Origin of the sequence: Bradyrhizobium sp. HKCCYLS2038, from assembly GCF_051167655.1 — a bacterium.
GTDB lineage: Bacteria > Pseudomonadota > Alphaproteobacteria > Rhizobiales > Xanthobacteraceae > Bradyrhizobium.
Genome location: NZ_JBNPTM010000002.1, coordinates 230,687 through 287,248, shown reverse-complemented (window position 1 = coordinate 287,248; position 56,562 = coordinate 230,687). Strand labels below are relative to the sequence as shown.

The window sequence follows — 56,562 nt, the reverse complement described above, 5'->3', positions numbered from 1 at the left end:
CCCTGGTCGCCGTCGTTCTGCACGTCTGCGGCGTGGCGTTCGCCCTGACCAGGGCCAGCGTGGAGGAGGACGGCGGCGGACTCGGCGTCGCCGCCGATGTCATCGACGTCGAGATCGCAGCGCCAAAGGTCGAGCCCTCCGATCTGCAGACGGGTGTCGATTCCGTTGCAGACACGGCCTCGGTCGCAACCCCCGAGCAGAAGGCCGAGCCCGAGCAGGCCGATCTGCAGAAGGGCCTGCCGACCACCACGGAGGAAGCCGACGAGCGGGTGTCACCGACGGCGGAGAAGAAGCCCACCGAGGAGGAGAAGGTCGCCGCCGTCGAGACCAACGCGTCGGAGGCTCACACCGCGGCCGAGGACTCGACGCGCAAGACGCTCGACGTCAAGGTGCCCGAAGCCGACCGCGTCAAGGCGCCCGATCCGAACGGCATCGGCAAGGACCGCGATCCGCTGACCACCGATTGGCAGCGCAAGCTCAGCCTCATCGTCAAGAAGAACCAGAAATATCCGGCCGGTAAGACCAAGGGCGGCAGCGTCCGGGTGACGTTCACGCTCAATCGGCGCGGCAACGTGCTCGCGGTGGACGTGACCCAATCATCCGGGGATCCGGACTACGATCGCGAGGCCGTTGCCATGGTGCGCCGGTCAGATCCGTTCCCCAAGCCGCCGGCTAGGGCCGCAGACGACGAGATTCCCTTGTCGATCGTCGTGAACTTCCCGCCCGGAAAGAAGGCCTGAAGCGCCTTGGCCGGCGGCGTGCCTTACGGCCAGAGCAGCCTGACCCCGACATAGACCACGCACAGGCCGGCGAAGATCAGCACGGCCGGGAGCCTGCGCTGGATGATCTGGCCGCTCTGCGCCGCCTTGGGCTTGGGCGGCAGCTTGCGGAAGGCGGTGACGTTGTCGGTCACCGGCTCGGCCTTGACCGGCTTGACCTCCGGCGGCGCGCCGCCGCCGCCCATCTCGGCATAATAGGCCTTGTACATCTCGCGGATGGTGGCCTCGGTCGCCTCGTGCTCGGTCGCGTCGTTGAGACGGGTCTTGTAGCTCGCCAGGAACTCCTGCGCCGCCGGCGGCAGGCCGGAGGCGCCGTTCAGCTTGGCGATCATCTTCCAGGTCGCGAAATCGGCGCGGGCGCGCGTATCGGCGCGGCGCGCGATCATCATGTCAGCGGCTTTGACCAAGAGTGCCTCGGAGCTCGTTTACCGTCCCTGATGCGAGAGACTTATGCGTTACCCGTCAATAGCAGAAGCAGTTGCTGGAGAGAATCGGTCGTGGCGCGGAGCAGCCTTGACACAAAATCAAGATTAAGACCGAACTGGGAACCTGCCAGGGGCAACAAGATCAAAATTCCGATCAGAATCAGCATGCCATACGGCTCGAGCCGGGCAAACGGCCGCGCCAGGACCCCCGGCAGCAGCCCAACCAAAATCCGGCTTCCGTCGAGCGGCGGTATCGGGAGCATGTTGAACACCGCCAGCAGGATGTTGAAAGAAAATGCATTGAGCAGATTGCGGGCAACCCACGGCGCGCCGTCGGCCGGCACCAGCGGCAGGACGTGGAAGGCGAGCGCCGCCGCGAGCGCCAGCGCGATGTTGGTTGCCGGTCCCGCCAGGGCCACCATAATCATGCCCGTCCGCAGCGGCTGCAGGCCGCGGAAATTCACCGGGACGGGCTTGGCATAGCCGAACAGGAACGGCGATCCGGACAGCAGCAGCATGCCCGGCAGCAGGATCGTGCCGAACGGGTCGATGTGCCGGATCGGATTGAAGCTGACGCGACCGAGCTTCAACGCCGTGTCGTCGCCGAAGCGCAGGGCAACGTAAGCGTGCGCCGCCTCATGAAACGTGATGGCGATGATGATCGGCAGGATCCAGACGGAGATGCCGTAAAGCGAGATGTTCAAGGATCGAGGTTCCGGACGCGGTTGACCCTCTTACATAGGGGCAGCGGTTCCCGGATGCTACGCGGGATTCTCCGGAAATTGCGGCAGCCCGTCGTTGATCTGCACCCAGGCGATCTTGGTCGAGACCCAGATGTGCTCGGTCGGCGCGAACGCTCCGGGATCGTCGAAGCAGGCCAGCGCGACGCCGACCACCGGGCGGGTGTGGCGCCAGGAGAACATCCGCGTGCCGCAGCGCGGACAGAACATCCGGTCGAGCGCATCGGAGGAGGGATATCGTGCGGTGTCTCCGGTGATCGTCAGCGCGTCATGCGCAAACAGCGCCCGGGCAAAGAACGGTGCGCCGGTCGACAGCTGGCAGTTGCGGCAGTGGCAGATGCGCACATTGAGCGGCTCGCCGGTGCACTGGAATCGCACTGCGCCGCAAAAGCATCCGCCGTGATGGGTCGTCATGCGCGCCTCCATGATTCCAAATCTGTGCTTGCCGTGCGACGCGTAGGGTGGGCAAAGGCGCGAGGCAGTGAGGCCCGTGTGACGCAAAACTCGCGCGCGCCGTGCCCACCATTTCCATCCGAGAGGCCGATGGTGGGCACGTCGCCGTCTGCGACGGCGCCTTTGCCCACCCGACGAAGCCCAATCGTCAACTAATAAGTTGCGCGGCCGCCGGAGATGTCGAACACGGCGCCGGTCGAGAACGAGCACTCCTCGGACGCGAGCCACGACACCAGGGCGGCGAGTTCCTCCACCAGCACGAAGCGGCCCTTTGGAATTTTCGACAGCATGAAGTTGATGTGTGCCTCGGTCATCTGGTCGAAGATCGCGGTTTTCGCCGCGGCCGGGGTCACCGCATTGACGGTGATGTTGTGCTGCGCCAGCTCCTTGCCGAGCGACTTGGTCAGCGCGATCAGCCCGGCCTTGGAAGCCGAGTAGTGCGCGGCATTCGGATTGCCTTCCTTGCCGGCGATCGAGGCGATGTTGACGATGCGGCCATAGCCCTGCTTCAGCATGGCCGGCACGATCGCCTTGGCGCAGATGAAGGGACCGTCGAGATTGATGCGCAGCACCTTGCGCCACTCGTCGAGGTCGGTCTCCCACACGGTCTTGTTGATGCCGGCGATGCCGGCATTGTTGACCAGGATGTCGATGGTTCCGAACGCCGCCAGCGTGGCATCGCGCGCGCCCTCGACGGCTTTGGTGTCGGTCACGTCGACCTGCAGCGCCAGCACCTCCGGGCCGATCTCTCTGGCCGTCTTCTCGGCCAGCGCGATGTCGTGATCCCAGATCGCGACCTTGGCGCCCGAGGCCTTGAAGCGCTCGGTGATCGCGCGCCCGAACCCTTGTGCGCCGCCGGTGACGACAGCGCAGCGGTTGGCGAGGTCGATGTGGTTCATGGTCGTTTCCCCCGTTGCAATCCTTGCCGTCATTCCGGGGCGGAGCGGAGCGACGAGCCCGGAATCCATACTCACGATCGTGGTTATGGATTCCGGGCTCGCGCTGACGCGCGCCCCGGAATGACAGAGAGTTTTACATCGTCCAGCCGCCGTCGATCGTATGTGCAACGCCGGTGGTGAACGCACTCTCGTCGCTGGCCAGATACACCGCGAGATGCGCGATCTCCTCGGCGGTGCCGAGCCGGCCCATCGGCTGGCGCGAGATGAACATCTCGAGCCCGTTCGGGCCGGCGGCGGCCGCGCGTCCGAGCAGCGACGGCGTCTCGATGGTGCCGGGACAGATGCAGTTGCAGCGGATCTTCCGGCCGACGAAATCGGCCGCGACCGAGCGGGTCAGCGCCCCGACCGCGGCCTTCGTGGCGGCATAGACGTAGCGGTTCGGTGCCGCTTTGACGACGCCGGCGGCGGAGGCAATGTTGACGATCGCGCCGCCGCCCTGATCCAGCATTTTCGGCAGGAAGGCGCGGATCGTGCGGTGCATCGACTTGACGTTGAGGTCGAACGAGAAATCCCAGTCGTCGTCGGAGCAATCGAGGATAGTGCCGTTGTGCACGAAGCCGGCGGCATTGAGCAGGATCTCGACCTTGCCGACCCGCTCGGCCATCGCATTCACGGCGGCGGTGCTGCGCACGTCGAGCGTCGCCACCTCGGCGATGCCCTCGCTCTTCAAGCCGGCGAGGCCCTTCTCATCGATGTCGGTGGCGAACACGGTGGCGCCTTGCCGTGCGAAGGCGATCGCGCAGGCCCGGCCGATGCCGGCGGCGGCGGCGGTGACGAAGGCGCGTTTGCCCTTGAGGCGGTCGGACATGGGGGCTCCCTGGAAATCCAATCTGATTTTCTTGTGTCACGCGAGCGCAGCGACGTGTTTGCGTTAGCTCGCAGTGCGAACGCGGAGCGACCCCGGGCCGGACGAGGACCCTGGATCGCTCCGTCGCTTCGCTCCTCACAATGACGGTGGCTGGCTTTGCGCGGCCTGTCTAGTGATTATGCCGTGCCACGCCGACGGTGCCAGCAATGTTCTGGTACCGCGTCGCCAGCTCCATGCAGGCGCCGGTGGCCTGCTGGCCGACGGTGTTGCGATAGAGCTCCTGCCACGGCGTCTGGTTGGCCGGATGCGGGAAGCCGCCCTTGGCCTTCAGCTCGGCACGGCGCTGCGCAACCTCCTCATCGGAGATCAGGATGTTCGCCGAGCCCTTGTTGAGGTCGATGCGCACCTTGTCGCCGGTCTTGAGGATCGCCAGGCCACCGTCGGCGGCGGCTTCCGGCGAGGCGTTGAGGATCGAGGGCGAGCCCGAGGTACCGGACTGGCGGCCGTCGCCGATGCAGGGCAGGGAGAAGATGCCGCGCTTGATCAGCGCCGCGGGCGGCTGCATGTTCACCACCTCGGCGCCGCCGGGATAGCCGATCGGGCCGGCGCCGCGGATGAACAGCACGCAGTGCTCGTCGATCGCCAGGGACTCGTCGTCGATGCGGTCGTGATAGTCCTCCGGCCCCTCGAACACGATGGCGCGTCCCTCGAACGCGTTCGGATCTTTCGGATTGACGAGATAGCGGTCGCGGAACTCCTTCGAGATCACGCTGGTCTTCATGATCGCGGAATCGAACAGGTTGCCGCGCAGCACCAGGAAGCCGGCGTCCTTCACCAGCGGCTTGTCGTACGACCAGATCACGTCATTGTCAGGCTTCGGCGCCGCGCGGCAATTGTCGCCCATGCTGCGGCCGTTGACGGTGATGACGTCCTCGTGGATGCGCCTGTGCCGCATCAACTCGCCGATCACGGCCGGCACGCCACCGGCGCGATGGAATTCCTCGCCGAGATAGAAGCCGGCCGGCTGCATGTTGACCAGCAGCGGCACGTCGTGGCCGACCTTCTGCCAGTCGTCGATGTCGAGCTCGACGCCGACATGGCGCGCCAGCGCGTTGATGTGTATCGGTGCATTGGTCGAGCCGCCGATCGCCGAGTTGGCGACGATGCAGTTCTCGAACGCCTTGCGGGTGAGAATGTCCGACGGCTTGAGGTCCTCCCACACCATGTTGACGATGCGCTCGCCCGTCTCGTAGGCGATCTGGCCGCGCTCCCGATAAGGAGCGGGAATGGCGGCGCAGCCGGGCAGGGACATGCCGAGCGCTTCGGCCAGCGCATTCATCGTCGAGGCCGTGCCCATGGTGTTGCAATGCCCGACCGACGGCGCCGAGGACGCCACGATCTGCATGAACTCCTCATAGCCGATCTCGCCGGCGGCGAGCCGCTCGCGCGACCTCCACACCACGGTGCCGGAGCCGGTGCGCTGGCCCTCGTGCCAACCGTTCAGCATCGGTCCGCCGGAGAGCACGATCGCCGGAATGTTCACGGTGGCGGCTGCCATCAGGCAGGCCGGCGTCGTCTTGTCGCAGCCGGTGGTTAGCACCACGCCGTCGAGCGGATAGCCGAACAGGATTTCCACAAGGCCGAGATAAGCAAGGTTGCGGTCCAATGCCGCGGTCGGGCGCTTGCCGGTCTCCTGGATCGGATGGGTCGGAAACTCCATCGCGATGCCGCCGGCGGCGCGGATGCCTTCGCGCACACGATGTGCCAGCTCGAGGTGATGCCGGTTGCAGGGCGACAGATCATTGCCGGTTTGTGCAATGCCAATGATCGGCTTGCCCGATTGCAGCTCGGCGCGGGTCAGGCCGTAGTTGAGGTAGCGCTCGAGATAGAGCGCGGTCATGCCCGGATTGTGCGGATCGTTGAACCACGCCTGCGAGCGCAGCTTGCGGCTCTTGTCAGCGCCGTTGCCGGCATGTCCATTGGATTTTGTCATTCGTTCCTCCCGCAGTGCAGCGTGGCGACTGTCCGGGCTCCCTTGCTAAGGCGCGATGGCACGAGGTGAGGCTGCCATCATCAGATGCATCGGCCGGCCTCTCACGTTGCCTACGTCTTTCGGTCAACATTGTCCCGTTGGCGTGGTTCTAGATCAACAATTTTGGTTGCGCTACCATTTTGTGCCTGAGGCGCGGCCCGCCGTGGGCAGCAGCGCCGCAGCTGGCCTTTGCAGGGCCGAGCTCTGCCGTTCGATCACCTCGAAGCCCAGATCGACGACGCGCTCGGTGACGACACGCCCTTCGATCTCGTCCATGATCATCAGAGCCGCGCGCAGCCCCATCTCGTAACGATTGGTGCGAACGCTGGTCAGCGTGGGCACCGCGGCGGCCATGAATTCCATGTCGTTGAAGCCGACGAGCGCGAGCTGTTCCGGCACGGCGATGTGCCGGCGCTGGCACTCGAACAGCACGCCGAGCGCGAGGTCGTCATTGGCGCAAAACACCGCATCGAGGTCCGGGGCCTTCAGCAGCAGATCGGAAAACAGGCTGCCGCCCAGGGTCGTCGAGGTTGGAACGGCGGTCGTGACGATGAAGCGCGGATCGAACAGGCCGGCCTCCTTCATCGCGTTCTGATAGCCTTGAAGCCGGCGCTGCACCCTGGGGTCCATGCGCGCGCCGACGAAGCCGATGCGCCGACAGCCCTGGGCGAGAAGATGCGAAATTGCCGCATGGCAAGCGTCGACATGCGAGAAGCCGATCATCATGTCGACCGGCTCCGGGCCGAGCTCCATGATCTGCACGACCGGGCAGTCGGCAGCCTGAACCATGGCCCGGCCCTCGGCGGTCTGATCGACGCCGGTGACGATCAGGCCGGCCGGCTTCTGCATCAGAAACAGCCGCAGCAGGCGCTCCTCCTGCAGCAGGCTGTAGCGGGTGTTGGCGAGCTGGATGCTGTAGCGGCTGCCTTCGAACGCATCGTAGATGCCGCGCAGCACGTCGGAGAACACGTTGTTGGTCAGCGAAGGTATCAGCACGCCAATCACCTCGGTGCGCTGCGATGCGAGCGCACGGGCGGCGAGGTTCGGGACGTAGCCGAGGTCCTTCGCGGCGCTCTCGATCCGCAGCCGGCGGCCGGCCGAGACGGTGTCGGGATTACGGAAGAAGCGTGACACCGTGATCGGGCTGACGCCCGCCAACGCCGCAACTTCGGTCAGGCGCACTTTGCCTGGCTTGATGCGTTTCCGTCCCATCCTTCGCTCATAGCATAGGCGGTCTGGTACACAAGCGATATTGACAGCGCTGTCACGCGGTTGCTAAGCGAAGCATTGCTAAAGCGGCGCAAACTACGGACAATGTCGCGAAGCCTGGTTGCAGCTTCGCAGGCACCGAGACGGTTCGAGGCGGCGCTCAAGAAGCAAGAACAACGAAGCAAGACCAACAAGACGGCCAGACTAAGCAACGACAAACGGCCAGATCAACGGCCGAGAACAACGGTCAGAATGCCGCCGACATGCAGCCGATGCTGTCGGTCATTGAGGAGGAAATTGATGTCGTCGGTGCAAATTCGCGACGTGCGCAAATCGTTCGGCGGATTCGAGGTCCTGCATGGCGTGACCATTCCGATCGAGGATGGCGAGTTCGTCGTGCTGGTCGGGCCGTCGGGCTGCGGCAAGTCGACGCTGCTGCGCATGCTGGCGGGGCTCGAGAACATCACCTCCGGAACCATCTCGATCGGCGAGCGTGTCGTCAACAACGTGCAGCCGAAGGAACGCGACATCGCGATGGTGTTCCAGAACTACGCGCTGTATCCGCACATGACGGTCGCCGACAACATGGGCTTCTCGCTCAAGCTGCGCGGCGCACGGCCCGAGGACATCAAGAAGGGCGTCGCGCGCGCCGCCGAGATCCTGGCGCTGACGCCGCTGCTCGACCGCTATCCGCGCCAGCTCTCCGGCGGCCAGCGCCAGCGCGTCGCGATGGGCCGCGCCATCGTGCGTGATCCGCAGGTGTTCCTGTTCGACGAGCCGCTGTCGAACCTCGACGCCAAGTTGCGCGTTGCGATGCGCACCGAGATCAAGGAACTGCATCAGCGGCTCAAGACGACCACCGTCTACGTCACCCACGACCAGATCGAGGCCATGACCATGGCCGACAAGATCGTCGTGATGCACGACGGCATCGTCGAGCAGATGGGCTCGCCGCTCGACCTCTACGACAAGCCGGACAATCAGTTCGTGGCCGGCTTCATCGGTTCGCCGGCGATGAACTTCCTCAACGGCCACCTGAAGTCCAATGGCTCGGTGTATGTCGAGACCGACAACGGCGCCAAGCTGCCGCTGCTGACGGCGCCGGCGGCGTCCGACGGCCGGCCGGTGGTCTACGGTGTCAGGCCCGAGCATCTCGAGCTCGCCAGCGACGGCATCGAGGCCGAAGTCATCGTGGTCGAGCCGACCGGCTCGGAGACGCAGATCGTCGCCCGCATCGGCACCCAGGACATCATCGCAGTGTTCCGCGATCGCCACGAGGTCAACCCCGGCGAGAAGATCCATTTGCGTCCGCGCGCGTCGGCGGCGCATCTGTTCGACAAGGATACGGGCCGGAGGCTCTGAGCCGGCCGACCGACGCAGGACGACAGAGAACGACGAGCCGACAACAAACAAAACAATCAATATCAACGGGAGAAAACTTCAGATGACGAATTTCCTCACGGACCGGCGGTCTATGCTGAAGGGCGGCGCGACCCTGCTGGCGGCCGCGGCGACGATGTCGGCCGACGAACTGCTCGGCTACGCCAAGGCGTGGGCGCAGACCTCGCCTTTCAAGCCGGAGCCCGGCGCCAAGGTCAACATGATGCGCTGGAAGCGCTTCGTTGAGGCCGAGGACGTGGCCTTCATGAAGATCGTCGACGCCTTCCAGAAGGCCAACAACGTCACCATCAACGTCTCCAACGAATCCTATGACGACGTCCAGCCCAAGGCCTCGGTCGCGGCCAACACCGGGCAGGGGCTCGACATGGTGTGGGGCCTCTACACGCTGCCCTTCCTGTTTTCGAACAAGTGCGTTGACATGACCGACGTGGCCGACTACCTCGGCAAGAAGTGCGGCGGCTGGACCGATTCCGGCAAGGCCTACGGCATGCTCGACGGCAAGTGGATCGGCATTCCCGTGGCGGCCACCGGCGGCCTCATCAACTACCGCATCTCGGCAGCCGAGAAGGCCGGCTTCAAGTCGTTCCCGAACGATCTCGCCGGCATGTCCGAGTTCTTCAAGGCGATGAACAAGAACGGCACGCCGGGCGGCATGGCGCTCGGTCACGCCTCGGGCGACGCCAACGGCTGGACGCACTGGGCGCTGTGGGCGCACGGCGGCAACCTGATCGACAAGGACAACAAGGTCGTCATCAACTCGCCGGAGACGGCCAAGGCGCTCGAATACGTCAAGGGCCTGTACGACAATTTCGTGCCGGGCACCGCGTCGTGGAACGACTCCTCGAACAACAAGGCGTTCCTGGCCGGCCAGCTCTACGCGACCGTCAACGGCATCTCGATCTACGTCACCGCCAAGAAGGAGGCGCCGCAGATCGCCGAGGACATGAACCACGCGCATCTGCCGCCCGGGTTGGACGGAAAGACCCGCGAAATGCATCTCGGCTTCCCGATCCTGGTGTTCAACTTCTCCAAGTTCCCGCAGACCTGCAAGGCGTTCACCGCCTTCATGCTGGAGCCGGAGCAGTTCAATCCGTGGATCGAGGCGGCGCAGGGCTACCTCTCGCACTTCCTCAAGGGGTACGACGCCAATCCGATCTGGACGGTGGATCCGAAGAACACGCCGTATCGCGAGGTCGCTGCGACCGCGACCACGCCGGCCGGCCTCGGCAAGCTCGGCGAGGCGGCCGCGGCCGCGATCGCCGACTTCGTCGTGGTCGACATGTTCGCGAACTACTGCACGGGACGCGAGGACGTGAAGACGGCGATGGCGACCGCCGAGCGGTCTGCCAAGCGCATCTTCCGCTGAGGCTAACCGCGTAGGGTGGGCAAAGGCGCGCCGGGATCGCGGAGAAGTCCCGCGATCTCTCCCGCGCCGTGCCCACCGGCTTTGTCGCACCACCGAATGGTGGGCACGGCCTCGACGCGGTACACGCACCGCGCCGAGGTCCTTTGCTCACCCTACGGGTTCGTCGCGAATGACAGATCTATCCCGAACGCCGGTGAGCACCTTTGATTTGCCCACCCTCCGGTTCGAAGGGAGCTGCTCGATACAATGAGTACCATTCAGACCTCCATGCCTTCGGGCGCCGCCGTCGGCGAGCCCTCGGCATGGGTGCGCATCAAGACCAATCGCAACGTCATCGCGTTGTGGTTCATGCTGCCGGCGGCGGCGTTCCTGATCCTGTTCCTGGCCTATCCGCTGGGGCTCGGCGTCTGGATGAGCTTCACCGACGAGAAGATCGGCCGCAGCGGCGTCTTCGTCGGTATCGAGAACTACGAATGGCTGTGGGACGATTCGATCTTCTGGCTGTCGGTGTTCAACACGCTGCTCTACACGATCGTGGCATCAGCCATCAAATTCGCGATCGGACTGTATCTGGCGCTGCTGTTGAACCGGCACATGCCGTTCAAGGCGATGATCCGCGCCATCGTGCTGATCCCCTTCATCGTGCCGACGGTGCTGTCGGCGATCGCGTTCTGGTGGATCTATGATTCGCAGTTCTCGATCATCTCGTGGTCGCTGATCAAGCTCGGCCTGATCACCCAGAACATCAACTTCCTCGGCGACACCTCCTGGGCGCGCGCCTCCGTCATCATCGCCAACATCTGGCGCGGCGTGCCGTTCGTCGCGATCACCTTGCTCGCCGGCCTGCAGACCGTGTCGCCGTCGCTGTACGAGGCCGCGACGCTGGACGGCGCCACCAGCTGGCAGCGCTTCCGCTACATCACCTATCCGCTGCTGACGCCGATCATCGCGGTCGTGATGACGTTCTCGGTGCTGTTCACCTTCACCGACTTCCAGCTGATCTGGGCGCTGACCCGCGGCGGCCCGGTCAACGCCACCCATCTGATGGCGACCTTGAGCTACCAGCGCGGCATCATCTCCGGCCGTCTCGGCGAAGGCGCCGCGATCGCGACCGCGATGATCCCCTTCCTGGCGGCGGCGATCGCGATCTCCTGGTTCGGCATGCAACGGCGCAAATGGCAGCAAGGATCCGACCAATGACCGAGACCGCTGCGCTGCAATCCAAGACCCAATCGAACGCCACCGCGACTGCGGCGGCGCTCGCCGCCGGCGACGATTCCGAGGGCATGAGCTACCTCGAGTCGCTGCCGCGTCGCCTGATCACGCTGTATCTGCCGCTGGGGATCATTCTCCTGGTGCTGCTGTTCCCGTTCTACTGGATGGGCCTGACGTCGATCAAACCCGACGAGCAGCTGATCGACATGGAGAAGTTCAACCCGTTCTGGGTGGTGCATCCGACCTTCAAGCACATTTCGAAACTGCTGTTCGAGACGCAGTATCCGCGCTGGCTGTGGAACACGATGTATGTCGCGGTCGGCGCGACCACGCTGTCGATCTTCGCCTCGGTGCTGGCGGCGTATGCGATCGTGCGGCTGCGCTTCAAGGGCGCCGACACCGTCGGCGTGCTGATCTTCTTCGCCTACCTCGTGCCGCCGTCGATCCTGTTCATTCCGCTGGCCTCGGTGATCCAGGCCTACGGCCTGTTTGACTCGCCGCTGTCGCTGATCCTGGTCTATCCGACGCTTCTCATCCCGTTCTCGACCTGGCTGCTGATGGGCTACTTCAAGACCATCCCGTTCGAACTCGAGGAGTGCGCCCTGATCGACGGCGCCAGCCGCTGGCAGATCCTGGTCAAGATCGTGGTGCCGCTCGCCGTGCCCGGCCTGATCTCGGCCTTCATCTTCTCGTTCACGCTATGTTGGAACGAGTTCATCTACGCGCTGACCTTCCTGCAATCGACGCCGAACAAGACCGTGCCGGTCGCGATCGTCAACGAGTTCGTCGACGGCGACATCTACAAATGGGGATCGCTGATGGCCGGCGCCCTGGTCGGCTCGCTGCCCCTCGTGATCCTTTACGCCTTCTTCGTCGAGCATTATGTGTCGGCCATGACCGGCGCGGTGAAGGAGTAGGGCGGGCTCGTCGAGTAATTCGATGTGGCTGCAAGGGCGGTGTGCCCTCTCCCCTTGTGGGAGAGGGTGGCAGCCGAAGGCTGCCGGGTGAGGGGTCTCTCTCCGCGACGGCGGTGCCCGTGGGACCAACCCCTCACCCAAGCGAGTTCGCTGCCCCGCCGGCGATGCCCTCTCCCACAAGGGGAGAGGGCGCAGTAATGTCGATCGCATTCGCGGCGGCGATCACCGTGGCTGTGATCAAACAACAAGAAACAAGGAGCATTCCCTTGCATATTCTCGTTCTCGGCGCCGCCGGCATGGTTGGGCGCAAGCTGGTGGAGCGGCTGGTCCGCGATGGCCGTCTCGGCGAGGCCGCCATCACCCGCATGACCCTGCAGGACATCGTCGCGCCGGCGAAGCCCGATACCGGAATCGCGGTCGAGACCATCGCCGGGGATTTCGCTGTCCCAGGCTTTGCCGAGAAGCTCGTCGCCGCGCGCCCCGACGTGATCTTCCATCTCGCCGCGATCGTCTCCGGCGAGGCCGAGCTCGATTTCGACAAGGGCTATCGCATCAATCTCGACGGCACGCGGATGCTGTTCGATGCCGTCAGGCTGATCGGTGACGGCTACAAGCCGCGGCTGGTCTTCACCTCGTCGATCGCGGTGTTCGGCGCGCCGTTCCCGGACGCGATCGGTGACGAGTTCGTCAACGCGCCGCTGTTGAGCTACGGCACCCAGAAGGCGATCGGCGAGCTGCTGCTGGCTGACTACAGCCGCCGCGGCTTCTTCGACGGCGTCGGCATCCGCCTGCCGACCATCTGCATCCGCCCCGGCGCGCCCAACAAGGCGGCCTCCGGCTTCTTCTCCAACATCCTGCGCGAGCCGCTGGCCGGCAAGGAGGCCGTGCTGCCGGTGTCCGAGGACGTCCAGCACTGGCACGCCACGCCGCGCTCGGCGGTCGGCTTCCTGCTGCACGCCGCGACCATGGACACCGCCAAGATCGGCCCGCGCCGGAACCTGACCATGCCTGGCCTGACCGCCACCGTCGGCGAGCAGATCGCAGCCCTCCGCCGCGTCGCCGGCGACAATGTCGCCAACCGCATCAAGCGGGAGCCCGATCCCTTCATCATCGGCATCGTCGCCGGCTGGCCGCGGAATTTCGAGGCCAAGCGGGCCCGCGAGCTCGGCTTCACCACTGAGGAAAAGACGTTCGACGACATCATCCGGATTCACATCGAGGACGAGCTCGGTGGTAAGTTCGTCGCCTGAGAACGCCGCCTAGGCCTGGATTCAGATGGCGCACGTCGCCATCTGAGCGGAACAGACATTCGGGAGAGACAGCATGACCGCCAGCATCGTCGGATGGGCACACACGCCGTTCGGAAAGTTCGACGCCGAGACCGTCGAGAGCCTCGTCGTCAAGGTCGCCAATGAGGCGCTCGCCGATGCCGGCATCTCGGCCGGCGACGTCGACGAGATCGTGCTCGGCCATTTCAACGCCGGCTTCTCGCCGCAGGATTTCACCGCCTCGCTAGTGCTGCAGGCCGATCCCGCGCTGCGCTTCAAGCCGGCGACCCGGGTCGAGAACGCCTGCGCCACGGGATCTGCCGCCGTCCATCAGGGCATCCGCGCCATCGCCGCCGGCGCTGCGAAGATCGTCCTCGTCGTCGGCGTCGAGCAGATGACGCGTACGCCCGGGCCGGAGATCGGCAAGAACCTGCTCAAGGCGTCCTACCTGCCGGAGGACGGCGACACCGTCGGCGGCTTTGCCGGCGTGTTCGGCAAGATCGCGCAGGGCTATTTCCAGAAGTACGGCGACCAGTCCGATGCGCTGGCGCTGATCGCCGCCAAGAACCACAAGAACGGCGTCGCCAATCCGTTCGCCCAGATGCGCAAGGATTTCGGCTTCGAGTTCTGCCGCTCCGAGAGCGACAAGAACCCCTACGTCGCCGGCCCCCTGAAGCGCACCGACTGCTCGCTGGTCTCCGACGGCGCCGCCGCGCTGGTGCTGGCCGACAGCGAGACCGCCAAGTCGTTCGCGAAGGCCGTGATCGTCCGTGCGACAGCGCATGCGCAGGATTTCCTGCCGATGTCCAAGCGCGACATCCTCGCCTTCGAGGGCTGCACGGTGGCCTGGCAGCGCGCGCTGGAGAAGGCCGGGGTCACCTTGTCCGACCTCTCCTTCGTCGAGACCCATGACTGCTTCACCGTCGCCGAGCTGATCGAGTACGAAGCGATGGGACTGACGCCGCGCGGGCAGGGCGCCCGCGCCATCAAGGAAGGCTGGACGCTCAAGGACGGCAAGCTGCCGGTCAACCCGTCCGGCGGCCTCAAGGCCAAGGGCCACCCGATCGGCGCCACCGGCGTCTCCATGCACGTCATGACCGCCATGCAACTCACCGGCACAGCGCCCGAGGGTATGCAGCTCCCCAACGCCAAGCTCGGCGGCATCTTCAACATGGGCGGCGCCGCAGTCGCCAACTACGTGTCGATCCTGGAGCCGATGAAGTAGGCCAAGGCCTATCCTCCGTCATTGCGAGCGAAGCGAAGCAATCCAGGGCCGCGTGTGCGACTCTGGATCGTTTCGTTGCGTCACTTCTCACGATGACGCGGCTGCCCGGCGAATCCGGCTCATGCCTCCTCCTTGCCCACGCCGTCGGCCACCGCCTTCGCGGCCCGTACCATGGTCACGCCGTGCTCGGAGAGAAGCCGTGCCGCGGGGCTGCGCGTTTCCGGAAAGAGCGCGAGCAGCGTGTTGGCGCCCGTGATGAGGGGGTAGCCGACCTCCTGGGCGGCGAGCGCGGCGCGGTCGTTGACGCGCCGGAAAGCGTCCGTCGGCTGCGCGATGTCGCTATCCTCGGTCGAGAGGTGGGCGAGCTCCGTGTCCACAAAGGCCTCGGTCTTGGTCCGCAACTGCCTCAGGCTCGCGCGACAACTCCGCATCACGGCTGCGGCGCTGTCGTCTTCGATCAATGCTAGCAGCAGATGCTCGAGCGTGGCATGGCGATGATGCCGGTCGCGCGCATGGGCGATTGCACGCTGGCGTGTCGCCTGCAGCCCTGACGACACCGGTCGCGCCGTCACATCGAGCAGCGACTCGACGAGCTCAAGGCGCTTGACCGGATCGAGCACCGCGAGCAGCTCATATTTGTGCGTGAGCGGCAGCAGCACCAGCGCGGCGATAATGTCCGCGACCCTGCCGGGGTGGCGCCCCTCGCCGAACGGCGGCCAGCCCTCGGGCATGCGGATGTTGCGGATCGCAGCGTAGCGCTCGAACCGCGTGACGGCGCGCAGGACGAGATCCGGCGCATCGGCTGCACTGTCCTCACTTATGTCGGACACCTCGGCTTCGAAGGCGCTGGTGTCGCTGCTGAACGCCCTGACCAGGACGCGGCGTCCGATCCGAACCTGTACCTTCAGCGTGCCGTCCGGCAGCGGCGTCAGCTCGACAAGGTCGGCGCGCAGGCCGATCTGATGCAGATCAGCAAGGCTGGGCTCGTCCACCGCGCGCTGCCTCTGCAGCGTAATCACGACATCGCTCTGTCTCGCGAAAGCGTCGTTGAGCGCGTTGACCGTCTTCGCGCGCCCCACGAACAGTGGGTGCGTGGCGCCTGGAAAGGGGACGAAATCGCGCACTGGAATTGCCGGACGCCGCTGTATGTCAGCTTGAATGACCGGCGGCCGCGTCAGCTTGGTGCCTTCACCGCTCTTGATCAACGCCGACAATGTATTCCAGTCGGCCACACCGAACATCCGGGAGACCAGCTCCAGGCTGTGACTGTGGCTGATGGTGATGGACTTGGTATTCAGGGAGTCGCGCAGTGTCTGCGCCATGACCTTGGCATCGCGAAAATCGCGCATCGCTCAATCCTCTGCAGGAGCGAACCAGGCATGTCAGGTGGTTGCGTTGCTGACCCGGTCGCTCGGGCAAAGGGGGAGGCCACAAAGGCTCGATACGTTCACCAATCCCTGGGAAGGGCGCAACCGGCAGGTCGTATCAACCTACCGGCAGGTTGACGCAAGCAGAGGTGGCTGTCAATCCTCGACGGCGAGAGATGCAGGCGAAGACGTGGCGCGGCCTGCACCAAAGAAGATGTAAGTCCCTGCCATGATCATCGAAACCGACCGTCTCACCTTGCGCGAATGGCGCGACGAGGATCGTGCGCCGTTTGCGGCGATGTCGGCTGATCCGGCGGTCATGCAGTATCTCCGCGCACTGCCGACGCGGCAGGCCTGTGATCAATGGATCGATTTTCAGATCAAGCATTGGGCCGAGCACGGCTTCGGCTTCTGGGTGGTCGAGGACCGCGCCAGCGGCACATTCCTCGGCGCGGCCGGATTGTTCAGGATCTTCTTCGAAGCGCCGTTCACGCCGGCGGTGGAGATCGGTTGGCGGCTGGCGCGCGCGGGTTGGGGGCAGGGCTTTGCCACCGAAGCGGCACGGGCGGCGCTCCCCTTCGGCTTCGACAAGTTCGGTCTCGATAAGTTCATCGCCTATGCCGCGCCCGCCAACCTTGCGTCGCAGAATGTGATGCGCAAGCTCGGCATGATCAGAGATGCTGCGTCCGATTTCGATCATCCGCGCATCGAGCCGGATAGTCCGCTGCGGCGGCAGGTCGTGTACCGACTCGCGCGCGCCGCATGGGAAGACAACTCGCGCTGATCTCTCCTCCTCGTCATTCCGGGGCGCGCGCAGCGCGAGCCCGGAATCCATAGCCACCAGCCGCCATGAGGCGCGAGACGCTCGTGGCGCTTGCCTTCTACCCATCCCCGCCTGTGATTATGGATTCCGGGCTCGCGCTGCGCGCGCCCCGGAATGACGGAGAGAGTGTGCCTCCTGCGCACGCAGCCCGGCTACGGCTTCCACACCTTCTCTTCGCTAAACCCGAGCTCGCTGAAATCCTTCGCCCGCAAGCCCGCATCATCCGCCGGAAAAAACTCATCCAGCTGCGGCGGCTTCACGGACGTCGCTGACAGCATCGCATGCGCCTGGCCGCGGTGGTGGATGTCGTGCTGGAACAGATGCAGCAGCAGGCGGTCGCAGCGTTCGTTTTGCACCCTTGTCTCGCGATTGATGCGCACGGTCTCGTCCAGCCGTGCCGGCGTCAGCGTCTCGCAGAACGATATCAACCGGCGGTCCATCGCGCTCTGCGCCTTGACGAGGTCGGAGAGGCGCGGGAACGGCACCTCGTTCTGCCAGGCCATCGGGCCGAGCCAGCCGCCTTCCAGCGCATCGATGTAGAACAGGTCGATGATGTAGATGTGGTTCAGCGTCCTCTGCAGGCTCGGGAAGAAGCCGGTGCGTTCGGCCGCGAAGTCCTCGGCGCTGAGCTGGCCGCAGGCCGCCAGCAGCCGGTGATTGGCCCAGGCGTTGTTGTAGGCAAAAGAGCGGAAGGTCTGGACGAGATCGGCGGGCATTGTCTCGAGCGTCCCCATGCTGGCTGCCATCGATCATAGGGACCTCCGGGCGGCGTTGACCATGGCTTTTGCGCGGGCCTCTGCCGGGTCCCACAACATGTTCCCCTGGAACTGTGCCTCACTTGGTCGCGGTGCATCCCGCAGTGGCCTGTGCAACAAGTTCAGATGCCGCACGACACACCCCTCATCGCGACCATCGTCGCCGGCCTCGGACTGGCCTTCGTCTTCGGAGCGCTCGCGCAGCGGTTCCGGTTCCCGCCGCTGGTCGGCTATCTCCTCGCGGGCGTCGCGGTCGGCCCGTTCACGCCCGGCTTCGTCGCCGATCAGGCGCTGGCGACCGAGCTCGCCGAGCTCGGCATCATCCTCTTGATGTTCGGCGTCGGCCTGCATTTCTCGCTGAAGGACCTGATGTCGGTGCGCGCCATCGCCGTGCCCGGTGCGGTGGTGCAGATCACGGTCGCCACGCTGATGGGCATGGCGCTGAGCTGGGCGATGGGTTGGTCGATCGGCGGCGGCCTTGTCTTCGGCCTCGCGCTGTCCGTCGCCAGCACCGTGGTGCTGCTGCGCGCGCTGCAGGAGCGCAGGCTGATGGACACCGAGCGCGGCCGCATCGCGGTCGGCTGGCTGATCGTCGAGGATCTCGCGATGGTGCTGGCGCTGGTGCTGATCCCGGCCTTCGCCAGCCTGCAGAATGGCGACAACGGCGCGGTGGCCGCCGATCCGCTCGCCGCCCGGTTCGGGCTCGGATTGACCGGCGTGCTGCTGCTGACCTTCGCCAAGATCGGCGTGTTCATGGCGGTGATGCTGCTGGTCGGCCGCCGCCTGATCCCGTGGATCCTGCACTACGTCGCCCACACCGGCTCACGCGAGCTGTTCCGTTTGGCTGTGCTCGCGATCGCGCTCGGGGTGGCGTTCGGCTCGACCAAACTGTTCGGCGTGTCGCTTGCGCTCGGCGCGTTCTTCGCCGGCATGATGCTCGGCGAGTCGCCGCTGAGCCAGCGCGCCGCGCAGGAATCGCTGCCGCTGCGCGATGCCTTTGCGGTGCTGTTCTTCGTCTCCGCCGGCATGCTGTTCGATCCGGCCAGCGTCATCCGCGAGCCGTGGCCGCTGCTCGCGACCCTGTTCATCATCCTGTTCGGCAAGTCGCTCGCCGCGTTCCTGATCGTGGTGGCGTTCCGCCATCCCGCCTCGACCGCGCTGACGATCTCGGCGAGCCTGGCGCAGATCGGCGAGTTCTCCTTCATCCTCGCCGAGATCGGCGGCGCCACCAACCTGCTGCCAAAAGCAGGCCGCGACCTGATCCTGGCCGGCGCGATCATCTCGATCATGCTCAACCCGCTGATGTTCGCCGCCCTCGACCGGCTGCTGCCGCGACTGGAGCGGCGCCGGGCCGATGCCGCAACGCCGGCGCCCGCGCCGGCCGAGATCCCGGTGACCGAACTGGCCGAGCATACCATCATCGTCGGCTACGGCCGCGTCGGCCGTCTGGTCGGCGAGGCCCTGCAGCAGCGCGGCCATACGTTTCTGGCGGTCGAGACATCGGAAGACATTCTCAAGCACCTGAAGGCCGCCGGCGTCGAGACCATCACGGGAAATGCCGCCCGCAGCAACGTGCTGCGCGCGACCAACCCGGCCCTGGCGCATGCGCTCGTCATCGCCATCCCCGAGGCGTTCGAAGCGGGGCAGATCGTCGAGCAGGCCCGCGCCGCCAATCCGGCCCTGCACATCGTGGCGCGCGCGCATTCCGATGCCGAGGTCGAGCATCTCAAATCACTGGGCGCGGACATGGTCATCATGGGCGAGCGCGAGATCGCGCGCGGCATGATCGAGGAGCTGGATACGCGGCCGCCTGATCCAGCGCCGGAGCTCGCGCCGCAGCGGACAGAGAACGTGCAGGCGTGAGCTGACCGTTTGGACGGTTGGAGGTCTGGCACAGCCGCGGCCTCATGGTTCTCAGGGCGATGCGAGAGCATCGCCTGAACGCGCCGCTCCATGAACGGCTCGTCCGTCGTAGCTGCTGCGCTCGCGGCGCTCCTCACCCTGAGGAGCGCGCCACTTGGCGCGCGTCTCGAAGGGCGAGGCCCCGACATCCGCCTCACGGGTTCTCCCGGCGATGCGCAGGAGACGGCGTTCGGAGCCTGCGCCGATAGCCAGAATTCGCCTGCGCAATCAACCTGATTTGCCCTGTCCAGACCTGCCGCGAAAAATATTTTTGTTTCGTTTTTCCGAAAAACATGTTTCACTCCCGTCATCCTGCTTCGCCACGAGGGGCGCTTCGCGATCGTCACGAACGTTGGAGCAGGGATGCGGTGGCCGCGACGTGTCGCAGCGTAGCTTGTCTGCGCGGACGAACGGCATGGCGCGGACGTGAAGTCGCGTGGTCCCGGCATCCCGACGCTGATGCCAAGCCTGCGGGTGATGATGAGCCCAACGGCGACGGTGGCCAACAAGCCGGTGCACCGAGGAGAGCGCGAAATAAACGTGAAAACCATCGCGCAGGGAAGGCCGGGTCGGTCCGGCTGAACCTGTGGTTCTCTCCCCGTGCTTTCTTTCGCACGGGGGCCACGGGTGCCAGTCGGCACCCGGCCTTCCCTGCGCCCTCTGTTTCGAAGAGGGCGGAAACGATCAGCACAGCTCGGACAGATCCTGTCGCGAGGCCTCTGATGCTCGCCCTTTCGCCATTCGCAGCGATGCCCTCACTCCGGCATCATCTCGCCGGAGCCGCCGAACTCGGCCGGAAAGTCCTTCAGCTTCGGCAGGCCGTCCTTGATCGGCAGCACGCTCTCCGCATAGTTGACGTGCACACCGGGCGCGAACTTCAACGTCGGGATCGTCGCGGCATAGACGTCGATCATGCCGAGCGGCGGATGGTCGGTCATCAAATGGCCGCCGCACTTCGTGCAGTATTTGCGGTGGCTCATGTCGGTCTTGTGATAGGTGCCGATCGCGTCCGCGCCCTTGGTCACCCGCACGTTCGCCGGCTTCCACAAGGTGAAGGCGTTGACCGGACCCGCCGACCACGAGCGGCACGACGAACAATGGCAATAGCCCATCGCCTCCGGCTCGCCATCGGCCTCCAGCTCGACCGCGCCACAGAAGCACTTGCCCTGATACAGCGTCATGAAAGCGTTCTCCCTAACTGTGTTTTTGGATGTTGGACCAGCATGCTGACACACCTGAACGTTGAATGGGAATCCTAGAATGCTGGTTGCCGCATGGAACATCTGGTGCAACGCAGCGCTTGCGGACCGTGATCCGCGCCACGGAATGTTGCGCGAGCGGAAAGCGGACGCATGGCCCCATACGCGCGCAGCCGCTTGCTCCGGAACCGCCCGTGCCGTTAGCTCTGTCCACAACGACGAACAAGGGAGCTGACGCCGCGATGGGACCGCTTGCGGGCATCAAGGTCATCGACATGACCACCGTGCTGATGGGGCCCTATGCCGCCCAGACGCTCGGCGACTACGGCGCCGATGTCATCAAGGTGGAATCGCCTGACGGCGACGTCACCCGCAAGATCGGCCCCTGGCGTCATCCCGGCATGGGCCCGGTGACCCTCAACACCAACCGCGGCAAGCGCGTGATCTGCCTCGACCTGAAGAAGCCGGCCGGCCGCGACGCCGTGCTGCGCATGGTCAAAGATGCCGACGTGCTGCTCTATAACATCCGTCCTCAGGCGATGGCCCGGCTGAATCTCGGCTACGAGGTGATATCAGCGCTCAATCCGCGCCTGGTCTATGCCGGCGTGTTCGGCTTCGGCCAGGATGGGCCCTATGCGGCCAAGCCGGCCTATGACGATCTGATCCAGGGCGGCGCGGCGCTGTCGCATCTGATGGCGGTGGCCGGCGACGGCACGCCGCGCTATGTGCCGAATGCGCTGGTCGACCGCATCGTCGGGCTGACCGCCGTCGGCGCCATCTGTGCGAGCCTGGTGCATCGCGATCGCACCGGCCGCGGCCAGCGCCTGGACGTGCCGATGTTCGAGACCATGGCGGCGTTCATCATGGGCGACCACATGGGCGGGCTGACCTACGAGCCGCCGCTCGACAAGGGCGGCTATGCGCGGCATCTGTCGCCGGACCGCAGGCCCTACAAGACGTCCGACGGCTACATCTGCGTCATCGTCTACAACGACAAGCAATGGGACGCCTTCTTCACGGCCTCCGGCCGCACCGATCTGCGCGCCGACGACCGCTTCAACACGTTTGCGCATCGCGCCGCCAACATCGATGTTGTCTACGCCGAGCTTGCGCGCATCTTCCTGACGAAGACGACGGCCGAGTGGACCCGGCTGCTGGACGCCGGCGACATCCCGGTCATGCCGATGCACGACCTCGAAAGCCTGCTGCACGACCCGCACCTCGTCGCGACCGATTTCTTTCCCGTCGTCCAACATCCGACCGAAGGCCCGATCCGCACCACGCGCGTCTCGGCGACCTGGTCGGAGACCAGGGCCGAGCCGCAGCGGCTCGCTGCACGACCCAATGAGCACGGCGAGGAGATCTTGCGCGAACTCGGTTTCTCGGCTGATGAGATCGCCGCGATGATCCGCGACGGCGTAACGACACCGTCGCCTGCGAAGGAGTGATCGATGGATTTCGCGCTCTCCGCCAATCAGGAATCCATCCGCGATGCGGTGGCCAGGATCTGCACTGATTTCGATGATGCCTACTGGCTGAAGAAGGACAAGGAGGGCGGCTTTCCCGCCGACTTCCACAAGGCGATGGCCGACGCCGGCTGGCTCGGCATCTGCATTCCCGAGGAATATGGCGGCTCCGGCCTCGGCATTCTCGATGCAGCGATCATGATGCGCACCATTGCGGAATCCGGTGCCGGCATGTCCGGCGCCTCGGCGATCCACATGAACGTGTTCGGGCTCAATCCGGTGGTCGTGTTCGGCACTAGGGAGCAATGCGCGCGCATGCTGCCGGGCATCGTCGATGGCAGCGAGAAGGCGTGCTTTGCGGTGACGGAGCCGAACACGGGCCTCAACACCACGCAGTTGAAGACCCGCGCGGTGCGCAAGGGCGACCGCTACGTCGTCAACGGCCAGAAGGTGTGGATCTCGACCGCGCAGGTCGCGGAGAAGATCCTGCTGCTGGCGCGCACGACGCCGCTGGAGGAGGTCGAGCGCCCGACCCATGGGCTCAGCCTGTTCTACACGGATTTCGATCGCAGCCGCATCAAGGTGCACGAGATCGAGAAGATGGGCCGCAAGCCGGTCGACTCCAACGAGCTGTTCTTCGAGGATTTCGAGATTCCGGTCGAGGATCGCCTCGGTGAGGAGGGGCGGGGCTTCGACTACATCCTGCACGGCATGAACCCGGAGCGCATCCTGATCGCCGCCGAAGCCGTCGGCCTCGGTCATCTCGCGCTGTCGCGCGCATCGGCCTATGCGAAAGCGCGCAACGTGTTCAACCGTCCGATCGGCCAGAACCAGGGCATCCAGCATCCCCTGGCGAAGAACTGGATGGAGCTGGAAGCGGCTTGGCTGATGGTGCTGCAGGCCGGCTGGCAATACGACCAGGGCATGGCCTGCGGCCCGGCCGCGAATGCCGCGAAGTATCTCGCCGCCGAGGCCGGCTTCCATGCCTGCGAGCAGGCGGTGATGACCCATGGCGGCTTCGGCTACGCGCGCGAATATCATGTCGAGCGTTACTTACGCGAATCCCTGATCCCCCGTATCGCGCCGATCAGCCCGCAACTGATCCTGTCCTTCATCGCCGAGAAGGTGCTCGGCCTGCCGAAGTCGTATTGAAGATGATTTTGACCATGACATGCCCACGCTCTCTCCCCACGTCATTCCGGGGCGCCCGAAGGGCGAGCCCGGAATCCATAACCCCAGGCAGATGTCGTGAGGCCGGATGCCAACCACGTGTGTGCCCTACGCGACTTCCTGTGGCTATGGATTCCGGGCTCGCGCTGACGCGCGCCCCGGAATGACGGCGGAGGTGGTGGCACGATGACCTACATCACCGGCACCGGTCTCACCTCGTTCGGCCGTCACGATGGCCGCTCCTCGCTCGACCTCATGAGCATGGCGGCGCAGCTCGCGCTCGACGATGCCGAGCTCTCTCGACGCGACATCGATGGCATTCTCTGCGGCTATTCGACGGTGTCGCCGCACATCATGCTCGCCACCGTGTTCGCCGAGCATTTCGGCATTACGCCGTCCTATGCCCACGCGGTGCAGGTCGGCGGTGCCACGGGGCTCGCCATGGTGATGCTCGCGCATCACCTCGTCGAGGCCGGCGTCGTCAGGAACATGCTGGTCGTCGCCGGCGAGAACCGGCTGACAGGGCAGAGTCGCGATGCCTCGATTCAGGCGCTGGCGCAGGTCGGACATCCCGACTACGAGCTGCCGCTCGGCCCGACGATCCCGGCCTATTACGGTCTCGTCGCTTCGCGCTACATGCACGAGCACGGCGTCACCGAGGAGGACCTCGCCGAGTTCGCCGTGCTGATGCGCCGGCATGCGCTCGACCATCCCGGCGCGCAGTTTCACGAGGCGATCACCGTAGCCGACGTGATGGCGTCGAAGCCGGTGGCGCGGCCGCTGAAGCTGCTCGACTGCTGCCCGGTGTCCGATGGCGGCGCTGCGATCATCGTCAGCCGCGAGCCGACCTCAGCAACAGCGGTGCGGGTGCGCGGCTGCGCCCAGGCGCACACCCATCAGCACGTCACGGCCGCGCCGGCCTTGAGCGAGCTCGGAGCCGAGATCGCGATCAGGAAAGCCAAGGCGGCCGCGGGTGTCGAGGTCGCCGACGTCGATTACGCGGCGGTCTATGACAGCTTCACGATCACGCTGTGCATGCTGCTCGAAGACCTCGGGCTCGCCCGTCGCGGCGAGGCGGCTGTGCGGGTGAGGGACGGCCATTTCAGCCGCGACGGCGGCGTGCCGCTCAACACTCATGGCGGCCTCCTCAGCTATGGCCATTGCGGCGTCGGCGGCGCGATGGCGCATCTCAATGAGGCGCATCTGCAAATGACGGGGCGGGCAGGTTCGCGGCAGGTCCGCAATGCGGCGCTTGCGCTGCTGCACGGCGACGGCGGTGTGCTGTCTTCGCATGTCAGCATGTTCTGGGAGCGGGTCCGATGACCGAATCAGCTGATTGGACCAGGGGCACCGCGGCGATTCGCTACCAGCGCTGCGCCTGCTGCGCGCATGTGCAGTATTTCCGCCGCGACTTCTGCGCGGTCTGCGGCTCGCTTGCGCTCACGGACCACATCGCAAGCGGCGAGGGCACCATCTACGCCACGTCGCTGGTCTGCCGCGCCGCGACGCCGGAGACGCGCGCGCACGTGCCCTACAACATCGTGCTGGTCGATATGCGGGAAGGATTCCGGATGATGGCCCATGGCGACCACGATCTCGCGATCGGTGATGTGGTCGCGGCACGGTTCAAGGACTTTGCCGGCGGTCTCGTGCCCTATTTCGGGAAGCCGAAATGAGCCCAGATCGTGCGATCAGAAACGCAAAAGCCAGTCGCGGGCGACCGAGGCGGGACGATACGCACAACACATTTCGTCCCGACCCGGATCGCCGCGCGATTGACGCAATACTCTACGCTACGCTTACTAACTCAACGCAACTCAACTCGGTCATTCGCGTGAGCAATCACGCTCACAATCCCACCTACGGGCGATGAAGAAACTGCGACGCAGAACCTCCAGACAGCCCTTCATCGCCCGTAGAACAGGACGCTGGCGATGACGATCATCGACGTCACGGCCAGCATGTGTGCGAGTGCCTCCGATGTTGCCCTCTTAGTGGCTTCCTTCATGCCGTTTCCTCCCTGGACACTGGACACGACTTCCCGTGGCGCAAATACACACGCAACGGTCGGCTGGAATTTCACTCGGAACACCCCGCGTCGACGTCTGCTTCGCGAGTCCCCACTCGGCGTTCATCGACGGTTCAGAAGATCGTCGGGTAATGCGGCGCGAATTGGGCTCCGTTATGGTTGTCCTGCGACCGAGTCCCGGTAACGTTTAGGCGAGCCCGTACAAATACGAGTGAGGACGTGAGGTTTTATTTCCAAATGACGGTCGGATGAGGGGATTAGTCCGCAGCGAGCAGGTTCAATCGCGCATTGGCGATCGTCAGGCGCTCGGCGAGGAGCCGAGCAAGATTGCGCATGATGCGCTCGCCGGCCTGCGGATGCCGGGCGCGGAACCGCTCGAAATCGTCGAGTGTGACCTCGAAGGCGGTGGCCGAGAAGTCGGCGATGACATCGGCGGAGCGCACCGGCTCCAGCAGCGCCATTTCGCCGAAGCACTGACCCGCCGTGAGCGTCGCCAGCCGGATGCCGTCGGGCAGCGTGACGTGCACCACGCCGGAGCGCAGGAAGAACAGCGAATGCGCGGCGTCGCCGGCGCCGATGATGCGCTCGCCCTGCTGATAGTGCCGGATGGTCGCGAGCGCCGCGAGCTCGTGGCGCTCGTCGGCGGAGAGTCCCGCGAGCAGCGGCTGCTCAGCGAGTTCGGTTGTCTCGAGGAAGTCGATCGCACCGCCGTAGCGATAGACGATCTGGTCCTCGGCCCATTCGATCGCGGTGTCGAGCAGATAGAAGTCGCGAACGTTGCGGATGTCGCCGGTGCGCGCGGTGATCTCCTGCCATTCCGGCGACGTCCGGCGGATGCCCGACAGCACCACGGTCACGTGGAAATCCGCCAGCTCGTGGAACAGCTCGGCAAGCAGGCGCAGGCCGGCTTGTGTCATCGCGGTGACGCGGTGCAGGTCGAAGATCACGACTTGCGGACGGGCGTTATTGGCGAGCTGCCGCGAGACGTAGTCGACGTTGGACAAGGACAGCGTCCCCACCAGCTCGAGGACGCGTACGGCATCGGGATGCGCGGTGAGGATGTTGCGTTCCTGCGCGCGCCGGCTGCGGCGCGACGGGCTGGCGCCGATGTCGTAGTCGGCGATGATCGTGGTGCGGGCATCGTCGGAACGGTTCAGCATGTGCAGGCCGTAATGCGCCGACAGCGCCTCGCATACCTTGATACCGCGCACGCTGTTGCCGTGGCCGTCGAGCCGGGGCGAGTAGCTGCCGAGGCCGAGCCGAGCCGGCAGGCTCGCCAGGATGCCGCCGCCGACGCCGCTCTTGGCGGGGATGCCGACGCGGTAGATCCATTCGCCCGCGAAGTCATACATGCCGGAGGACGTCATCACGGACAGCGTTCGCGACACGGCGTAGGGCGTCACGACCTGCTCGCCGGTGACCGGATTGACGCCGCGATTCGCCAATGTCGCGGCCATGATCGCGCAGTCGCGCGCCGTGACCAGCACGGCGCATTGCCGGAAGTAGACGGCGAGCACGTCGTCGACCGGCTCCTTGATCACGCTGGAGGTGCGCAGCATGTAGGCGATGGCGCGGTTGCGGTCGCCGGTCGCGGCTTCCGATGCGAACACCGCATCGTCGACGTCGAGCTTGCGGCCGGCGAAGCGGCCGAGCGCGTCGCGAATGGTCTCGAAGGCGTCGGCGTGCCGGGCCTGCCGGATCAGGCCGCTGCAGGTGATGGCGCCGGCATTGACCATCGCGTTGAACGGATGGTTGTCGGAATTCAGCCGGATCGAGTTGAAGGGATCGCCGGACGGCTCGACGCCGATCACGCGCTCGACCGCGTCGGAGCCGAGGATGTCCAGCGCGAGCGCGAACACGAACGGCTTCGACATCGACTGGATCGTGAACGGCACCTGGCTGTCGCCGACTTCGTAGACATGGCCGTCGAGGGTCGCGAGGCTGATGCCGAAATGCGCCGGATCGGCCTTGCTGAGTTCGGGAATGTAGTTCGCGACCGCGCCGTCATGATCGGGCCAGAAGTCGGCATGGCAGGCCGAGAGAAAGCGCTGCAGCGGCGGCATCGCCGCGGAGGCCCAATGTTGCGGATTGCGGACGGGCCGCTGGTGTTCGGTGGTCATGGCAAGCTCGGCGGGGACTTGGACGGCGTGCTGGTTATGTCGCAGCCGCGGTGGAGCGGCCAGCCCACACTTGGGGCAGCGCTGGTCAAATGTTGCCGCTGCTCAACGCGTGAGCCTCGGCAGCCGCGCTCGCGGTGGCTTGGCACCTTCGATGAGCTTCATGTCTGGCATGCCAGAGCGACTTGCGCTGAGAGGTCGCGTCTTGTGCCAACACGCTGAAGAACGGTGGGTTTTGGAAACGCTCTTGTGTTGTGGGGGCAAAAGCACTGGGCTAGCTTGTTCTGTAAGCGGAATTTAATTCCGCATCATGGAATTGAGTGGAACGCGCATGGGACGACGGTCTGAGCGATTGAGCAGGGTGGGCATGCTGCCGGGAGATCTCGCCGGTGAGGGCGAGGTCATTCAGGTGGTGTCGCGGGCGTTCGACGTGCTTCGTTGTTTCGAGGGGCACGATTCGCGGCTCGGCAATCTGGAAATTTCCAACCGCTGCGGCTTGCCGCGCTCGACGGTGTCGCGGCTCACGCACACGCTGACGCGGATGGGCCAGCTGGTCTATCTGCCGCGCGATCAGAAATATCGCATTGGTCCGAGCGCGGTCGCGATGAGCACGTCGATGACCCGCGGCTTGCAGCTGCGCAATCTGATCCGGCAGCGCCTGCAGGATGTCGCCGAGCAACTGCCGGGCACCGTGGGCTTCGTCATCCCCGATCAGTTTCATCTGGTCTATCTGGAGTTCGGTCGCGCCGCCAATGCGCTCGGCCTGCACGAGACCACCGGCAGCCGCATCTCGATGGCCTCGACGGCCGCAGGTCACGCCTATGTCGCGGCGCTCGAGCCCGAGGTCGGCGATGCGCTGCTCGCCGAGATGGAGCGCGAGATGCCGGACGCAGCGCAGCTGCTGCGGCCTCGACTCGAGCACAACAGGCAGTTCCTCAGGGAGCACGGCTACGTGGTCGCCTGCGGCCTGTGGAGCCCGCATATCAACGGCCTCGCGCTGCCGGTGTGGTCGCCGCAGTACCAGACCAATGTCGTGCTCACGATCGGCCTGCTGTCGGCAATGTACGATGAGCAGCGCCTGCACGACGAGGTGGCGCAGCCGATGCGCGAGCTCGGCCGCAATATCGCAGCGCTGCTGCAGGGCGCTGAAGCCGACGTCTTCAACAGCCGGATGGAGAGAAAGCCCCTTCAGGTGACCACGAAGACCAATCATAAGAACAAGACCATCACCGGGGCAGGGGGAACGAATGAGTTGGCAGCCGGAGCTCGAGGAGCTGGCGCGGCGCGAGGCCTTCGCGCGGGAGATGGGCGGGCCTGACAAGGTCAAGCGTCAGCACGACCAGGGCCGCCTCACGGTCCGCGAGCGCATCGACGGCGTCGTCGATCCCGGCAGCTTCCACGAGATCGGCGCCATCGCCGGTCTCGGCGAGTATGACGAGCAGGGCGAGCTGAAGCATGTGACGCCCGCCAATTGCGTGTTCGGGCGCGGGCGCGTCGACGGCCGCACCGTCGTCGTGGTCGGCGACGATTTCAGCGTGCGCGGCGGCTCCGCCGATGCCTCGATCGCCGCCAAGCCGCTGATGGCCGAGGAGATGGCGCACGACTTCCGTCTGCCCATCATCCGCATCATCGAAGGCTCCGGCGGCGGCGGCTCGGTCAAGACCATCGAGACCAAGGGCGCGGCCAATCTGCCGGGCGGCATCGGCGGCAATCGCTGGTACCGCTACACGACCGAGAACATGTCGCTGGTGCCGGTCGTCGGCCTCGGCCTCGGCTCGGTCGCTGGATTGGGCGCGGCGCGGCTGGCGGCGAGCCACTACTCGGTCATGACCAGGCAGTCGGCGATGTTCGTCGCCGGACCGCCGGTCGTGAAGCGGCTGGGCCAGGACCTGGGCAAGATGGAGCTCGGCGGCGCCGACATCCAGACCAAAGCCGGTGGCGTCGACCATGCGGTCGACACCGAGGCGGAAGCGTTCGCCTGCGCGCGCCGCTTCCTGTCGTATCTGCCGTCATCGGTCTACGACCTGCCGCCGACCTTGCCCTGCACCGACGATCCGCAGCGCACCGACGAGCTGCTGATCAGCGCGGTGCCGCGGGATCGCCGGCGCGTCTACAAGATGCGGCCGATCATCGAGTCCGTGGTCGACAGCGGCTCGTTCTTCGAGGTGGCGCAGAATTACGGTCGTCCGATCATCATCGGGCTGGCGCGGCTCGAAGGCCGCGCTGTCATGATGCTGGCGAGCGATCCCTATCACTTCGGCGGCTCGTGGACGGCGGATGCCTGCCAGAAGGTGATCCGCTGGGTCGATTTCGCCGAGACCTTCCATCTGCCGATCGTCTATCTGATGGATTGCCCCGGCTTCATGGTCGGCCTCGAGGCCGAGAAGGCGGCGACCATTCGGCATGGCGTGCGCGCGATGGCGGCGGTCAATCAGTCCACGGTGCCCTGGTGCACGGTGATCGTGCGCAACAATTTCGGCGTCGCCGGCGTCGTGCATCAGCCGGCCGACCGGTTCTCGATGCGCTACGCCTGGCCGTCGGCGCATTGGGGCTCGCTGCCGCTCGAGGGCGGCATCGAGGCGGCGTATCGTGCCGAGATCGACGCGGCGCCGGATCCGAAGGCCAAGCTGAAGGAGATCGAGGAGCGGCTCAACAAGCTGCGCTCGCCGTTCCGCTCGGCCGAGAAGTTCTGGGTCGAGGAGATCATCGACCCCCGCAAGACGCGCGCGCTGTTGTGCGAGTTCGCGCGTCTCGCCGAGCCGCTGCGGACGCCGGGGCCGCCGACTGCGATGACGACGCGGCCGTGAGGCTACGCCGCGGCAGGCTTGGCCTGCCGCGAGATGGCGATCGCGAGCAGGGCTGCGATGATGCAGAGCGCGCCGGCGATGAAGAACGCCGGCAGATAGCTCTGCAGCAAGGTGCGCGACAGGCCGGCGCCGAATGCGGCGGTGCCGGCGCCGAGCTGATGTCCGGCGAATACCCAGCCGAACACCAGGTTGGCGCGCTCCGCCCCGAACCGCTGCGCCGTCAGCCGCACCGTCGGCGGCACGGTGGCGATCCAGTCGAGGCCGTAGAACATCGCGAACAGCGACAGGCCATAGAACGAGAAGTCGGTGAACGGCAGGAACAACAGCGAGAGACCGCGCAGGCCGTAGTACCAGAACAGCAGCCAGCGATTGTCATAGCGATCCGACAGCCACCCCGACAGGATGGTGCCGACGAAGTCGAACATGCCCATCGCAGCGAGCAGGCTCGCGGCCTGGACCTGCGGGATGCCGAAGTCGAGGCACATCGGGATCAGATGCACCTGCACGAGCCCGTTGGTCGAGGCGCCGCAGATGAAGAACGTCGCGAACAGCATCCAGAACACGGGTGCTTTGGCGGCATCGCGCAGGGTGCCGAGCGCGGCGGCGAGGATCGGCGTGGTGACGGGGGCGGGCGCCGCGATCGGATCGCTGCCCTTGTCGCCGAACGGGCGCAGGCCGAGATCGCTCGGCCGGTCGCGCATCAGCAGCAGAACGGCCGTCGCGGAGACGCCGAGCGCGATGCAGACCAGCGCGAGCGCCGTGCGCCAGCCGAGCCGCTCGGTCAGGCTCGCGAGCAGCGGCAGGAACACCAGCTGCCCCGTCGCAACGCTGGCGGTGAGGATGCCGACGACGAGTCCGCGGCGCGCGACGAACCAGCGGGTGGCGATCGTGGCGCCCAGCACCAGCGCGGTCATGCCGGTGCCGATGCCGATCACGACGCCCCACAGCAGCACGAGGTGCCAGACCTGCGTCATCGCCAGCGACGCCAGCAGCGCCGACACCACGATCAGCTGTGCCAGCAGCGTGATGGTGCGCAGGCCGTAACGGTTGAGCAGGGCAGCCGCGAACGGCGCCATCAGCCCGAACAGGACGAAGCGGATCGACAGCGCGGAGGAGATCTCGGCGGTGCTCCAGCCGAACTCCTGCTGCAGCGGCACGATGAACACGCCGGGCGCGCCGACCGTGCCGGCCGAGACCAGGGCCGTGAAGAAGGTCAGGCCGACCATCACCCAGCCATAATGGATGTTGCGCCTGCCGAGCGCTGCTGCGAGCCAGTTCGAGATCATGAGAGTCCTGGTCCAATCCGAGAATTGGCGCTCATTCTGTCAGAAGGAGCGCGAGACATGAACGACAATGTTCCCTCGTTTCGGGACATCGGGTGCTCGCTAGCGTTCGACCGCAATCGCCGTCGTCTCGACGAGAGGCAGTGGACAGGATCACGACAGGCCGGATGCGGCTACGAGAGGGCATCCTGAGATGCATGATGCTTATCATATAATCATGTCGAGACAAAGAAAACTCCAAGGCTCGCTTGGAAAAGGCGACCATGGGAACTTCGCGACCGTTGGGCCAGTCTCCCGCAGAAAGCCGCAGGAAACTTGGAGAAAGTTGCTACCGCTTCCGGTCGATGAAGTGCTGCATCAGCCGGGTGGGCTCGTCGGTCAGGAAAGATCGTCCGAACGCTCCGATCGAGACATCGATCGACTCCTTCAGCGGCAGCTCCTCCCATTGCCGCAGCAGTGCCTTCTGACTTCGCAGGGCCAGGGGACCGCAGGCCAGCAGCGACGTCACGACCTTCTCGATGGCAACGTCCAGCTCTCCTTCGGATGCCACGGCGTCGACCAGGCCCCAGGCGAGTGCGGTCGGCGCGTCGATCGTCTCTGCCGTCATCAGCAGCCAGCGCGTACGGCCCCAGCCGATCAGCCGCGGCAGGAGGGCCGCATGGATCACCGAGGGGATGCCGACGCGGACCTCGGGCATCCCGAACTTGGCGTCGTGTCCAGCGATACGCACGTCGCAGGCCGCCGCGACCTCGAGGCCGCCGCCCAGGCACCAGCCCGGCATCCGCGCGATCACCGGCGCCGGGAATGTCCGCACGGCGTCGCAGAGTCCCGCCAGCCGGGTAATGAACGCTTCCGCGGAGTCCTGATCGAGCGTCGCCATTTCCTTGATGTCGGCACCGCCGATCATGCTTTTCTCGCTCGCACCCGCCAATACCACCGCGCGAATGCCCTCGTCCGGGGCGAGCGATTGCAGCGCGGCCTGCACGCCAAGCATTGCCGCCGATCCCAGGATGTTGAGCGCTCCGGCGTTGCAGATCGTCAGCCGAACGACGCCGCGCGTGTCGCGATCGATGCCACAATAGGGGTTGAGCATGTCCATGGTCGCCTCGTGCGTGATGGCAATGAGTTCCAGTCGTTGCCGGAATGGTGTCACGGTCTTGATTTAGATCAACTCGAATTCATCAAATAGCTGCAGCGAGCAGGATCTGAAACTGCTATTGTATGACCTCGGACATCCAATGGGACGGCAATGCGCTACTCTCCAGAACACAAGGCGGAAACCCACGCGCGAATCGTGCGCAAGGCGTCGGTGCGGTTGCGCGAGAAGGGCGCTCATGGCGTGGGCGTCGCCGACCTGATGAAGGAGGCCGGGCTGACGCATGGCGGCTTCTATGCGCATTTCGAATCGCGCGAGGCGCTTGTCGTCGAATCGTTCGGCTACGCCATCGATCGGGCGGTCGCGCGTTGGCGCAAGCTGCTGGATGGGCTGCCGCCGCAGAAGCGTCTGGCGGCGATCGTCGACGGCTACCTCTCGCCCGAGCATCGCGACGACGTCGGCCATGGCTGTGCTATTCCGGCCCTCGGAGCCGAGATCGCCCGCGAGAGCGCCAAGACACGCAAGGCCTTCGCGGCGAAGCTGGACGAACTGATCGACCTGTTCGCCGGTTACATCGTCGATGTGCCCGCCAAGACCGCGCGTCGGCGGTCGGCGGCGATGCTGGCGACCCTGACGGGAACGCTAGTCATGGCCCGTGTGACCGGCGGCGGCGAGTTGTCCGACGAGATCCTGAGCTCGGGTCGGGAGGTGGCTCTCGCGATTGCGACGGGCAGCGGGAGCGCCGCCAAGGCGCCCGCCCGGGCGCCTGCGAAAAAGCCGGTGAAGAAGACGGCGGCCGCGAAGCGCTGAGCCGTTGGGTGCAGGGGCGCCGCGTTTGACCGCGGCCGCTGTCATGGCCTTGCCGGGGCAGCGAAGGGGCGGCATTTTCGCAGCGCCGGTCAGCGCTTAGACCCTTCCCAAACGCCGCAAAGACTGCAAGATGCCGGCCAAATCGGCACTGCTACCCTTGCGGAGGATACCCCATGCGTTCAATCGGCCATTTCATTGGTGGCAAAGAGGTCAAGGGCACGTCCGGCCGGACGGCCGATGTCTTCGAGCCGATGACCGGTGACGTTCAGGCCAAGGTCGCGCTAGCCTCCCGCGCCGAGCTCAGGGCCGCCGTCGAGAACGCCAAGGCCGCCCAGCCGGCCTGGGCCGCGACCAATCCACAGCGCCGCGCGCGCGTGATGATGAAGTTTCTGGAACTCGCGCAGCGCGACTATGATCAACTGGCTGAACTCCTGGCGCGCGAGCACGGCAAGACCGTCCCCGACGCGAAGGGCGACATCCAGCGTGGCCTCGAAGTGGTCGAGTTCGCCTGCGGCATTCCGCATCTGATGAAGGGCGAGTACACCGAGGGCGCCGGCCCCGGCATCGACATCTATTCGATGCGCCAGCCGCTCGGTGTCGTTGCCGGCATCACGCCGTTCAATTTCCCGGCGATGATTCCGATGTGGAAATTCGCGCCCGCGATCGCCTGCGGCAATGCCTTCATCCTCAAGCCGTCAGAGCGCGATCCGGGCGTGCCGATGAAGCTCGCCGAGCTGATGATCGAGGCCGGCCTGCCGCCGGGCATCCTCAACGTCGTCAACGGCGACAAGGAAGCCGTCGACGCCATTCTCGAGGATCCGGACATCATGGCGGTCGGCTTCGTCGGCTCCTCGCCGATTGCGCAGTACATCTATGAGCGCGCCGCCGCCCACGGCAAGCGCTGCCAGTGTTTTGGCGGCGCCAAGAACCACGCCATCATCATGCCCGACGCCGATCTCGACCAGGCGGTCGATGCGCTGATCGGAGCCGGCTACGGCTCGGCCGGCGAGCGCTGCATGGCGGTCTCGGTCGCGGTGCCCGTCGGCAAGACCACGGCCGACCGGCTGATGGACAAGCTGATCCCGCGCGTCGAATCGCTGAAGATCGGCACCTCGGTCGACCCGTCGGCGGACTTCGGCCCGCTGGTCACCCGCGAGGCGGTCGAGCGCGTCAAGAACTACGTCGACATCGGCGTCAAGGAAGGCGCAACGCTCGCCGTCGACGGCCGCGGCTTCAAGATGCAGGGCTACGAGAACGGCTTCTACATGGGCGGCTGCCTGTTCGACAACGTCACCAAGGATATGCGGATCTACAAGGAAGAGATCTTTGGCCCGGTGCTCTCGGTCGTGCGCGCCAAGGATTACGCCGAGGCGCTGGCGCTGCCGTCCGAGCATGACTACGGCAACGGCGTCGCGATCTTCACCCGCGACGGCGACGCCGCGCGCGACTTCGCGGCGCGGGTCAATGTCGGCATGGTCGGCATCAACGTGCCGATTCCGGTGCCGATCGCCTACTACACCTTCGGCGGCTGGAAGAAGTCCGGCTTCGGCGATCTCAACCAGCACGGTCCGGACTCGATCCGCTTCTACACCAAGACCAAGACCGTCACGTCGCGTTGGCCGTCGGGTGTCAAGGAAGGCGCGGAGTTCTCGATCCCGCTGATGAAGTGAGTTGGATGGGAGCCCGCGCGGGCTCCCATCGCGTCATTGCGAGCGAAGCGACGCAATCCAGGGCGACACGCGCGACTCTGGATTGCTTCGTCGCTTCGCTCCTCGCAATGACGGAGTGTGAGGCGTCAACGCCGCCGAAACGACAAGCTTTAGGGAAACGCGGAGAACGAATGCAGTTCGCTCTCGATGAGGATCAGATTGCGGTGCGCGAGATGGCGCGCGCGTTCGCGGCCGAGAAGATCGCCCCGTATGCGCTGCGCTGGGACGAGGAGAAGCATTTTCCCGTCGATGTGATGCGCGAGGCCGCAAGCCTCGGCATGGGCGGCATCTACATCCGTGATGATGTCGGCGGCTCGGGTCTCTCCCGGCTCGATGCGGCGCTGATTTTTGAGGCGCTGGCGACGGGATGCCCGACGGTGTCGGCCTTCATCTCGATCCACAACATGGCGTCGTGGATGATCGACACCTTCGGCACTGAGGCGCAGCGGCAGGCTTATCTACCGAAGCTCTGCACGATGGACCTGCTTGCAAGCTACTGCCTGACCGAGCCGGGCGCCGGCTCGGATGCCGCCGCGCTTCGCACCCGCGCGGTGCGCGACGGTGACGACTACGTGCTCAACGGCCAGAAGCAGTTCATCTCCGGCGCGGGCGCGACCGACATCCTCGTCGCCATGGTGCGGACCGGCGCCGACGGTCCCGGCGGCATCTCGACCCTCGTTATCGACGCGAAGACGCCTGGCGTGTCGTTCGGCGCCAATGAGCGCAAGATGGGCTGGAATGCGCAGCCGACCCGCGCGGTGATCTTCGAGAACGCCCGCGTGCCCGTTGCGAACCGGCTGGGTGAGGAGGGCATCGGTTTCAAGATCGCGATGGCCGGGCTCGATGGCGGCCGTCTCAACATCGCGGCGTGCTCGCTCGGCGGCGCGCAGTCGGCGCTCGACAAGACGCTGGCCTACACCAGGGAGCGCAAGGCGTTCGGCAAGCGGCTCGACGAATTCCAGGCGCTGCAATTCCGCGTCGCCGACATGGCGATCGAGCTGGAGGCGGCGCGCTCCTTCCTGTGGCGCGCCGCGGCGGCGCTCGATCGCAAGGATCCGGACGCGACGATGCTGTGTGCGATGGCCAAGCGCTTCGGCACCGATGTCGGCTTCGAGGTCGCCAACCAGGCGCTGCAGCTGCATGGCGGCTACGGATATCTGAGCGAATACGGCATCGAGAAGATCGTGCGCGATCTGCGCGTGCACCAGATTCTCGAAGGCACCAATGAGATCATGCGCCTGATCGTGTCGCGCAAGCTGATCGAGGCGGCGCGATGAGCGAGGTGGTCGAGGGCGACCTGATCGTCCGCCGCGAGGGCTCGGCGGGTATCATCCGGCTCAACCGCCCGAAGGCGATCAATGCGATGACGCTGGAAATGTCGATGGGCATCGACGCGGCGCTCGATCAGTTCGAGGCCGATCCGGCGGTTGCCATCGTGGTGCTGGAAGGCGCAGGCGAGCGCGGGCTGTGCGCAGGCGGCGACATCCGCGGGCTCTATGAGAGCTCGAAGGCGAATGGTGATCTCGGCAAGGTATTCTGGCGCCAGGAATACATCATGAACGCGCGGATCGCTGCGTTCCCTAAGCCCTACGTCGCTTATATGGACGGCCTCGTCATGGGCGGCGGCGTCGGCTTGTCGGCACATGGCCGGCATCGCATCGTGACCGAGAAGACCAGGCTTGCGATGCCCGAGGTCGGCCTCGGCTTCTTTCCCGATGTTGGCGGCACCTGGCTGCTGTCGCGCGCGCCGGGCGAGCTCGGCGCCTATTTCGGCCTGACCGGCCAGACCATGAATGGCCCCGATGCGATCCATGCCAACTTTGCGGATGCGGTTGTGCCGACCGAAAAATGGCCAGGGCTGCGCGAGGTCCTGACCAAGGTTCGGCCGGGGACGCTGTCGATCGAGATCGACCGGCTGATTGCGGGCTTTGCCACTGGCGAGAGCGCCGGCCCGGTCGCCGGGCAGCAGGCGAAGATCGATGCGTGGTTCGCTCACGACAGCATGCACGGCATCTTTGCGGCGCTCGAAGACGATGGTTCCGAGCTGGCGCTGGCGACGCTGAAGGCGCTGAAGGAGAAGTCGCCGCGCGGCATGGTGGTGACCTTGAAGCTGCTGCGGTTGGCACGCGCCGCGGCATCGCTCAAAGACTGCCTGGTGCGCGAGTATCGCGCGGCGCTCGAGGTTTTCCGCAGTGACGATTTTCGCGAGGGCGTGCGCGCCGCGATCATCGACAAGGATCGCAATCCGCGATGGTCGCCCCCTGATGTCGATCAGGTGACACCGGAGATGTTGGCGCCGTATCTCGCCGAGATCGGGGCCGACGAGCTGACATTCCCGCAAACGAGATAACGACGCAGGTCGAGGGAGAGAACGAACCATGGCAACGATCGCATTCATCGGCCTCGGCAACATGGGCGGCCCGATGGCGGCCAATCTGGTCAAGGCCGGCCACAAGGTGGTCGCGTTCGATCTGGTCGAGGCCTCGCGCGCGCAGGCTAAATCCGATGGCGCCGAGGTCGCCGAGAGTGCCGTTGCCGCGGTGAAGGGCGCGGACGCCGTCGTCACGATGCTGCCGGCCGGCAAGCACGTGCTCGCCGTGTGGAACGAGGTCGTGCCTGCGATGGCGAAGGGGGCGCTGATCATCGACTCCTCGACCATCGACGTCGAGAGCGCGCGCGCTGCGCATGCGCTGGCGGCCAAGCACGGCATCGCCGCCGTCGATGCGCCAGTCTCCGGCGGCACCGGCGGCGCCAAGGCGGGCACGCTCACCTTCATGTGCGGCGGCGAGGAGGGCGCGTTCGCCGCGGCCAAGCCGATCCTGGAGAAGATGGGCAGGAAGATCGTCCATTGCGGCGGCGCCGGTGCCGGGCAGGCGGCGAAGATCTGCAACAACATGATCCTGGGCATCTCGATGATCGCCGTCGGCGAAGCGTTCGCGCTGGGCGAAAAGCTCGGCCTGTCGCACCAGGCGCTGTTCGATGTTGCCTCGACCTCGTCGGGACAGTGCTGGTCGCTGACGTCCTATTGTCCGGTGCCCGGGCCGGTGCCGGCCTCGCCCGCCAACAACGACTACAAGCCCGGTTTCGCTACTGCGCTGATGCTGAAGGACCTCACGCTATCGCAGGACGCCGCCAAGGCGGCGGGCGCAGCCACGCCGCTCGGTCAGCACGCGCAGGAGATCTATAAGGCGTTCGAGGCCGCCGGCCACGGTGGCGTCGATTTCTCAGGCATCATTCAGCACGTCCGCAAGCTCGCCGGGACCACCTGATGACGACATTCAAGGACGCACGCGCGTTTCTGCTGGCGCATCGCACCGACTACGATGCCGCCGTGAAGGGCTTCCGTTGGCCCGATCCGGTACCGTTCAACTGGGCGCTCGACTGGTTCGATGCCGAACTCGCGTCCGATCCTGAGAGCCGCGAGCGAACGGCGCTGTGGATCTTCGATGCCGCGCAGGACCGCCAGACCAAGCTGTCCTTCGTCGCGCTGTCGCGTCGTTCCAACCAGGTTGCCAACTTCCTGCGCGCGCAGGGGCTGAAGCGCGGCGATCATCTGCTGCTGCTGTTGGGCAATGTCGTGCCGCTGTGGGAGACGATGCTGGCGGCAATGAAGCTGGGCGTGGTGGTGATCCCAGCGACGACGTTGCTGACGACCGATGAGCTGCGCGACCGCCTGGAGCGCGGCCGCGCCAAGGCTGTGGTCGCGGCGCAGGATCAGGTGACGAAGTTCGCTGCGCTCGGCGCCGACGATCTCGTCCGCATCGTGGTCGGCGCACCGGCTGCGCCTGCCGGCTGGCGGGCATTCGAGCAGGCGGCCGACGCCGCCGAGGCGTTCACGCCCGACGGTCCGACGCAGCCCAACGATCCGATGCTGCTGTATTTCACCTCGGGCACCACGGCCAAGCCGAAGCTGGTGCGGCACAGCCACCGCAGCTATCCGGTCGGGCATCTGTCGACGATGTACTGGCTCGGCCTGCAGCCGGGCGACGTCCATCTCAACATCTCCTCGCCGGGCTGGGCCAAGCATGCCTGGAGCTGCTTCTTCTCGCCGTGGAATGCTGGCGCCACGGTGTTCGTGGTCAACCAGCCGCGTTTCGACGCCAAGGGGCTGCTCGCGATCATCAAGCGTTGTGCGGTGACGACATTGTGCGCGCCACCGACGGTGTGGCGGCTGTTCATCCAGGAGCATCTCGCCGACTTCAAGGTGTTCTTGCGCGAAGCCTGTGGCGCCGGCGAGCCGCTCAACCCGGAGGTGATCGACCAGGTGCGCGCCGCCTGGGGGCTGACGATCCGCGACGGCTACGGCCAGACCGAAACCGCCGCCATCGTCGGCAATTCGCCGGGCCAGACGCTGAAGATCGGCTCCATGGGACGGCCGCTGCCGGGCTATCGCGTCGAGGTCACCGACATCGATGGCAATCCCGCCAGTGAAGGCGAGATCACGCTGTCGCTGTCAGGTGAGCGTCCCGCTGGGCTGATGCAGGGCTATCAGGGCGACGACGGCAAGCTCACAGGCGCCGACGGCCCGCGCTATCGCACCGGCGACGTCGTGTTCCAGGACGAGCAGGGCTATCTCACCTTCGTCGGCCGCTCCGACGACGTGTTCAAATCGTCCGACTACCGCATCTCGCCGTTCGAGCTGGAGAGCGTGCTGCTGGAGCACGAGGCGGTCGCCGAAGCCGCCGTCGTGCCGAGCCCGGATCCCATCCGGCTGGCGATTCCCAAGGCCTACGTGCTGCTGACCGCGGGCGCCGAGCGCTCGCGCGCGACGGCGCTGTCGATCTTCGAGCATCTTCAAGCGCGGCTGGCGCCGTTCAAGCGCATCCGCCGGCTCGAGCTCGTCAGCGAGCTGCCGAAGACGATCTCCGGCAAGATTCGCCGCGTGCAACTGCGCCGGCTGGAGCACGAGGACAACCGCACGGATCACCTGCGCGGTACCGAATTCAAGGAAGAGGATTTCCCGGAGCTGAAGACGCGGCCGTCCGGGCACGAGGTTTAGGAACGCATGAACAAGATCTGGAAGAAGCCGCCGATTTCGCTTGCAGCCTATCAGGCCATGGTCGGCCAGGAGATCGGCGTGTCGTCATGGCACGTGCTCGATCAGCAGCGCATCGACACCTATGCCGACGTGATCGAGGATCATCAGTTCATCCATGTCGATCCCGAGCAGGCCAAGGCGACGCCGTTCGGCACGACCATCGCGCACGGCTTTCTCACGATGTCACTGCTGTCGGTGATGTCCTACGAGGTCATGCCGGCGATCGAGGGCACGGCGATGGGTGTCAACTATGGCTTCGACAAGCTGCGCTTCATCTCTCCGGTGAAATCGGGCAAGCGCGTGCGCGGCCGCTTCGTGCTCGCCGAAGCCACTTTGCGCAAGCCGAAAGAGTTGCAGTCGCGCACCAATGTCACGGTCGAGATCGAGGGCGAGGACAAGCCCGCTTTGGTCGCCGACTGGATCGGATTGATCTATCTCAGCTAACAATCTTCGTCATAACCCACCCTCGTCATCGCCGGGCTTGACCCGGCGATCCATCAAGACCGAGAGCCTCTCGAAGTGGATGGATGCCCCGGTCAAGCCCGGGCATGACGAGCTGAAACCGTAGGGCAGAACATCATGGCAATCAGATTCGACGGACGCGTCGCCATCGTCACCGGCGCAGGCAATGGTCTCGGGCGCGCGCATGCGCTGGGGCTGGCGAGCCGCGGCGCCAAGGTCGTGGTCAATGATTTCGGCGGCGCGCGCGATGGCACCGGCGGCTCGATGACGGCAGCTGAGACGGTGGTCGAGGAGATCCGCAAGGCGGGCGGGACCGCAATGGCCGACGGCGCCGACGTCTCGAATTTCGAGCAGGTCACCGCGATGGTCGAGCGCGCCACCAAGGAGTGGGGCAGCGTCGACATCATGTGCGCCAATGCCGGCATCCTCAGAGACAAGTCGTTCGCAAAGATGGAGGTGGCCGATTTCGCCAAGGTGCTGGACGTGCACCTGGTCGGCAGCTTCTACTGCTGCAAGGCGGTGTGGAACGGCATGCGCGAGCGCAATTACGGCCGCATCGTCCTGACGACGTCGTCGTCTGGCCTGTTCGGCAATTTCGGCCAGGCCAACTATGGCGCGGCGAAGACCGGCATGGTCGGCCTGATGAACGTGCTGGCGGAGGAGGGGCGCAAGACCAACATCCGCGTCAACATCATCTCGCCGACCGCGGCCACCCGCATGACCGAGGAGCTGCTGCCGCCGCAGGCGCTGCAGCTGATGAAGCCGGAATCGATCACGCCGGCGGTGGAGTACCTGCTGAGTGAGGATGCGCCGACCCGCACAATCATGGGCGCCGGCGCCGGCTCGTTCGCGGTGATCAGGATCCTGGAGAGCGAGGGCATCAACCTGCCGCAGGAGGAGTGGACGCCGGACGCCGTCGCGGCACATTTCGCCGAGATCAGCGACATGTCGAAGGCGCGGGCGCTGCAGGGCGCGTTCGAGCAGACGCAGAAATACGTGTCGCAGGCCGCGGCGCGGCTGGGGATCAAGCTGTAAGGCACGAAGCCCGCTCCACACTCGCCGTCATGGCCGGGCTTGACCCGGCCATCCAGGTCTTTGGCACCGCCCGGGTGGACAGGCGTGGATGCCCGGGTCAAGCCCGGGCATGACGACATTTGGCTTGGTAAGCCGCGTGGCTTAAATTGGCGACATGTCTTCTTCAAAGCACATCGCGGTCATCGGGGCCGGACCGGCCGGGCTGATGGCCGCCGAGGTGCTGGCCGCGGGCGGAGCCGCGGTCACAGTCTATGATGCGATGCCGTCGGTGGCGCGCAAGTTCCTGATGGCTGGACGGGGCGGCCTCAATCTCACGCATAGTGAAGAGCTTGCTGCATTTCTGACGCGCTATCGCGATGCTGCGGACTGGCTGGCGCCGTCGATTCAGGCCTTCTCGCCGCAACAACTGCGCGACTGGTGCGAGGCGCTGGGGCAGCCGACCTTTGTCGGCTCCTCCGGTCGCGTGTTTCCGGTCGCGATGAAGGCCTCGCCGTTGCTGCGCGCCTGGCTGCGCCGGCTCGCTGCGCAGGGCGTACGCTTCGAGCTGCGGCATCGCTGGAGTGGCTGGGACGATCAGGGACGTCTCAACTTTGACACGCTAGGCGGTCCGCGCACCGTCGCAGCCGATGCGGCGGTCCTCGCGCTCGGCGGCGCCTCTTGGCCGCGGCTCGGCTCGGATGGCGGCTGGGTGCCGATCCTCACGGCAAAGGGCGTCGCGATCGCGCCGCTGCGCCCCGCCAATTGCGGCTTCAAGGTCTCCTGGTCCGACATCTTCCGCGACCGCTTCGAGGGCCAGCCGCTGAAAGGCATCGCGCTGTCCTTCGGCGACCGCAGCGTGCGCGGCGAGGCGGTCGTCACGCGCGACGGTATCGAGGGCGGCGCGGTCTATGCGCTGTCGGCCGAATTGCGCGAGGCGATCGCACTGCATGGCGAGGCGGTCCTGCACATCGCGTTGCGGCCTGATGTCGAGACCGCTGATCTGATCAAGAAGCTATCAGTTCCGCGCGGCAAGCAGTCGTTCTCGAACGTGCTGCGCAAGGCGTTGCAATTGTCCCCGGTCGCGATTGGGCTTTTGCAGGAGGTGGCGAAGACCCAAGGCCTGTCGCTGTCGTCGCTGTCGCCGGATCGGCTTGCGGCGCTGATCAACGCCGTCCCAATCAGACTGACGGGGACGGCCGGGCTCGCCCGCGCCATCTCCAGCGCTGGCGGCATCGCGCAAAGCGAGCTCGACGAGAACTACATGTTGCAACGGCTGCCCGGCGTGTTCGCCGCGGGAGAAATGCTGGACTGGGAAGCGCCGACCGGCGGCTATCTGCTGCAGGCGTCGTTCGCGACCGGCGTGGCAGCGGGGAAGGGGGCGCTGAGATGGCTGAACACCATCAGTTGAGCGTATAGCTTCCCGAGCCCTGGTACTTGCTCACAGATGATCAACTTCGCGCGGCATTGGAAGCCGAGCTCGCGCGCGAGCTTTCTCCGCAGCATGTGCTCGCAAAGCTATCGGTCCGGATCATCGCCAAGCGTGACGATTGCGACGATGTGCTCGGCTTGTTGAATGACGGGCGCGTCGCCCACATCCATCTGACTTGGACCGGACGTCGCGAGGACGGTCCGCGCTGGCCGGAAACCACAACCTACAACTCGATGGAAGAGTGGCGGCTCGCCTCGTAGCGGATCGGTAGGGTGGGCAAAGCAGCCGCCCGCAGGGCGGCAGCGTGCCCACCATCCGCTCTTGCGTCGACCGCGGTGGGCACCATGCGACGCGGCGTTGCCGCGTGCGCGTCTTTGCCCACCCTACTTCTTTGTCGTCATTGCGAGCGGACGCCACTCGCCAACTCCCTACCGCAGCTTGCCGCGCGCCGCGACCGGCAGCGTGCCGAGAATTTCATCTCCGCGCACCATCACCACCTCGTCCATCATGTTGACGACGACGCAGACGTGGTTGGGGACGATGCGGACGACGTCGCCGACATTGGGGCGGGTGTTGCTGCGGGAGAGGTCGAGGAAGCCGTGCTCCTCGGCGAAGCGGGCGATCTTCGCCTCCGGATGCTCCAGGATCAGGCCGTGGCCGTCGAGGCCGCCGGTGTCGGTGGTCAGCGTCTTGGAGCCGGCATCGAGGATGCCGCGCTCGGGGGCGGCGCGGCTGACGACGGTCGAGTAGATATGCAGCGCGCAATCGTCCCAGGTGGCGACGCCGGCGGCGACCTGCATGCGGTCGTTGTAGATATAGGTGCCGGGGCGGTGCTCGGTGGCGCCCTTGAGCTTGCCGAGGTTCTTCAGGTTCGGCGAGCCGCCGGTCGAGACGATGGCCGCCTCCAGCCCCTCGGCGCGGACGCCGGCCAGCGCCTCGTCGTAGAAGCGCTGCGCATCGTCCCAGCCGGACTCGGTCGGGTACAGCATGAAGCCGGCGAAGCGCAGGCCTTCGCTGGCCTTGATCTGGCGCGCGAGCTGGATCGCCTCGGCCGGCGTCTCGACGCCGGCGCGCTTGCGGCCGGTGTCGCATTCGACCACGACGGAGAGCGTGCGGCCCGACTGCTTCGCGGCCTGCGGCAGGCCGGCAATGACGGTTGCGTTGTCGGCGGCGACGGTCATGTCGGCCTTGGCCTGTAGTGCGGCGAGGCGCGCCATCTTCTCCTCGCCGATCAGATTGTAGCTGATCAGGATATTGCTGATGCCGGCATCCGCCATGATCTCGGCCTCGCCGATCTTCTGGCAGGTGATGCCCTGCGCGCCGGCCTCGATCTGCAGCTTGGCCAGCACCGGGCTCTTGTGCGTCTTGATGTGCGGCCGGTTGGCGACGCCGGCAGCGGCGCATTGCGCCTGGATCCGCGCGATGTTGCGCTCGACCTTGTCCATGTCGATGACGGCGCAGGGCGTGCCGTACTCCCGGGCGATCTTGGCAGCGAGCGGCGTGGTCATGTCATTTGCTCCATCATCAACGGTGTCACCGTGTGCCATCGAACGTAGGATGGGCAAAGCGAAGCGTGCCCACCATCTTCTGTTGCGTAAGGTTGCGGGGGGCACGGCGCTGGCGCGCCTTTGCCCACCCTACGGCACCGTCATCCGCCCTCGATCTCCTCGCGCAGGACTTCGAGCTCCAGCCAGCGATCCTCGGCTGCGGTCAGTTCGGCCTGTGCTGTGGCGATCGCGAGGGAGGCGGCGTCGAACTTTTTGCGGTCCTTTGAATACAGCGCGGGGTCGGCGAGTACGGCCTGCTGCTTGGCGATCTCTCCTTGCAGCTTGGCGATCGTCTTCGGCAACGTCTCCAGCGCATGCTTCTCGTTGAAGGACAGCTTGCGCTTCGGCGCGCTCGTCGTCGCTGCCGCGGCCGGCTTTGCTTCCTTCTTTTCTTCAGCCGCCTTTGCGTGCTCGCGCTTCAAATCGGCGCCGCGCTGCACCAGCATGTCGCTGTAGCCGCCGGCATATTCCTGCCACTTGCCGTTGCCTTCGGGCACGATCACCGAGGTGACGACGCGGTCGAGGAAGTCGCGGTCGTGGCTGATCAGGATCACCGTGCCCTCGTAGTCGCCGAGCATGTCCTCGAGCACGTCAAGCGTTTCCAGGTCGAGATCGTTGGTCGGCTCGTCCAGCACCAGGAGGTTCGACGGCTTGGCCAGCGCGCGCGCCAGCATCAGCCGGCCGCGTTCGCCGCCGGAGAGCACTTCCAGCGGCGTGCGCATCTGCTCGCGCGAGAACAGAAAATCCTCCATGTAGCCAACGACGTGCTTCGGCTTGCCGGCCACCATGACGTGGTCGCCGCGGCCGCCCGTCAGGGCCTCAGCGAGAGTCGTTCTGGGATCGAGGCTCTCGCGATGCTGGTCGAGCGTCGCTGTCTCCAGATTGACGCCGAGCCGGATGCTACCGCTGTCCGGCTCGCTGCCGCCGGTGAGCAGATTAACCAGCGTGGTCTTGCCGGCGCCGTTCGGGCCGACGATGCCGATGCGGTCGCCGCGCTGGATGCGGATGGAGAAATTGTCGACGATCTTGCGATCGCCATAACTCTTCGACGCGCCCTTGGCCTCGATCACCAGCTTGCCGGACTTGTCGGCCTCGGCCGCAGCCAAATTGGCGCTGCCGGCGGTGCCGCGATAGTCGCGGCGCTGCTGGCGCAGCGCATGCAGATTGGCGAGCCGCTTGACGTTGCGCTTGCGCCGACCGGACACGCCGTAGCGCAGCCAGTGCTCCTCGTTGACGATCTTGCGGTCGAGCTTGTGCTGCTCGCGCTCCTCCTCCGCCAGCACTTCGTCGCGCCACGCCTCGAAGCCGGCGAAGCCGCGGTCGATCTGCTTGATCTGGCCGCGGTCGAGCCAGGCAGTGGCGCGCGAGAGATTGGTGAGGAAACGGCGATCATGGCTGATCAGCACCAGCGCGCAGCGGCGGCCGTCGAGCTCGTTCTCCAGCCATTCGATGGTGGTGAGATCGAGATGGTTGGTCGGCTCGTCCAGCAGCAGGATGTCCGGATTTGGCGCGAGCACGCGCGCCAGCGCCGCACGGCGTGCCTCACCGCCCGAGACGTGCGCAGGATCCTCCTCGCCGGTCAGCCCAAGCTGCTCGACGAGATAGCGTGCCTGGTAGTGATCGTCGCCCGGCCCGAGCCCGGCCTCGACGTAGGACAGCGTGGTCGCATGGCCCGAAAAATCCGGTTCCTGCGGCAGATAGCGCACGGTGGCGCCGGGCTGCACGAAGCGCGTGCCGCTGTCGCACTCGACCAGGCCCGCGGCGATCTTCAAGAGCGTCGACTTGCCGGAGCCGTTGCGGCCGATCAGGCAGACGCGCTCGCCGGGCGAGACCGACAGCTCGACGCCCGAGAGCAGGGCGGTACCGCCGAAGGTCAGGCGGATGTCTTTGAGTTGAATGAGGGGCGGCGCCATGTTGCTAGCTCTGTTGCTGGACCCGCGCCGCGCGCTGGCGCTGCAGGCGGCGGATCGCCGTATCGAGGGCGGAAAGAAAGGTGGAGCGGTCGCGCGGCGTGAACGAGCGCGGGCCGCCGGTGACCTCGCCGGACGAGCGCAGGTCGGTCATCAAATTGCGCACGGCCAAGGTCATACCGATGGATTCCTCGGTGAACGGCTTGCCGTTCGGCGCGAGGACCGCGCTGCCGGCCTTGACGCAGCGGCTCGCCAGCGGAATGTCCGCGGTGATGACGACGTCGTCCGGGCCGGTTCGCTCCGCGATCCAGTCGTCGGCCGCGTCCATGCCGCTGCCGGCCGCGATGCGCGTGATCAGGGGATCATCGGGCACGCGGATGAAGCCGCCGGCCACCACGATCACCGGCAGGCTGTGGCGGATCGCGACGCGATAGATCTCGTCCTTCACCGGGCAAGCGTCGGCGTCGACAAAGATGCGGAAAGGGGCGGTTTCGGTCGTCATCGGGCCTTCTGTCGGAATGGCCGGTTGGTACCCCATCGAGCCGGGAATTGCGAGCCAAACGCTGTGCTTGCCAGGGCCTTTCCGGCCGCTACCATCGCCGAAAAGGGTCAAAGGGAGGCAAGGATGGCAGGCGAACTCGCGCCTTACGCGGTCGAGGCGTTCAACACGGCCAAGCAGTCCGAGAACAAGATGCACGACGACAGCGTCGCCCGCCGCTTCGGCTTCGCCGGCGGCCTCGTGCCCGGCGTCGAGGTGCTCGCTTACATGCTGCATCAGCCGGTCGCGCATTGGGGCCGGGCTTTCCTGGAACGCGGTCTGATCGAGGCGCGGTTCATCAAGCCGGTCTATGACGGCGAGATGGCCGAGGTCGTCGCGCAGGAGACCGCCGATGGCCTCGCACTGGAAGTGATGAGCCAGGGCCAGCTCTGCGCCACAGGCTCCGCGTCGCTGCCGGCGGCGGTGCCGAAGGTGACGCTCGCGGATTATCGCGATGTTCCTCCCGCAACGGTGCGTCCGCCCATCGGCGCAGACTCGTTCGCGGTCGGCAGCTGGCTCGGCACCGCGCCGCGCGCCTGGCCGGGGCCGGCGGCCACGATGTATCTCGATGAGATCCGCGAGCGCGATCCGATCTACGCGAACGAGCACGTCGGCCATCCCGGCATGCTGCAGCGGGTGATGAACCGGCTCCTGGTCGACAACGTCGTGCTCGGCCCCTGGATTCACGTCGGCAGCCGGATGCAGCTCTTGTCAGTGATCGCCGACACCGACGAGATCACGGCACGCGGCCGCGTGGTCGCCAACTACGAGAAGAAGGGCCATCGCTTCGTCGAGATCGACGCACTGGTGGTGGCGAACGGCGATCGGCCGCTGGCGCGGTGCCATCACGTCGCGATCTATCAGCCGCGTGCGGAGGCGGCGGCTTAGCCGATGGCTTCGAGGGGCGATGGGCTTGGGCAAAAAGGCACGCCGCCTCTCCGAATAACGCTGTCATGCCCGCGCAGGCGGGCATCCAGTACGCCGCGGCCTCTCGGCTCAACAACAGCCTCGGCGTACTGGATCGTCCGCCTGCGCGGACGATGACAGCGGAGTTTGGGGCAAGCCGCCTGCCCAACACTCCGTCATTGCGAGCGCAGCGAAGCAATCCAGTGTGGTGGGCGGGACTCTGGATTGCTTCGCTGCGCTCGCAATGACGCCGTCTTTCAACAATCAGTCGTCATGCCCGGGCTTGTCCCGGGCATCCACGTCTTTCCTCGCTCGAGGCTCGCGGATGGCCGGGTCAAGCCCGGCCATGACGGAGGAGAGAGCGGGGCATCGACTGAGCTCCGCACGACTTGGCAGCGTATCTCACGCCGCCGTCTTCGCCTTGCCGTCCTGGATCGCGCGCCAGAGTTTTTCCGCCGTCAGCGGCATGTCCAGGTGCTTGACGCCGTAGTCAGACAGCGCGTCGATGACCGCGTTGATCACGCTCGCCATCGACCCTGCGCAGCCGGCTTCGCCGCAGCCCTTGGTGCCCAGCGGATTGCTCTTGGCGGGCACCGGATGATTGTCGACCGTCATCATCGGCACGTCGGAGGCGCGCGGCAGGGCGTAGTCCATCAGCGAGCCCGTGATCGGCTGGCCGCTCTCATCGTAGCGCAGGTGCTCCATCATCGCCTGGCCGATGCCTTGCGCGACGCCGCCATGCAGCTGTCCGGCGACAATCATCGGGTTGATGACCGTGCCGAAGTCGTTGATCGCAGTGTAGGCCGTGATGTGGGCGACGCCGGTGTCCGGCTCGATCTCGACCTCGCAGACGTGACAGCCGTTCGGGAAGGTCGACTCGGTCACCGTCGAGTTGTGATCGACGTCGAGCGAGGCCGGCACGCCCTCGGGCATCTTGCCCTCGCGCAGGCGCTGCGCCAGCTCCATGATGTCGATGCTGCGGTCGGTGCCGGCGATGGTGAACTGGCCGCCTGCGAACTCGATGTCCGCCTCCGATGCTTCCAGCAGATGCGCGGCCGCCTGCTTGCCCTTGGCGATGACGAGTTGCGAGGATTCGACGATGGCCTGGCCGGTCGCGGTGATCGAGCGCGAGCCGCCGGTGCCGTTGCCGAAGCGGACCAGATCGGAGTCGCTCTGCTCCAGCCGGATCTTCTCGAAGGGCACGCCGAGCTGCGCCGACAGCACCTGCGAGAACGGAGTTGCGTGGCCCTGGCCGTAATCCAGCGTGCCTGTGGTCAGGGTCACGCCGCCATCGGCATCGAAGGTGATCTTGCCGAGCTCGCCCGACGGCGGCGCGGTGACCTCGAGATAGGAGCCGACGGCGATGCCGCGCAGCTTGCCATTCTTGCGGCTCTCGCGCTTGCGCTTGGCGAAGCCGGCGTAGTCCGAGACCTGCAGCGCCTTCTCGAACACGGCGGCGAAGTCGCCGGAATCGTAGGTGACGCCCGAGGCCGCCGGGAATGGCATCTGACTCGGCTTGATGAAGTTGCGCTTGCGGATGGTGAGGCGGTCGATGCCCATCTCGCGCGCGGCCGTGTCGATCAGGCGCTCCATGAAGAAGTTCGCCTCCGGCCGGCCGGCGCCGCGATAGGCGCCCATCAAGGTGACGTTGGTCAGCACCGTCTTGATGTCGACGCCGAGCAGCGGCGTCTTGTAGACGCTGGCGAGGTTCTTGCCCGTGTTGAGCGACAGCGGCAGCGGCGCCACGCCCATGATGTAGGCGCCGAGATTGCCGTAGCCGGACAAGCGCACGGCAAGGAACTTGCCGTCGGAGTCGAGTGCCAGCTCGCCATGGATGATCTGGTCGCGGCCCTGGCTGTCCGACAGGAACGCGGTGGTGCGCTCGTCGCGCCACTTCACCGGACGGCCGAGCTGCTTGGCGGCGTGCAGGATGCAGACATATTCGGGATAGGAGACGTTCTTCATCCCGAACGAGCCACCGACATTGGTGGTGACGATGCGGACCTTCTCCGGCGCGACGTTGAGGATTTTCGCCAGCGTCGCCTTGTTGCCGGACACGCCCTGCGTCGGCACCTGCAAGGTGAACCGCTCGCTCTTGCCGTCGAACGCGGCGAGCGCGACGCGCGGCTCCATCGACACCACGGCAACGCGGGTGTTGACGATGTCGAGCTTGGTGACGTGCGCCGCCTTGGCGAAGGCCTCGTCGATCCTGGCGGTGTCGCCATAATGATAGTCGAGCGCGACGTTGTTCGGGATGTGGTCATAGAGCTGGGGCGCGCCTGGCTTGGCCGCTTCCTCGGCATTGGTCACCGCGGGCAGCGGCTCGATGTCCAGCTCGACGGCCTCGGCCGCGTCGCGGGCCTGCGCCGCGGTTTCCGCCACCACGAACGCAACGGGGTCTCCGACGAAGCGCACCTTGTCGGTCGAAAGCGCACCCCTGTTCGTCTGCAGCAGCGGCGAGCCGTCCCGGCTCTTCAGCGGCAGACCGCAGGTGAACGGACCGTAGGCGGCCGCCGCGAGATCAACCCCGGTCCACACGCCGAGCACGCCCGGCATCGCCTTGGCGGCCGCGGTGTCGATGCCCTTGATGATGCCGTGGGCATGGCTGGAGCGCACGATCCAGGCATGCGCCTGTCCGGGCAGGTTGAAATCATCGGTATATTTGCCGTGCCCACGCACCAGCGTGTCGTCCTCCTTGCGCCGGACCGGCTGCCCGACGCCGAATTTCTGCAGCGCAATCGCGTTTTCAAGGGCGGCCGGAGCGGTGTGATCTTGCATGGATAAGGACCTGGGGAGCTGGATTGGTCGCAAATGCGGGCTGTTCCCAGATAGTGCAGGGCCCGCGGCCGGACAACGGTTGATTAGGAATGGTGCATCACGCCTGATCGAGGGGCTGTTGCGCCGGCGCTATCCACTGATAATGTCTAGGGAAAGAGAACTTCCTCCTGGGCCGGTTCGGCCAGCGGAAAGACATTTGAATGATCAATGACACGCGGCTGCGGGAGAATCCCACGCCGCGCGGGAACCTGGAGCCCGGCCTGCATCCGGGTCTGGACGTCGCGACACCGGCCTGCGCCAGCAATGGCAGCAGCGTGTATGCGGCGCTGGATCTCGGAACCAACAATTGCCGGCTCCTGATCGCCTGTCCCTCTGGCGACAGTTTCCGCGTGGTCGATTCGTTCTCGCGCATTGTCCGGCTGGGCGAGGGCATCTCGACCACCGGCTGCATCAGCGACGCGGCGATGGATCGGGCCATCGCGGCGCTCTCCATCTGTCGCGATAAGATCCAGTCGAAGAAGGCGCGGCGGTTGCGCCTGATCGCGACCGAAGCCTGCCGTGCGGCAACCAATGCCGAGGGGTTCCGCAGCCGGGTCGCGGCCGAGACCGGCATCGAGCTCGAGGTCATCGATCGCGAGACCGAGGCGGCGCTGGCCGTCAAGGGCTGTGCACCGCTGCTCGATCCCGGTGGGCACGGCGCGATTCTGTTCGACATTGGCGGCGGCTCCAGCGAGCTGGTCCGGATCGAGCGTGATCCGGCCGACCGCAACGCCGAGCCGCGCATCAAGGCCTGGATGTCGATCCCGCTCGGGGTCGTGACGCTCGCGGAACGTTTCGGCGGGCGCGACGTGACGCAGGAGATCTATGCCGCCATGGTCGAGGCCGTGGCCGGTCATGTTGGCCCGTTCGCGGCTGAGCACGGCGCCGATCTCACCGGCATGCATCTGCTGGGTACCTCCGGCACCGTGACGACGCTCGCGGGCATTCATCTCAACCTCGCGCGCTATGACCGTCGCCGCGTCGACGGCATCTGGATCAACGATGCCGATATCACCACGACGATCGCCAAGCTGCTGGCCATGAGCTATCAGCAGCGCGCCGAGAACAACTGCATCAGCATCGACCGCGCCGACCTCGTGCTCGCCGGCTGCGCCATCCTCGACGCGATCCGCGACGCCTTCCCGCTGCCGCGGCTGCGGGTCGCCGATCGAGGCCTGCGCGAAGGCATGCTGGTCGAGATGATGCGCGAGGACGGCGCACTCAGGACGGCGTAGTCTCTTCACCCTCCCCTGGAGGGGGAGGGTCGGCTCACATTGAGCGCAGCGAAATGTGAGCCGGGGTGGGGTGAGCCACATGAGCAGTCTTGCCGTGGCTCACCCCACCCCGATCGCTCGCTTCGCTCCCGATCGACCCTCCCCCTCCAGGGGAGGGTGAACCAAATAGCTGCTGTCGGACCTGGATGATCAATCGCCCCTTGGTCATTGGGATCCGGTCACGACAACCGAGAAACACATGGCAAAAGACACCACCGGCCGCATGCATGTGCAGGTCAAGACGGCGGGCAAGCGCAAGCTGTCCTCGAAGCTCTGGCTGGAGCGGCAGCTCAACGATCCGTATGTGGCGCAGGCCAAGCGCGACGGCTATCGCTCGCGCGCGACCTACAAGCTGCTCGAGATCGACGACAAATATCACATGCTGAAGCCCGGCATGACCGTGGTCGATCTCGGTGCGGCGCCCGGCGGCTGGAGCCAGATCGCCGCGCGGCGTGTCGGCGCCGAGGCGGGCAAGGGCAAGGTGGTTGCGATCGATCTCCTGGAGATGGGCGAGATCCCCGGCGTCACCTTCACCCAGCTCGATTTCCATGCCAGCGATGCGCCCGAGAAGCTCCGGGCCATGCTTGGCGGCCGCGCCGACGTCGTCATGTCGGACATGGCGGCGAACACCACCGGCCACCGCAAAACCGACCAGCTGCGGATCGTCGGCTTGGTGGAACTCGCCGCGCATTTCGCCGGCGAAGTGCTCAAGCCCGGCGGCAGCTTCCTCGCCAAGACCTTCCAGAGCGGCGCCGATGCCGAGCTGCTGGCGCAGCTGAAGCGCGATTACGCCAGCGTGCGCCACGTCAAGCCGGCTGCAAGCCGGCAGGATTCGTCGGAGCGCTACGTGCTCGCGATGGGCTTCCGCGGCGGAGAGCAGGCCGACCTGTTGTAACGGCGTCATTGCGGCCTCAAGGCCCTGACGATAGAGAGCACATGCAATCAAGGTCTCGGGAATCAGCCTGGGGCCGGCGAGACTCGATTCCGGAGGTCCTGCATGCGTATCCTGAGCTGGAGCGCCCTCGCGCTGGGTTTGGCTGTGGGCGCTACGATATCGGCCCCGGCTCACGCCCAGGCCTACGATCCGCGCTATCCCGTCTGCATGAAGATCTACGAAGGCGGCACGTTTGGCGGTGGCGGCGAGCGGATCGACTGCAGCTTCACGTCGCTTCCGCAATGCCGTGCCACGGCGTCGGGCCGGGCGGCGATGTGCGACGTCAATCCGTTTTACGCCCCGCCGGAGCCGCCGCCTGGCTATCGTCGGCGGCACCGTTGAGCCGAAGCGCGGTCGCGCCGCGGCCTCGATTGGGGTGCATTCGGACTGTCCAGCCAACCTCCCATCCGGAGGCCATTTGATGTCGCAGCGTCTCGCCGTCTGGAGTCTGGTGTTCCTGCTGCTGCCTGCGATCGCTGTCGCCGCACCGTCGCACAAGCGCAAGGTTCCGCGCTGGCAGGGCTATGGCTTCCTGCCGGGCTACAAGCAGCCGCCCAACAACAGCCTGCCGCTGTATGCCGACAAGGAAGCGATGCGGAACGGGCCACGCGGCAGCCGCCGCCATTGGTATATCGACGGCACACCGAAGTACCGGCTCTATAACGGCGAATGGCATTATTTCGGCCAGCCCGGCTTCTACCGCGGCCATTACAACGGCGGCAGTTTTGGCCCGTGCTGGACAAGGACGCCGGTGGGCATGGTCTGGACCTGCGGTTAGGGCGACCCAGCCTGGATGCGCCGCGCCCCGACGGGGTGCGTCATCCTGTCGCGCCCCGTCGCCTTGAATGCCCTCGCTGCGGCTGTAAGCTCTTGCAGTGTCTTGAGAATTCGAAGGTTGCGTCGACCCCCGTCTGCGCGTGGCGCTCATGGTGCTGATCGCTTTCGGAGGCCAAGGCCAAAGACGAGCCAAGAAACGAGAGCCGCGTGGCGGCCGTGGAGGGATCCCTGATGTCGTTCCGTGCGCGCCTGTCCGGCGCAGCCGTCGCGTTGACCCTGGTGTCGACGTTCCTGGCCGGTGCTCCGGCCGCAGCCCAGCAGCTCGAGCTCAAGGTGATGGCGCCGGCGGCGCCCGGTGGCGGCTGGGATCAGACCGCACGGGCGATGCAGCAGGCGTTCGTCGCTTCCGGCGTGGCCCGCAGCGTCCAGGTCACCAACGTGGCGGGCGCGGGCGGCACCGTGGGCATTGCGCAATTCGTCAACGGCGCCAAGGGTGACGGCAATCAGCTGATGGTGAATGGCTTCGTCATGGTCGGCGCGCTCGCCATGAACAAGTCGCCGGTGACGCTCGATCAGGTGACGCCGATCGCGCGGCTGACCGAGGAGATCCAGGTCATCGTCGTGCCGGCGAATTCGCCGATCAAGAACGCGCAGGACCTGGCGGCGGCGCTGAAAGCCGATATCGCCAAGGTCACCTTTGCCGGCGGTTCGGCCGGCGGCGTCGATCACATCATGGCGGCGTTGTTCGCCGGCACCGTTGGGGCCGATGCGAAAAAGGTCAACTACATCCCGTTCTCGGGTGGCGGCGAATCGCTGGCGGCGATCCTCGGCGGCAAGGTCACGGCCGGCATCTCGGGCCTGTCCGAGTATGACGGGCAGATCAAGAGCGGCAAGCTGCGCGCGATCGGCGTCTCCTCGGAGAACCGCGTTCCCGGTGTCGACATCCCGACCTTCAAGGAGCAGGGCATCGACCTCGTGCTCGCCAACTGGCGTTCGGTCGTCGCACCGCCCGGCATCACGCCGGAGCAGAAAAAGACGCTCGCCGAGGCCGTCGACAAGATGGTGAAGTCGGATGCGTGGAAGGAGATCCTGAAGCAGAAGGGCTGGGACGATTCCTATCTCCCGGGTGACACATTCGCCGAGTTCCTGAAGAAGGAGAACGTTCGTGTCACCGACGTGCTGAAGTCGGTCGGCCTCGTCAAATCATGACGACGGAGAGCGCCGGCACGCAGGACCCCGCGCGAGGCATCGACAAGGCCGGCATCATTATCGCCGCGCTGCTGGCCGCCGTCGCGCTGGTGCTGGTCTACGACGCCAACCAGATCCAGGCGACCACGATGTACGGCATGGGCCCGCAGGTCATGCCGGTGGTGATCGCGATTGGGCTCGGCATTCTTGCGCTCGCCAACCTGATTGATGCTGTCAGAGGCAATCTGCCGCCGCGCGAGAGCTCCGATCCGATCGCGGTGCTGCTGATCCTGGTAGGCCTGGCGCTGCTGATCGCCATCATCGGCTTCGGTGGCGGCTTCATCCTGGCCACGACGGCGCTGTTCGTGACGACGTCGGCCGCGTTCGGCCGCCGCGCCTTCGCGACCGATCTCATCATCGGCGCGGTGCTGACGACGCTCATCTACATGGCGTTCGACCGTCTTCTCACCTTGAGCCTCCCCGCCGGCCCGCTCGAAAGACTGCTCTGATGGACACCTTCGCCGCGCTCGCGCATGGGATGGTGATCGCCGCCCAGCCGATGAATTTGCTTTATGCACTGATCGGCGTGTTCCTCGGCACCGCGGTCGGCGTGCTGCCGGGCATTGGCCCGGCGCTCACCGTCGCGCTGCTGCTGCCGGTCACCTACAAGCTCGATCCCGGCGGCTCGCTGATCATGTTCGCCGGCATCTATTATGGCGGCATGTATGGCGGATCGACCACGGCGATCCTGATCAACACGCCCGGCGAGAGCGCCTCGATGGCGACCGCGCTCGAGGGCAACAAGATGGCCAAGGCCGGCCGCGGCGGCCCGGCGCTGGCGACCTCGGCGATCGGCTCGTTCGTTGCCGGCACCATCGCCACCATCGGTCTCGCATTCCTGTCACCTTACCTCGTCGACATCGCCGTGCGCTTCGGTCCGGAGGACTATTTCGCGCTGATGTGCGTCGCCTTCGTCACCGTGTCGGCGACCTTCGGCGACTCGCCGATCCGCGGCCTCACCAGCCTGTTCATCGGGCTGACGCTCGGCTTGATCGGCATCGACAAGCTCACTGGTCAGGCGCGGCTCGCCTTCGGGGTGCCCGAACTGCTCGACGGCGTCGAGGTGACGACGCTCGCGGTCGGCCTGTTCGCCGTCGGCGAGGCGCTCTACGTCGCCTCGCGCCGGCATCATACCGAGGAGAAGATCGAGGCCATCAAGGGCTCGCTGTGGATGACGCGCGACGACTGGAAGCGGTCGTGGAAGCCATGGCTGCGCGGCACCATGTTCGGCTTCCCGATCGGCGCGCTGCCTGCGGGCGGCGCGGAGATTCCGACCTTCCTGTCGTATTCGACCGAGCGTCGGCTGACCAAATATCCCGACGAATTCGGCAAGGGCGC

General features: G+C 65.9%; 49 protein-coding genes and 1 pseudogene (2 of these 50 only partly in view). 33 read left to right on the top strand and 17 right to left on the bottom strand.

Annotation, left to right across the window (positions count from 1 at the left end):
• On the top strand, positions 1 to 740 hold the 3' portion of the coding sequence (locus ACQR1I_RS10375) for a TonB family protein (RefSeq protein ID WP_434864516.1). It extends 55 nt beyond the left edge of the window; only the last 740 of its 795 coding nucleotides appear in the window; its start codon lies beyond the left edge, outside the window; its stop codon occupies positions 738 to 740.
• A 23-nt stretch (positions 741 to 763) separates the two neighbouring features.
• Here ACQR1I_RS10375 and ACQR1I_RS10370 read toward each other — a convergent pair whose 3' ends face one another.
• The 7 genes from ACQR1I_RS10370 to ACQR1I_RS10340 all read right to left on the bottom strand — a co-directional run bounded on the left by ACQR1I_RS10370 (position 764) and on the right by ACQR1I_RS10340 (position 7,408).
• Positions 764 to 1,168, bottom strand: coding sequence for a hypothetical protein (locus tag ACQR1I_RS10370; RefSeq protein WP_434865117.1), 405 nt, complete (start codon positions 1,166 to 1,168; stop codon positions 764 to 766).
• Positions 1,169 to 1,227: 59 nt separating this feature from the next.
• The gene (locus ACQR1I_RS10365; RefSeq protein WP_434864515.1) at positions 1,228 to 1,908 is read right to left on the bottom strand and encodes a site-2 protease family protein; all 681 of its coding nucleotides are present in this window, start codon (positions 1,906 to 1,908) and stop codon (positions 1,228 to 1,230) included.
• 57 nt (positions 1,909 to 1,965) lie between these two features.
• Positions 1,966 to 2,358 carry a GFA family protein gene (locus ACQR1I_RS10360; RefSeq protein ID WP_434864514.1) on the bottom strand — a complete coding sequence of 131 codons (393 nt, stop codon included), beginning with the start codon at positions 2,356 to 2,358 and terminating at the stop codon, positions 1,966 to 1,968.
• Positions 2,359 to 2,549: 191 nt separating this feature from the next.
• On the bottom strand, positions 2,550 to 3,296 hold the full coding sequence (locus ACQR1I_RS10355) for an SDR family NAD(P)-dependent oxidoreductase (RefSeq protein WP_434864513.1): 747 nt from the start codon (positions 3,294 to 3,296) through the stop codon (positions 2,550 to 2,552).
• Positions 3,297 to 3,429: 133 nt separating this feature from the next.
• Entirely contained in the window at positions 3,430 to 4,164 is a 735-nt protein-coding gene (locus tag ACQR1I_RS10350) for an SDR family oxidoreductase (RefSeq protein ID WP_434864512.1), read from the bottom strand.
• Positions 4,165 to 4,333: 169 nt separating this feature from the next.
• Positions 4,334 to 6,157 (bottom strand): IlvD/Edd family dehydratase, encoded by a 1,824-nt coding sequence (locus tag ACQR1I_RS10345; protein WP_434864511.1) that lies wholly within the window; start codon positions 6,155 to 6,157, stop codon positions 4,334 to 4,336.
• A gap of 171 nt (positions 6,158 to 6,328) precedes the next feature.
• Complete coding sequence (locus ACQR1I_RS10340; RefSeq protein WP_434864510.1) at positions 6,329 to 7,408, bottom strand: LacI family DNA-binding transcriptional regulator; 1,080 nt, start codon at positions 7,406 to 7,408, stop codon at positions 6,329 to 6,331.
• 297 nt (positions 7,409 to 7,705) lie between these two features.
• Between ACQR1I_RS10340 and ACQR1I_RS10335 the strand changes: the two genes are divergently transcribed.
• From ACQR1I_RS10335 to ACQR1I_RS10310, 6 genes are all read left to right on the top strand, one after another.
• The gene (locus ACQR1I_RS10335; RefSeq protein ID WP_035639096.1) at positions 7,706 to 8,767 is read left to right on the top strand and encodes an ABC transporter ATP-binding protein; all 1,062 of its coding nucleotides are present in this window, start codon (positions 7,706 to 7,708) and stop codon (positions 8,765 to 8,767) included.
• 82 nt (positions 8,768 to 8,849) lie between these two features.
• On the top strand, positions 8,850 to 10,172 hold the full coding sequence (locus ACQR1I_RS10330) for an ABC transporter substrate-binding protein (protein ID WP_434864509.1): 1,323 nt from the start codon (positions 8,850 to 8,852) through the stop codon (positions 10,170 to 10,172).
• A 246-nt stretch (positions 10,173 to 10,418) separates the two neighbouring features.
• Positions 10,419 to 11,372 (top strand): carbohydrate ABC transporter permease, encoded by a 954-nt coding sequence (locus ACQR1I_RS10325; RefSeq protein WP_434864508.1) that lies wholly within the window; start codon positions 10,419 to 10,421, stop codon positions 11,370 to 11,372.
• Positions 11,369 to 12,304 (top strand): carbohydrate ABC transporter permease, encoded by a 936-nt coding sequence (locus ACQR1I_RS10320; RefSeq protein WP_434864507.1) that lies wholly within the window; start codon positions 11,369 to 11,371, stop codon positions 12,302 to 12,304. Before ACQR1I_RS10325 ends, ACQR1I_RS10320 begins: the two co-directional genes overlap by 4 nt.
• Positions 12,305 to 12,570: 266 nt before the next feature.
• Positions 12,571 to 13,554, top strand: coding sequence for a D-erythronate dehydrogenase (denD, locus tag ACQR1I_RS10315; protein ID WP_434864506.1), 984 nt, complete (start codon positions 12,571 to 12,573; stop codon positions 13,552 to 13,554).
• Positions 13,555 to 13,627: 73 nt separating this feature from the next.
• Positions 13,628 to 14,797: an acetyl-CoA acetyltransferase gene (locus tag ACQR1I_RS10310; RefSeq protein WP_434864505.1), complete on the top strand. Its 1,170-nt coding sequence runs from the start codon at positions 13,628 to 13,630 to the stop codon at positions 14,795 to 14,797.
• A gap of 119 nt (positions 14,798 to 14,916) precedes the next feature.
• Here ACQR1I_RS10310 and ACQR1I_RS10305 read toward each other — a convergent pair whose 3' ends face one another.
• Positions 14,917 to 16,146 carry an LON peptidase substrate-binding domain-containing protein gene (locus tag ACQR1I_RS10305; protein WP_434864504.1) on the bottom strand — a complete coding sequence of 410 codons (1,230 nt, stop codon included), beginning with the start codon at positions 16,144 to 16,146 and terminating at the stop codon, positions 14,917 to 14,919.
• 247 nt (positions 16,147 to 16,393) lie between these two features.
• On the opposite strand from ACQR1I_RS10305, the gene ACQR1I_RS10300 reads away from it, so the two are divergent.
• Positions 16,394 to 16,948: a GNAT family N-acetyltransferase gene (locus ACQR1I_RS10300; protein WP_434864503.1), complete on the top strand. Its 555-nt coding sequence runs from the start codon at positions 16,394 to 16,396 to the stop codon at positions 16,946 to 16,948.
• A 191-nt stretch (positions 16,949 to 17,139) separates the two neighbouring features.
• Here ACQR1I_RS10300 and ACQR1I_RS10295 read toward each other — a convergent pair whose 3' ends face one another.
• Entirely contained in the window at positions 17,140 to 17,703 is a 564-nt protein-coding gene (locus ACQR1I_RS10295; protein WP_434865116.1) for a DinB family protein, read from the bottom strand.
• A gap of 165 nt (positions 17,704 to 17,868) precedes the next feature.
• On the opposite strand from ACQR1I_RS10295, the gene ybaL reads away from it, so the two are divergent.
• A complete protein-coding gene (gene ybaL / locus ACQR1I_RS10290) occupies positions 17,869 to 19,605 on the top strand; it encodes a YbaL family putative K(+) efflux transporter (protein ID WP_434864502.1) in 1,737 nt (578 codons plus the stop codon).
• A gap of 794 nt (positions 19,606 to 20,399) precedes the next feature.
• On the opposite strand, the gene ACQR1I_RS10285 is transcribed toward ybaL, so the two are convergent.
• Positions 20,400 to 20,825, bottom strand: a complete 426-nt coding sequence (locus ACQR1I_RS10285) for a GFA family protein (protein ID WP_434864501.1) — start codon at positions 20,823 to 20,825, stop codon at positions 20,400 to 20,402.
• 260 nt (positions 20,826 to 21,085) lie between these two features.
• Between ACQR1I_RS10285 and ACQR1I_RS10280 the strand changes: the two genes are divergently transcribed.
• From ACQR1I_RS10280 to ACQR1I_RS10265, 4 genes are all read left to right on the top strand, one after another.
• Complete coding sequence (locus ACQR1I_RS10280) at positions 21,086 to 22,291, top strand: CaiB/BaiF CoA transferase family protein (RefSeq protein ID WP_434864500.1); 1,206 nt, start codon at positions 21,086 to 21,088, stop codon at positions 22,289 to 22,291.
• A gap of 3 nt (positions 22,292 to 22,294) precedes the next feature.
• Positions 22,295 to 23,461, top strand: coding sequence for an acyl-CoA dehydrogenase family protein (locus ACQR1I_RS10275; protein ID WP_434864499.1), 1,167 nt, complete (start codon positions 22,295 to 22,297; stop codon positions 23,459 to 23,461).
• 204 nt (positions 23,462 to 23,665) lie between these two features.
• Positions 23,666 to 24,802, top strand: coding sequence for a thiolase family protein (locus ACQR1I_RS10270; RefSeq protein WP_434864498.1), 1,137 nt, complete (start codon positions 23,666 to 23,668; stop codon positions 24,800 to 24,802).
• Positions 24,799 to 25,155, top strand: coding sequence for a Zn-ribbon domain-containing OB-fold protein (locus ACQR1I_RS10265; RefSeq protein ID WP_434864497.1), 357 nt, complete (start codon positions 24,799 to 24,801; stop codon positions 25,153 to 25,155). Before ACQR1I_RS10270 ends, ACQR1I_RS10265 begins: the two co-directional genes overlap by 4 nt.
• 610 nt (positions 25,156 to 25,765) lie before the next feature.
• On the opposite strand, the gene glsA is transcribed toward ACQR1I_RS10265, so the two are convergent.
• Entirely contained in the window at positions 25,766 to 27,628 is a 1,863-nt protein-coding gene (glsA, locus tag ACQR1I_RS10260; protein WP_434864496.1) for a glutaminase A, read from the bottom strand.
• 328 nt (positions 27,629 to 27,956) lie between these two features.
• Between glsA and ACQR1I_RS10255 the strand changes: the two genes are divergently transcribed.
• Positions 27,957 to 28,943, top strand: a complete 987-nt coding sequence (locus tag ACQR1I_RS10255; RefSeq protein WP_434864495.1) for an IclR family transcriptional regulator — start codon at positions 27,957 to 27,959, stop codon at positions 28,941 to 28,943.
• Complete coding sequence (locus ACQR1I_RS10250; protein WP_434864494.1) at positions 28,873 to 30,432, top strand: acyl-CoA carboxylase subunit beta; 1,560 nt, start codon at positions 28,873 to 28,875, stop codon at positions 30,430 to 30,432. The genes ACQR1I_RS10255 and ACQR1I_RS10250 overlap by 71 nt, the downstream gene beginning before the upstream one ends.
• A gap of 2 nt (positions 30,433 to 30,434) precedes the next feature.
• Here ACQR1I_RS10250 and ACQR1I_RS10245 read toward each other — a convergent pair whose 3' ends face one another.
• Both ACQR1I_RS10245 and ACQR1I_RS10240 read right to left on the bottom strand, forming a co-directional pair.
• The gene (locus tag ACQR1I_RS10245) at positions 30,435 to 31,718 is read right to left on the bottom strand and encodes an MFS transporter (protein WP_434864493.1); all 1,284 of its coding nucleotides are present in this window, start codon (positions 31,716 to 31,718) and stop codon (positions 30,435 to 30,437) included.
• A gap of 325 nt (positions 31,719 to 32,043) precedes the next feature.
• On the bottom strand, positions 32,044 to 32,814 hold the full coding sequence (locus ACQR1I_RS10240) for an enoyl-CoA hydratase (RefSeq protein ID WP_434864492.1): 771 nt from the start codon (positions 32,812 to 32,814) through the stop codon (positions 32,044 to 32,046).
• Between the two features lie 150 nt (positions 32,815 to 32,964).
• On the opposite strand from ACQR1I_RS10240, the gene ACQR1I_RS10235 reads away from it, so the two are divergent.
• The 10 genes and pseudogenes from ACQR1I_RS10235 to ACQR1I_RS10190 all read left to right on the top strand — a co-directional run bounded on the left by ACQR1I_RS10235 (position 32,965) and on the right by ACQR1I_RS10190 (position 43,533).
• Complete coding sequence (locus tag ACQR1I_RS10235) at positions 32,965 to 33,621, top strand: TetR/AcrR family transcriptional regulator (protein WP_434864491.1); 657 nt, start codon at positions 32,965 to 32,967, stop codon at positions 33,619 to 33,621.
• 173 nt (positions 33,622 to 33,794) lie between these two features.
• A complete protein-coding gene (locus ACQR1I_RS10230; protein WP_434864490.1) occupies positions 33,795 to 35,291 on the top strand; it encodes a CoA-acylating methylmalonate-semialdehyde dehydrogenase in 1,497 nt (498 codons plus the stop codon).
• Between the two features lie 170 nt (positions 35,292 to 35,461).
• Entirely contained in the window at positions 35,462 to 36,607 is a 1,146-nt protein-coding gene (locus tag ACQR1I_RS10225) for an isobutyryl-CoA dehydrogenase (RefSeq protein WP_434865115.1), read from the top strand.
• A complete protein-coding gene (locus ACQR1I_RS10220; protein ID WP_434864489.1) occupies positions 36,604 to 37,680 on the top strand; it encodes an enoyl-CoA hydratase/isomerase family protein in 1,077 nt (358 codons plus the stop codon). Before ACQR1I_RS10225 ends, ACQR1I_RS10220 begins: the two co-directional genes overlap by 4 nt.
• 13 nt (positions 37,681 to 37,693) lie before the next feature.
• Positions 37,694 to 38,599 (top strand): annotated as a pseudogene (gene mmsB, locus ACQR1I_RS10215) (3-hydroxyisobutyrate dehydrogenase); the annotation flags it as partial.
• Positions 38,599 to 40,329 carry an AMP-binding protein gene (locus tag ACQR1I_RS10210; RefSeq protein WP_434864488.1) on the top strand — a complete coding sequence of 577 codons (1,731 nt, stop codon included), beginning with the start codon at positions 38,599 to 38,601 and terminating at the stop codon, positions 40,327 to 40,329. The pseudogene mmsB and the gene ACQR1I_RS10210, both read left to right, overlap by 1 nt.
• 6 nt (positions 40,330 to 40,335) lie before the next feature.
• Positions 40,336 to 40,812 carry a MaoC family dehydratase gene (locus ACQR1I_RS10205; protein WP_434864487.1) on the top strand — a complete coding sequence of 159 codons (477 nt, stop codon included), beginning with the start codon at positions 40,336 to 40,338 and terminating at the stop codon, positions 40,810 to 40,812.
• Positions 40,813 to 40,947: 135 nt separating this feature from the next.
• A complete protein-coding gene (locus tag ACQR1I_RS10200) occupies positions 40,948 to 41,865 on the top strand; it encodes an SDR family NAD(P)-dependent oxidoreductase (protein WP_434864486.1) in 918 nt (305 codons plus the stop codon).
• A gap of 154 nt (positions 41,866 to 42,019) precedes the next feature.
• Complete coding sequence (locus ACQR1I_RS10195) at positions 42,020 to 43,252, top strand: TIGR03862 family flavoprotein (protein ID WP_434864485.1); 1,233 nt, start codon at positions 42,020 to 42,022, stop codon at positions 43,250 to 43,252.
• Positions 43,253 to 43,308: 56 nt separating this feature from the next.
• Positions 43,309 to 43,533: a hypothetical protein gene (locus tag ACQR1I_RS10190; protein WP_434864484.1), complete on the top strand. Its 225-nt coding sequence runs from the start codon at positions 43,309 to 43,311 to the stop codon at positions 43,531 to 43,533.
• Positions 43,534 to 43,701: 168 nt separating this feature from the next.
• Here the strand turns inward: ACQR1I_RS10190 and ACQR1I_RS10185 are convergent, their stop codons facing one another.
• From ACQR1I_RS10185 to ACQR1I_RS10175, 3 genes are all read right to left on the bottom strand, one after another.
• On the bottom strand, positions 43,702 to 44,781 hold the full coding sequence (locus tag ACQR1I_RS10185; protein ID WP_434864483.1) for a D-TA family PLP-dependent enzyme: 1,080 nt from the start codon (positions 44,779 to 44,781) through the stop codon (positions 43,702 to 43,704).
• Positions 44,782 to 44,921: 140 nt separating this feature from the next.
• On the bottom strand, positions 44,922 to 46,733 hold the full coding sequence (locus ACQR1I_RS10180) for an ABC-F family ATP-binding cassette domain-containing protein (protein ID WP_434864482.1): 1,812 nt from the start codon (positions 46,731 to 46,733) through the stop codon (positions 44,922 to 44,924).
• A gap of 4 nt (positions 46,734 to 46,737) precedes the next feature.
• Entirely contained in the window at positions 46,738 to 47,232 is a 495-nt protein-coding gene (locus tag ACQR1I_RS10175) for a YaiI/YqxD family protein (protein WP_434864481.1), read from the bottom strand.
• Between the two features lie 123 nt (positions 47,233 to 47,355).
• On the opposite strand from ACQR1I_RS10175, the gene ACQR1I_RS10170 reads away from it, so the two are divergent.
• Positions 47,356 to 48,156, top strand: a complete 801-nt coding sequence (locus tag ACQR1I_RS10170; protein ID WP_434864480.1) for a hypothetical protein — start codon at positions 47,356 to 47,358, stop codon at positions 48,154 to 48,156.
• A gap of 420 nt (positions 48,157 to 48,576) precedes the next feature.
• Here ACQR1I_RS10170 and ACQR1I_RS10165 read toward each other — a convergent pair whose 3' ends face one another.
• Positions 48,577 to 50,952: a xanthine dehydrogenase family protein molybdopterin-binding subunit gene (locus tag ACQR1I_RS10165; RefSeq protein ID WP_434864479.1), complete on the bottom strand. Its 2,376-nt coding sequence runs from the start codon at positions 50,950 to 50,952 to the stop codon at positions 48,577 to 48,579.
• A gap of 200 nt (positions 50,953 to 51,152) precedes the next feature.
• On the opposite strand from ACQR1I_RS10165, the gene ACQR1I_RS10160 reads away from it, so the two are divergent.
• The 7 genes from ACQR1I_RS10160 to ACQR1I_RS10130 all read left to right on the top strand — a co-directional run.
• Positions 51,153 to 52,226: a Ppx/GppA phosphatase family protein gene (locus ACQR1I_RS10160; protein ID WP_434864478.1), complete on the top strand. Its 1,074-nt coding sequence runs from the start codon at positions 51,153 to 51,155 to the stop codon at positions 52,224 to 52,226.
• A 238-nt stretch (positions 52,227 to 52,464) separates the two neighbouring features.
• Positions 52,465 to 53,160, top strand: a complete 696-nt coding sequence (locus ACQR1I_RS10155) for an RlmE family RNA methyltransferase (RefSeq protein WP_434864477.1) — start codon at positions 52,465 to 52,467, stop codon at positions 53,158 to 53,160.
• 102 nt (positions 53,161 to 53,262) lie between these two features.
• Positions 53,263 to 53,541 carry a DUF3551 domain-containing protein gene (locus tag ACQR1I_RS10150; protein ID WP_434864476.1) on the top strand — a complete coding sequence of 93 codons (279 nt, stop codon included), beginning with the start codon at positions 53,263 to 53,265 and terminating at the stop codon, positions 53,539 to 53,541.
• A gap of 79 nt (positions 53,542 to 53,620) precedes the next feature.
• Entirely contained in the window at positions 53,621 to 53,977 is a 357-nt protein-coding gene (locus ACQR1I_RS10145; RefSeq protein WP_434864475.1) for a hypothetical protein, read from the top strand.
• A gap of 227 nt (positions 53,978 to 54,204) precedes the next feature.
• Positions 54,205 to 55,185 carry a Bug family tripartite tricarboxylate transporter substrate binding protein gene (locus tag ACQR1I_RS10140; protein ID WP_434865114.1) on the top strand — a complete coding sequence of 327 codons (981 nt, stop codon included), beginning with the start codon at positions 54,205 to 54,207 and terminating at the stop codon, positions 55,183 to 55,185.
• The gene (locus ACQR1I_RS10135; RefSeq protein ID WP_434864474.1) at positions 55,182 to 55,673 is read left to right on the top strand and encodes a tripartite tricarboxylate transporter TctB family protein; all 492 of its coding nucleotides are present in this window, start codon (positions 55,182 to 55,184) and stop codon (positions 55,671 to 55,673) included. The genes ACQR1I_RS10140 and ACQR1I_RS10135 overlap by 4 nt, the downstream gene beginning before the upstream one ends.
• On the top strand, positions 55,673 to 56,562 hold the 5' portion of the coding sequence (locus ACQR1I_RS10130; RefSeq protein WP_434864473.1) for a tripartite tricarboxylate transporter permease. 610 nt of this gene lie beyond the right edge of the window; the window shows 890 of its 1,500 coding nt (coding positions 1–890); its start codon is at positions 55,673 to 55,675; its stop codon lies off the right edge, out of view. The genes ACQR1I_RS10135 and ACQR1I_RS10130 overlap by 1 nt, the downstream gene beginning before the upstream one ends.

Excerpts from the sequence above, each read along its gene's own strand:
- ACQR1I_RS10245 (WP_434864493.1), bottom strand. The coding sequence starts at position 31,718 with ATGATCTCGAACTGGCTCGCAGCAGCGCTCGGCAGGCGCAACATCCAT.
- ACQR1I_RS10285 (WP_434864501.1), bottom strand. The coding sequence starts at position 20,825 with ATGACGCTGTATCAGGGCAAGTGCTTCTGTGGCGCGGTCGAGCTGGAG.
- ACQR1I_RS10165 (WP_434864479.1), bottom strand. The coding sequence starts at position 50,952 with ATGCAAGATCACACCGCTCCGGCCGCCCTTGAAAACGCGATTGCGCTG.
- ACQR1I_RS10185 (WP_434864483.1), bottom strand. The coding sequence starts at position 44,781 with ATGACCACGCCGCTCGCTGCCAAGATCGCCCGGGAGTACGGCACGCCC.
- ACQR1I_RS10135 (WP_434864474.1), top strand. The coding sequence starts at position 55,182 with ATGACGACGGAGAGCGCCGGCACGCAGGACCCCGCGCGAGGCATCGAC.
- ACQR1I_RS10195 (WP_434864485.1), top strand. The coding sequence starts at position 42,020 with ATGTCTTCTTCAAAGCACATCGCGGTCATCGGGGCCGGACCGGCCGGG.
- ACQR1I_RS10370 (WP_434865117.1), bottom strand. The coding sequence starts at position 1,168 with ATGATGATCGCGCGCCGCGCCGATACGCGCGCCCGCGCCGATTTCGCG.
- ACQR1I_RS10160 (WP_434864478.1), top strand. The coding sequence starts at position 51,153 with ATGATCAATGACACGCGGCTGCGGGAGAATCCCACGCCGCGCGGGAAC.
- ACQR1I_RS10145 (WP_434864475.1), top strand. The coding sequence starts at position 53,621 with ATGTCGCAGCGTCTCGCCGTCTGGAGTCTGGTGTTCCTGCTGCTGCCT.
- ACQR1I_RS10235 (WP_434864491.1), top strand. The coding sequence starts at position 32,965 with ATGCGCTACTCTCCAGAACACAAGGCGGAAACCCACGCGCGAATCGTG.
- ACQR1I_RS10310 (WP_434864505.1), top strand. The coding sequence starts at position 13,628 with ATGACCGCCAGCATCGTCGGATGGGCACACACGCCGTTCGGAAAGTTC.
- ACQR1I_RS10225 (WP_434865115.1), top strand. The coding sequence starts at position 35,462 with ATGCAGTTCGCTCTCGATGAGGATCAGATTGCGGTGCGCGAGATGGCG.
- ACQR1I_RS10330 (WP_434864509.1), top strand. The coding sequence starts at position 8,850 with ATGACGAATTTCCTCACGGACCGGCGGTCTATGCTGAAGGGCGGCGCG.
- ACQR1I_RS10230 (WP_434864490.1), top strand. The coding sequence starts at position 33,795 with ATGCGTTCAATCGGCCATTTCATTGGTGGCAAAGAGGTCAAGGGCACG.
- ACQR1I_RS10280 (WP_434864500.1), top strand. The coding sequence starts at position 21,086 with ATGGGACCGCTTGCGGGCATCAAGGTCATCGACATGACCACCGTGCTG.
- ACQR1I_RS10275 (WP_434864499.1), top strand. The coding sequence starts at position 22,295 with ATGGATTTCGCGCTCTCCGCCAATCAGGAATCCATCCGCGATGCGGTG.
- ACQR1I_RS10360 (WP_434864514.1), bottom strand. The coding sequence starts at position 2,358 with ATGACGACCCATCACGGCGGATGCTTTTGCGGCGCAGTGCGATTCCAG.
- ACQR1I_RS10325 (WP_434864508.1), top strand. The coding sequence starts at position 10,419 with ATGAGTACCATTCAGACCTCCATGCCTTCGGGCGCCGCCGTCGGCGAG.
- glsA (WP_434864496.1), bottom strand. The coding sequence starts at position 27,628 with ATGACCACCGAACACCAGCGGCCCGTCCGCAATCCGCAACATTGGGCC.
- ACQR1I_RS10250 (WP_434864494.1), top strand. The coding sequence starts at position 28,873 with ATGAGTTGGCAGCCGGAGCTCGAGGAGCTGGCGCGGCGCGAGGCCTTC.
- ybaL (WP_434864502.1), top strand. The coding sequence starts at position 17,869 with ATGCCGCACGACACACCCCTCATCGCGACCATCGTCGCCGGCCTCGGA.
- ACQR1I_RS10255 (WP_434864495.1), top strand. The coding sequence starts at position 27,957 with ATGGGACGACGGTCTGAGCGATTGAGCAGGGTGGGCATGCTGCCGGGA.
- ACQR1I_RS10335 (WP_035639096.1), top strand. The coding sequence starts at position 7,706 with ATGTCGTCGGTGCAAATTCGCGACGTGCGCAAATCGTTCGGCGGATTC.
- ACQR1I_RS10180 (WP_434864482.1), bottom strand. The coding sequence starts at position 46,733 with ATGGCGCCGCCCCTCATTCAACTCAAAGACATCCGCCTGACCTTCGGC.
- ACQR1I_RS10210 (WP_434864488.1), top strand. The coding sequence starts at position 38,599 with ATGACGACATTCAAGGACGCACGCGCGTTTCTGCTGGCGCATCGCACC.
- ACQR1I_RS10265 (WP_434864497.1), top strand. The coding sequence starts at position 24,799 with ATGACCGAATCAGCTGATTGGACCAGGGGCACCGCGGCGATTCGCTAC.
- ACQR1I_RS10320 (WP_434864507.1), top strand. The coding sequence starts at position 11,369 with ATGACCGAGACCGCTGCGCTGCAATCCAAGACCCAATCGAACGCCACC.
- ACQR1I_RS10240 (WP_434864492.1), bottom strand. The coding sequence starts at position 32,814 with ATGGACATGCTCAACCCCTATTGTGGCATCGATCGCGACACGCGCGGC.
- ACQR1I_RS10205 (WP_434864487.1), top strand. The coding sequence starts at position 40,336 with ATGAACAAGATCTGGAAGAAGCCGCCGATTTCGCTTGCAGCCTATCAG.
- ACQR1I_RS10150 (WP_434864476.1), top strand. The coding sequence starts at position 53,263 with ATGCGTATCCTGAGCTGGAGCGCCCTCGCGCTGGGTTTGGCTGTGGGC.
- ACQR1I_RS10345 (WP_434864511.1), bottom strand. The coding sequence starts at position 6,157 with ATGACAAAATCCAATGGACATGCCGGCAACGGCGCTGACAAGAGCCGC.
- ACQR1I_RS10300 (WP_434864503.1), top strand. The coding sequence starts at position 16,394 with ATGATCATCGAAACCGACCGTCTCACCTTGCGCGAATGGCGCGACGAG.
- ACQR1I_RS10305 (WP_434864504.1), bottom strand. The coding sequence starts at position 16,146 with ATGCGCGATTTTCGCGATGCCAAGGTCATGGCGCAGACACTGCGCGAC.
- ACQR1I_RS10155 (WP_434864477.1), top strand. The coding sequence starts at position 52,465 with ATGGCAAAAGACACCACCGGCCGCATGCATGTGCAGGTCAAGACGGCG.
- ACQR1I_RS10220 (WP_434864489.1), top strand. The coding sequence starts at position 36,604 with ATGAGCGAGGTGGTCGAGGGCGACCTGATCGTCCGCCGCGAGGGCTCG.
- ACQR1I_RS10175 (WP_434864481.1), bottom strand. The coding sequence starts at position 47,232 with ATGACGACCGAAACCGCCCCTTTCCGCATCTTTGTCGACGCCGACGCT.
- ACQR1I_RS10200 (WP_434864486.1), top strand. The coding sequence starts at position 40,948 with ATGGCAATCAGATTCGACGGACGCGTCGCCATCGTCACCGGCGCAGGC.
- ACQR1I_RS10340 (WP_434864510.1), bottom strand. The coding sequence starts at position 7,408 with ATGGGACGGAAACGCATCAAGCCAGGCAAAGTGCGCCTGACCGAAGTT.
- ACQR1I_RS10355 (WP_434864513.1), bottom strand. The coding sequence starts at position 3,296 with ATGAACCACATCGACCTCGCCAACCGCTGCGCTGTCGTCACCGGCGGC.
- ACQR1I_RS10270 (WP_434864498.1), top strand. The coding sequence starts at position 23,666 with ATGACCTACATCACCGGCACCGGTCTCACCTCGTTCGGCCGTCACGAT.
- ACQR1I_RS10350 (WP_434864512.1), bottom strand. The coding sequence starts at position 4,164 with ATGTCCGACCGCCTCAAGGGCAAACGCGCCTTCGTCACCGCCGCCGCC.
- ACQR1I_RS10170 (WP_434864480.1), top strand. The coding sequence starts at position 47,356 with ATGGCAGGCGAACTCGCGCCTTACGCGGTCGAGGCGTTCAACACGGCC.
- ACQR1I_RS10295 (WP_434865116.1), bottom strand. The coding sequence starts at position 17,703 with ATGCCCGCCGATCTCGTCCAGACCTTCCGCTCTTTTGCCTACAACAAC.